Annotated in this window: 41 protein-coding genes (1 of these 41 running past the window's edge); 17 read left to right on the forward strand and 24 right to left on the reverse strand. The window is 70.6% G+C overall.

Going from position 1 to position 40,382, the window contains the following annotated elements; translation table 11 throughout:
* Positions 1–999: the 5' portion of an LLM class flavin-dependent oxidoreductase gene (locus ACFYZE_RS16020; RefSeq protein ID WP_388993330.1), read on the reverse strand. The gene continues 123 nt to the left of window position 1, outside the view; the window shows 999 of its 1,122 coding nt (coding positions 1–999); it begins with the start codon at positions 997–999; the stop codon falls past the left edge of the window.
* Between the two features lie 106 nt (positions 1,000–1,105).
* On the opposite strand from ACFYZE_RS16020, the gene ACFYZE_RS16025 reads away from it, so the two are divergent.
* Complete coding sequence (locus tag ACFYZE_RS16025; protein ID WP_388993333.1) at positions 1,106–1,909, forward strand: DUF6597 domain-containing transcriptional factor; 804 nt, start codon at positions 1,106–1,108, stop codon at positions 1,907–1,909.
* On the opposite strand, the gene ACFYZE_RS16030 is transcribed toward ACFYZE_RS16025, so the two are convergent.
* Positions 1,906–2,367, reverse strand: coding sequence for a hypothetical protein (locus tag ACFYZE_RS16030; protein WP_388993336.1), 462 nt, complete (start codon positions 2,365–2,367; stop codon positions 1,906–1,908). The two genes, ACFYZE_RS16025 and ACFYZE_RS16030, sit on opposite strands and share 4 nt — an antisense overlap.
* Positions 2,368–2,510: 143 nt before the next feature.
* Between ACFYZE_RS16030 and ACFYZE_RS16035 the strand changes: the two genes are divergently transcribed.
* The 3 genes from ACFYZE_RS16035 to ACFYZE_RS16045 all read left to right on the forward strand — a co-directional run bounded on the left by ACFYZE_RS16035 (position 2,511) and on the right by ACFYZE_RS16045 (position 3,903).
* Positions 2,511–2,846 (forward strand): YnfA family protein, encoded by a 336-nt coding sequence (locus ACFYZE_RS16035; protein WP_388993339.1) that lies wholly within the window; start codon positions 2,511–2,513, stop codon positions 2,844–2,846.
* A 110-nt stretch (positions 2,847–2,956) separates the two neighbouring features.
* Positions 2,957–3,733 (forward strand): SDR family NAD(P)-dependent oxidoreductase, encoded by a 777-nt coding sequence (locus tag ACFYZE_RS16040; protein ID WP_388993342.1) that lies wholly within the window; start codon positions 2,957–2,959, stop codon positions 3,731–3,733.
* Positions 3,733–3,903, forward strand: coding sequence for a hypothetical protein (locus tag ACFYZE_RS16045; RefSeq protein WP_388993345.1), 171 nt, complete (start codon positions 3,733–3,735; stop codon positions 3,901–3,903). Before ACFYZE_RS16040 ends, ACFYZE_RS16045 begins: the two co-directional genes overlap by 1 nt.
* A 21-nt stretch (positions 3,904–3,924) precedes the next feature.
* Here ACFYZE_RS16045 and ACFYZE_RS16050 read toward each other — a convergent pair whose 3' ends face one another.
* On the reverse strand, positions 3,925–5,118 hold the full coding sequence (locus tag ACFYZE_RS16050; protein WP_388993347.1) for an RtcB family protein: 1,194 nt from the start codon (positions 5,116–5,118) through the stop codon (positions 3,925–3,927).
* A 194-nt stretch (positions 5,119–5,312) separates the two neighbouring features.
* On the opposite strand from ACFYZE_RS16050, the gene ACFYZE_RS16055 reads away from it, so the two are divergent.
* The 3 genes from ACFYZE_RS16055 to ACFYZE_RS16065 all read left to right on the forward strand — a co-directional run bounded on the left by ACFYZE_RS16055 (position 5,313) and on the right by ACFYZE_RS16065 (position 8,734).
* Positions 5,313–6,167: a DUF3558 domain-containing protein gene (locus tag ACFYZE_RS16055; RefSeq protein WP_388993350.1), complete on the forward strand. Its 855-nt coding sequence runs from the start codon at positions 5,313–5,315 to the stop codon at positions 6,165–6,167.
* A gap of 117 nt (positions 6,168–6,284) precedes the next feature.
* Positions 6,285–7,256, forward strand: coding sequence for a DUF3558 domain-containing protein (locus ACFYZE_RS16060; RefSeq protein ID WP_388993353.1), 972 nt, complete (start codon positions 6,285–6,287; stop codon positions 7,254–7,256).
* A gap of 188 nt (positions 7,257–7,444) precedes the next feature.
* Complete coding sequence (locus ACFYZE_RS16065) at positions 7,445–8,734, forward strand: DUF2637 domain-containing protein (protein WP_388993489.1); 1,290 nt, start codon at positions 7,445–7,447, stop codon at positions 8,732–8,734.
* Between the two features lie 57 nt (positions 8,735–8,791).
* Here the strand turns inward: ACFYZE_RS16065 and lysS are convergent, their stop codons facing one another.
* Positions 8,792–10,534, reverse strand: a complete 1,743-nt coding sequence (gene lysS, locus ACFYZE_RS16070; protein ID WP_388993356.1) for a lysine--tRNA ligase — start codon at positions 10,532–10,534, stop codon at positions 8,792–8,794.
* A gap of 220 nt (positions 10,535–10,754) precedes the next feature.
* On the opposite strand from lysS, the gene argS reads away from it, so the two are divergent.
* The gene (argS, locus tag ACFYZE_RS16075; RefSeq protein ID WP_388993359.1) at positions 10,755–12,518 is read left to right on the forward strand and encodes an arginine--tRNA ligase; all 1,764 of its coding nucleotides are present in this window, start codon (positions 10,755–10,757) and stop codon (positions 12,516–12,518) included.
* Between the two features lie 103 nt (positions 12,519–12,621).
* On the opposite strand, the gene ACFYZE_RS16080 is transcribed toward argS, so the two are convergent.
* The gene (locus tag ACFYZE_RS16080; protein ID WP_388993362.1) at positions 12,622–13,077 is read right to left on the reverse strand and encodes a peptidoglycan-binding domain-containing protein; all 456 of its coding nucleotides are present in this window, start codon (positions 13,075–13,077) and stop codon (positions 12,622–12,624) included.
* Positions 13,078–13,411: 334 nt separating this feature from the next.
* Between ACFYZE_RS16080 and ACFYZE_RS16085 the strand changes: the two genes are divergently transcribed.
* Together ACFYZE_RS16085 and ACFYZE_RS16090 are read left to right on the forward strand one after the other, a co-directional pair.
* Positions 13,412–14,239, forward strand: a complete 828-nt coding sequence (locus tag ACFYZE_RS16085) for a peptidoglycan-binding protein (protein WP_388993365.1) — start codon at positions 13,412–13,414, stop codon at positions 14,237–14,239.
* Positions 14,236–15,222, forward strand: coding sequence for a DUF2690 domain-containing protein (locus ACFYZE_RS16090; RefSeq protein ID WP_388993368.1), 987 nt, complete (start codon positions 14,236–14,238; stop codon positions 15,220–15,222). The genes ACFYZE_RS16085 and ACFYZE_RS16090 overlap by 4 nt, the downstream gene beginning before the upstream one ends.
* 55 nt (positions 15,223–15,277) lie before the next feature.
* Here ACFYZE_RS16090 and ACFYZE_RS16095 read toward each other — a convergent pair whose 3' ends face one another.
* Positions 15,278–15,694 carry an ATP-binding protein gene (locus ACFYZE_RS16095; RefSeq protein WP_388993371.1) on the reverse strand — a complete coding sequence of 139 codons (417 nt, stop codon included), beginning with the start codon at positions 15,692–15,694 and terminating at the stop codon, positions 15,278–15,280.
* Between the two features lie 113 nt (positions 15,695–15,807).
* Here ACFYZE_RS16095 and ACFYZE_RS16100 point away from each other — a divergent pair, with 113 nt between their 5' ends.
* Both ACFYZE_RS16100 and ACFYZE_RS16105 read left to right on the forward strand, forming a co-directional pair.
* On the forward strand, positions 15,808–16,635 hold the full coding sequence (locus ACFYZE_RS16100) for a Scr1 family TA system antitoxin-like transcriptional regulator (RefSeq protein WP_388993373.1): 828 nt from the start codon (positions 15,808–15,810) through the stop codon (positions 16,633–16,635).
* On the forward strand, positions 16,632–16,832 hold the full coding sequence (locus tag ACFYZE_RS16105; protein WP_388993376.1) for a DUF397 domain-containing protein: 201 nt from the start codon (positions 16,632–16,634) through the stop codon (positions 16,830–16,832). Before ACFYZE_RS16100 ends, ACFYZE_RS16105 begins: the two co-directional genes overlap by 4 nt.
* A 19-nt stretch (positions 16,833–16,851) precedes the next feature.
* Here ACFYZE_RS16105 and ACFYZE_RS16110 read toward each other — a convergent pair whose 3' ends face one another.
* Positions 16,852–18,057, reverse strand: a complete 1,206-nt coding sequence (locus tag ACFYZE_RS16110; RefSeq protein ID WP_388993379.1) for a PLP-dependent aminotransferase family protein — start codon at positions 18,055–18,057, stop codon at positions 16,852–16,854.
* A gap of 162 nt (positions 18,058–18,219) precedes the next feature.
* On the opposite strand from ACFYZE_RS16110, the gene ACFYZE_RS16115 reads away from it, so the two are divergent.
* Complete coding sequence (locus ACFYZE_RS16115) at positions 18,220–19,152, forward strand: phosphotransferase family protein (RefSeq protein ID WP_388993382.1); 933 nt, start codon at positions 18,220–18,222, stop codon at positions 19,150–19,152.
* Between the two features lie 21 nt (positions 19,153–19,173).
* Here the strand turns inward: ACFYZE_RS16115 and ACFYZE_RS16120 are convergent, their stop codons facing one another.
* Positions 19,174–20,079: an SAM-dependent methyltransferase gene (locus ACFYZE_RS16120; protein WP_388993385.1), complete on the reverse strand. Its 906-nt coding sequence runs from the start codon at positions 20,077–20,079 to the stop codon at positions 19,174–19,176.
* 358 nt (positions 20,080–20,437) lie between these two features.
* Between ACFYZE_RS16120 and ACFYZE_RS16125 the strand changes: the two genes are divergently transcribed.
* Positions 20,438–21,025, forward strand: coding sequence for a DUF4232 domain-containing protein (locus ACFYZE_RS16125; RefSeq protein WP_388993388.1), 588 nt, complete (start codon positions 20,438–20,440; stop codon positions 21,023–21,025).
* On the opposite strand, the gene hemB is transcribed toward ACFYZE_RS16125, so the two are convergent.
* The 7 genes from hemB to ACFYZE_RS16160 form a co-directional block, all read right to left on the reverse strand.
* A complete protein-coding gene (gene hemB, locus ACFYZE_RS16130; RefSeq protein ID WP_388993391.1) occupies positions 21,022–22,035 on the reverse strand; it encodes a porphobilinogen synthase in 1,014 nt (337 codons plus the stop codon). The two genes, ACFYZE_RS16125 and hemB, sit on opposite strands and share 4 nt — an antisense overlap.
* Before the next feature lie 69 nt (positions 22,036–22,104).
* Positions 22,105–22,449: a hypothetical protein gene (locus ACFYZE_RS16135; RefSeq protein WP_388993394.1), complete on the reverse strand. Its 345-nt coding sequence runs from the start codon at positions 22,447–22,449 to the stop codon at positions 22,105–22,107.
* Between the two features lie 136 nt (positions 22,450–22,585).
* Complete coding sequence (locus ACFYZE_RS16140) at positions 22,586–24,292, reverse strand: uroporphyrinogen-III synthase (RefSeq protein WP_388993397.1); 1,707 nt, start codon at positions 24,290–24,292, stop codon at positions 22,586–22,588.
* Positions 24,289–25,251, reverse strand: coding sequence for a hydroxymethylbilane synthase (gene hemC / locus ACFYZE_RS16145; RefSeq protein ID WP_388993400.1), 963 nt, complete (start codon positions 25,249–25,251; stop codon positions 24,289–24,291). The genes ACFYZE_RS16140 and hemC overlap by 4 nt, the downstream gene beginning before the upstream one ends.
* Positions 25,248–26,990 (reverse strand): glutamyl-tRNA reductase, encoded by a 1,743-nt coding sequence (locus tag ACFYZE_RS16150; RefSeq protein ID WP_388993403.1) that lies wholly within the window; start codon positions 26,988–26,990, stop codon positions 25,248–25,250. Before ACFYZE_RS16150 ends, hemC begins: the two co-directional genes overlap by 4 nt.
* Positions 26,987–27,757 (reverse strand): redox-sensing transcriptional repressor Rex, encoded by a 771-nt coding sequence (locus ACFYZE_RS16155; RefSeq protein WP_388993405.1) that lies wholly within the window; start codon positions 27,755–27,757, stop codon positions 26,987–26,989. Before ACFYZE_RS16155 ends, ACFYZE_RS16150 begins: the two co-directional genes overlap by 4 nt.
* 237 nt (positions 27,758–27,994) lie before the next feature.
* Positions 27,995–28,285, reverse strand: coding sequence for a glutaredoxin family protein (locus ACFYZE_RS16160; protein WP_388993407.1), 291 nt, complete (start codon positions 28,283–28,285; stop codon positions 27,995–27,997).
* Between the two features lie 183 nt (positions 28,286–28,468).
* Between ACFYZE_RS16160 and ACFYZE_RS16165 the strand changes: the two genes are divergently transcribed.
* The 3 genes from ACFYZE_RS16165 (at position 28,469) to ACFYZE_RS16175 (ending at position 32,331) form a co-directional block, all read left to right on the forward strand.
* Positions 28,469–29,380, forward strand: a complete 912-nt coding sequence (locus ACFYZE_RS16165; RefSeq protein ID WP_388993409.1) for an HAD family hydrolase — start codon at positions 28,469–28,471, stop codon at positions 29,378–29,380.
* A 695-nt stretch (positions 29,381–30,075) separates the two neighbouring features.
* Entirely contained in the window at positions 30,076–30,849 is a 774-nt protein-coding gene (locus ACFYZE_RS16170; protein WP_388993412.1) for an ECF subfamily RNA polymerase sigma factor, BldN family, read from the forward strand.
* A 264-nt stretch (positions 30,850–31,113) separates the two neighbouring features.
* Positions 31,114–32,331 (forward strand): DUF5667 domain-containing protein, encoded by a 1,218-nt coding sequence (locus tag ACFYZE_RS16175; protein ID WP_388993415.1) that lies wholly within the window; start codon positions 31,114–31,116, stop codon positions 32,329–32,331.
* A 76-nt stretch (positions 32,332–32,407) separates the two neighbouring features.
* Here the strand turns inward: ACFYZE_RS16175 and ACFYZE_RS16180 are convergent, their stop codons facing one another.
* The 9 genes from ACFYZE_RS16180 to ACFYZE_RS16220 all read right to left on the reverse strand — a co-directional run bounded on the left by ACFYZE_RS16180 (position 32,408) and on the right by ACFYZE_RS16220 (position 40,274).
* Positions 32,408–33,457, reverse strand: a complete 1,050-nt coding sequence (locus ACFYZE_RS16180) for a lysophospholipid acyltransferase family protein (protein WP_388993418.1) — start codon at positions 33,455–33,457, stop codon at positions 32,408–32,410.
* Positions 33,458–33,471: 14 nt separating this feature from the next.
* Entirely contained in the window at positions 33,472–34,533 is a 1,062-nt protein-coding gene (locus tag ACFYZE_RS16185) for an NAD-dependent epimerase/dehydratase family protein (protein ID WP_388993421.1), read from the reverse strand.
* A gap of 320 nt (positions 34,534–34,853) precedes the next feature.
* Positions 34,854–34,952: a 30S ribosomal protein bS22 gene (locus ACFYZE_RS16190; RefSeq protein ID WP_003948845.1), complete on the reverse strand. Its 99-nt coding sequence runs from the start codon at positions 34,950–34,952 to the stop codon at positions 34,854–34,856.
* A 143-nt stretch (positions 34,953–35,095) separates the two neighbouring features.
* Positions 35,096–35,308: a helix-turn-helix domain-containing protein gene (locus tag ACFYZE_RS16195; protein ID WP_158712621.1), complete on the reverse strand. Its 213-nt coding sequence runs from the start codon at positions 35,306–35,308 to the stop codon at positions 35,096–35,098.
* Positions 35,309–35,437: 129 nt separating this feature from the next.
* Positions 35,438–36,253 carry a phosphatase gene (locus ACFYZE_RS16200; protein WP_388993424.1) on the reverse strand — a complete coding sequence of 272 codons (816 nt, stop codon included), beginning with the start codon at positions 36,251–36,253 and terminating at the stop codon, positions 35,438–35,440.
* 99 nt (positions 36,254–36,352) lie between these two features.
* A complete protein-coding gene (locus tag ACFYZE_RS16205; protein ID WP_388993427.1) occupies positions 36,353–37,525 on the reverse strand; it encodes an acetoin utilization protein AcuC in 1,173 nt (390 codons plus the stop codon).
* Complete coding sequence (locus tag ACFYZE_RS16210) at positions 37,476–38,750, reverse strand: MFS transporter (RefSeq protein ID WP_388993430.1); 1,275 nt, start codon at positions 38,748–38,750, stop codon at positions 37,476–37,478. The genes ACFYZE_RS16205 and ACFYZE_RS16210 overlap by 50 nt, the downstream gene beginning before the upstream one ends.
* A 78-nt stretch (positions 38,751–38,828) precedes the next feature.
* Complete coding sequence (locus tag ACFYZE_RS16215) at positions 38,829–39,536, reverse strand: VC0807 family protein (protein ID WP_388993434.1); 708 nt, start codon at positions 39,534–39,536, stop codon at positions 38,829–38,831.
* A 93-nt stretch (positions 39,537–39,629) separates the two neighbouring features.
* Positions 39,630–40,274, reverse strand: coding sequence for an HAD family hydrolase (locus tag ACFYZE_RS16220; protein WP_388993437.1), 645 nt, complete (start codon positions 40,272–40,274; stop codon positions 39,630–39,632).
* Positions 40,275–40,382: the final 108 nt, after the last annotated feature.

Below are 40,382 nucleotides of genomic sequence, written 5' to 3' on the forward strand. Positions count from 1 at the left end.
CTTGCGCAGCACGGGCACCACCTCTTCACCGAGGATGTCGAGCTGCTCCAGGACCGTCTTCAGGGGCAGTCCCGCGTGGTCCATCAGGAACAGCTGCCGCTGGTAGTCCCCGGCGTACTCGCGGAAGCCCAGCGTCCTGTCGATGACCTGCTGCGGCGATCCGACGGTCAGCGGGGTCTGCTCGGTGAAGTCCTCGAGGGACGGCCCGTGCCCGTACACCGGCGCGTTGTCGAAGTACGGCCGGAACTCGCGCACCGCGTCCTGGGAGTTCTTCCGCATGAACACCTGCCCGCCCAGGCCGACGATCGCCTGCTCGGGGGTGCCGTGCCCGTAGTGGGCGAAGCGCTCCCGATAGAACTCGACCATGCGCCTGGTGTGGTCGGCGGGCCAGAAGATGTTGTTGTGGAAGAAGCCGTCTCCGTAGAAGGCGGCCTGCTCGGCGATCTCCGGGGAGCGGATGGAGCCGTGCCAGACGAAGGGCGGTACGCCGTCCAGCGGGCGCGGCGTGGACGTGAAGCCCTGCAGCGGCGTGCGGAACTTGCCCTCCCAGTTCACCACGTCCTCGCGCCACAGCCGGCGCAGCAGGGCGTAGTTCTCGATGGCGAGGTTGATGCCCTCCCGGATGTCCTGCCCGAACCACGGGTACACCGGCCCGGTGTTGCCGCGCCCCATCATCAGGTCCACCCGGCCGTCCGCGAGGTGCTGGAGCATCGCGTAGTCCTCGGCGATCTTCACCGGGTCGTTGGTGGTGATGAGGGTGGTGGACGTGGAGAGGATCAGCCTCTCGGTGCGTGCCGCTATGTAGCCGAGCATCGTGGTCGGGGACGACGGCACGAACGGCGGGTTGTGGTGCTCGCCCGTCGCGAAGACGTCCAGGCCGACCTCCTCCGCCTTCAGCGCGATGGCGACCATGGCCTTGATCCGCTCACGCTCGGTCGGCGTCCGTCCGGTGGTCGGGTCCGGCGTGACATCACCGACGCTGAAGATCCCGAACTGCATGGTCGCTCACACCCTTCAAGTTGTTTACGATTCAACTATACCCGCAAACGGTTCCGCCCTTCCCGCTATTCCGCCCCTGTCAGTGCCCGCTCGTACGATCCCGGACATGGCCGCCCCACGTCGTGACACCCGAGGAATCGTCGACGCAGCGGAGCTCTTCACCCGCGTGGCCTTCCGCCGCCGCGAACCGGCCGCACCTCTGCGGCCGTACCTGGAGCACTACTGGCTGATCGACTGGGACCTGACCCGGCCGTACGCCTCACACGTGGTCCCGCACCCGTCCGTGAACATCGTCTTCCAGCAGTACGAGCACCGGGAGCCCTTCGCCGAGATCGCCGGCATCGGCCTGGAGCTCTTCACCCAGAAACTGGAGGGAAAGGGGCGGGTCTGCGGCATCCAGTTCCGCCCCGGCGGCTTCCGCCCCTTCTTCCCCGACCGGCCGGTGTCGCAGTGGACGGGCAAGCGGATCGTGCTCACGGAAGCCGACGCGCACACCGTCCTCGCCCCCGACGACGAGGACGCCCGTGTCGCCGCCCTGGACACCTTCCTCCTCGGCCTCGCCCCCCGCCCCGACCCGCAGGCCGACCTCGCCATGGCCCTGGTCGACCGCATCCGCACGGACCGCACGATCCGCCGCGTCGCCGACTTCGCCCGGTCCGAGGGCATGTCCGTACGGGTCATGCAGCGCCTGTTCGCCGCGTACGTGGGCGTGGGCCCCAAGTGGGTCGTCCTGCGCTACCGCATCCATGAGGCCCTGGAGCGCGCCGAGACCGAGAGGGCGGTGGACTGGGCGGCCCTGGCGGCCGACCTGGGCTACGCGGACCAGGCCCACCTGGTGAGGGACTTCACGGCGACGGTGGGCGTACCCCCCACGGCCTACGCTCGGCACAGCCCCCCTGAGGGCCCCTAGAACGCGTACTCGTCCCCCGTCTCCAGCGCGAGCACCTGCTGCCGGTCCCCGACGGGGTCCCGGTCGGCGGCGTCGCCCTCGTGCAGGGTCTCGACCTCCAGCCGCACCTCGGCAGGCGCCCCCTCAAGACCCACCCGCAGCCGGATCTCCCGGCCCGCCCCGCCCGCCGCGAGCGGTCCCGTCCCGCACACCACCGTGTTCGCGTCGGCCGCCGCACAGCCCTCCGACAGCTGCTGCGGACCGCCCAGGGCGCGCGAGAAGTGCAGCCGCACGGTCGCCCCGGCGACGGCGGCCCACCCGTCGTTGCGCGGGGTCAGCCGTACGTCGGCCCGGCCACCGGTCAGGGTCACATACCCGTGAGAGGCGATGGCGACCCTGGGCACCGCCACCGCCGCGGCGGGCGCGGCGGCACCCACCGCCATGACCAGGCCCAGCACACCTGCGATCCGCTTCCGCATACGTCACTTCCTCCATGTCGGCCCCCGGACAAATCACCGCATGTATGCCACACGGACGACGGGACAGGCGCCGCCGGGCAGGTGAGGTGAGGACCCAGCAGGGGCCGACGGGCCCACGGGAGACGGCGTGCGAAGGTGACCGCATGCTGATCCTCCGCTCCGCCGCCCTGTTCCTCCTCGCCGCGCTGTTCGAGATCGGCGGCGCCTGGCTGGTCTGGCAGGGGGTGCGTGAACACCGCGGATGGCTGTGGGCCGGGGCGGGCGTCATGGCGCTCGGCGTCTACGGCTTCGTCGCCACATTCCAGCCGGACGCCCACTTCGGGCGCGTCCTGGCGGCGTACGGCGGTGTCTTCGTGGCCGGTTCACTGGCCTGGGGCATGGTGGCGGACGGCTACCGCCCCGACCGCTGGGATGTGACCGGGGCGCTGATCTGCATCGCCGGAATGGCCGTGATCATGTGGGCGCCGCGAGGCCACTGACCACCCTTCGGGCACCCCGCCGGGGGCGTGCCCGGCCACCTATCCTGGGGAGAGGCCGCTCATGCGCCCGTATGAACGGCCACTGCCGAACGACCGTCGAGGAGTCGCCCATGACCGCCGCAGCACCCTCCGCCGCCTCCCGTATCGCCGTCGTCACGGGCGCGAGCAGCGGGATCGGCGCGGCGACGGCCCGGCAACTCGCCGAAGCGGGCTACCGCGTCGTCCTCACCGCCCGCCGCAAGGACCGTATCGAGGCGCTCGCGGAGGAACTCACGGGCGCCGGCCACTCGGCGACGGCGTACGCCCTCGACGTCACCGACCGCGCGGCGGTCGACGAGTTCGCGACCGCCTTCAAGACGATCGGCGTCCTCGTGAACAACGCGGGCGGCGCACTCGGCGCCGACCCGGTCGCGACCGGCGACCCCGAGGACTGGCGCCGGATGTACGAGACGAACGTCCTCGGCACCCTGAACGTCACCCAGGCCCTGCTCCCCGCCCTGACCGCCAGCGGCGACGGCACGGTGGTGGTCGTCTCCTCCACCGCCGGCCACGCCACGTACGAGGGCGGCGCGGGCTACGTCGCCGCCAAGCACGCCGAGCACGTCCTCGCCGAGACCCTGCGCCTTGAGATCGTCGGCACCCCGGTCCGCGTGATCGAGATCGCCCCCGGCATGGTGAAGACGGACGAGTTCGCGCTGACCCGCTTCGGCGGCGACCAGGACAAGGCGGCGAAGGTCTACGAGGGCGTCGCCGAGCCCCTGACGGCGGACGACGTCGCCGACACGATCACCTGGGCGGTCACCCGCCCCAGCCACGTCAACGTCGACCTCCTGGTGGTCCGCCCGCGCGCCCAGGCCTCGAACACCAAGGTCCACAGGGACCTGTGATGCCCGACCCGACCCCACCGGCCGACGACGCGGACCGCACGGCCGAACAGCGACGCCTCTCCCTGGAGAAGAAGCGCGAACGCTACGTCTGGTACTACCTGGCGTACTTCCTCTTCGGCATCCACCTCGTGGCGTTCGTGATGATCTACGCCGTGCGGCACGCGAAGTGAAACCTGCGGGAGCCTCGTGCGTCAGCCCTTCACACAGACGACCTGCTTCAGCTTCGCCACGACCTCCACCAGATCGGTCTGCTGCTCGATGACCTTCTCGATGGGCTTGTACGCGCCCGGGATCTCGTCCACGACGCCGGAGTCCTTGCGGCACTCCACGCCCTGCGTCTGGTCCTGAAGGTCCTTCGCCGTGAAGCGGCGCTTCGCGGCGTTGCGGCTCATGCGCCGACCGGCGCCGTGCGATGCGGAGTTGAAGGACTTCTCGTTCCCAAGGCCCTTCACGATGTACGAACCCGTACCCATCGAACCGGGGATGATCCCGTACTCGCCGGATCCCGCACGGATGGCCCCCTTACGGGTCACGAGCAGGTCCATGCCCTCGTACCGCTCCTCCGCCACGTAGTTGTGGTGGCAGGAGATCTCCGGCTCGAAAGTCGGCTTCGCCTTCTTGAACTCCTTGCGGATCACGTCCTTCAGGAGGGCCATCATCAGCGCGCGGTTGTACTTCGCATACTCCTGCGCCCAGTACAGGTCGTTGCGGTATGCCGCCATCTGCGGGGTGTCCGCGATGAAAACGGCGAGGTCACGGTCGATCAGGCCCTGGTTGTGCGGGAGCTTCTGGGCGACACCGATGTGGTGCTCGGCCAGTTCCTTGCCGATGTTGCGGGAACCCGAGTGCAGCATGAGCCACACCGACCCGGACGTATCCACGCAAATCTCGCAGAAGTGATTCCCCGAGCCAAGTGTGCCCATTTGCTTCGCAGCTCGCTCCTCACGGAACCTCACCGCCTCCGCCACCCCGCCGAACCGCCCCCAGAACTCCTCCCACCCCGAGGTGGCGAAGCCGTGCAGCCGCCCGGGGTCGACGGGATCGGCATGCATGCCCCGCCCCACCGGAATCGCCTGCTCGATCTTCGAGCGCAGGCGTGACAGATCCCCCGGCAGGTCGTTCGCCGTCAGTGACGTCTTCACGGCCGACATCCCGCACCCGATGTCGACGCCGACCGCCGCCGGGCACACCGCGTCCCGCATCGCGATCACCGAGCCGACCGTCGCGCCCTTGCCGAAGTGGACGTCCGGCATGACCGCCAGGCCCTTGATCCACGGCAGGGTCGACACGTTCCGCAGCTGCTGCATCGCGGCGTCCTCGACCGTCGACGGGTCCGTCCACATGCGGATCGGGACCTTCGCCCCCGGCACCTCCACGTACGACATATCTTCCTCAATCCCCCGGAATCACAACAGAAGTCTGTAAACGCAAAACCGGCGCCAAGGTCGACGTATGGGACAACGGACCGGCGTCCACGGCAGTGCGTGCGATACACATTGTCTCCAGGGGCCCGCCCCGTGCGGCAACCGAATAACCAGCGGGCCCCACCCCGCGGAACACCGTCGAGAGGAGCCTCACCGTGCAGCGGAAGGCGTACGTACCGGGCGTCGCCGTGCTCCTCGCGGCCCTGTTGGCCGCCTGCACCGGCGGTTCCGGCAGCGGTGGCCGGGCCGCGGACCCCAAGGCCGGTTCCACCACGAGCGCCGCCGCCCCGCAGCCGGGCAAGTACCGCACCCTCGCCGACGCCTGCAGTGCCGTGAGCCATGACACCCTCGACGCGCTTCTGCCGGGCCTGACGCGCATAACGGACCAGGAGCAGCGCGACAGGGCGTACCAGGGCGAGGCCGCCCTCACCTACAACAACGACCGTCGCTCCGGCTGCCGTTGGAAGGCGGAGTCGACCGACGCCACGGACCATCTGTTCGTGGATTTCGAGCGGGTGGTGTCGTACGACAACGCGGTCTCCGACGACAACGCCGCCCACCAGGTGTACTCCACCAAGGAGCAGGCCGCGAACCTTCCGGAGCCCAGCGCCGGTTCCAGTTCGGGTTCCGGTTCCCCTGCGAGCCCCGCTCCCGGTTCCGGCTCCGTTTCCCCGTCCTCCTCCGCCTCCGTTTCCGCCGCCGGGGCCGGTGGCGGTCCCACCCCCTCGGCATCGGCGTCCGGCTCTCCCTCCGGCAGTCCCTCCGCCACCGGAACCCCGGCCGATCTACAGCCCCGCACCCTCGACGACCTCGGCGACGAGGCGTTCATCGACGACCAGCTGAGCACCGCCCAGCAGCGGACCGTGACTGTGGTGTTCCGCACGTCCAACGTGATCGTGACCATCGAGTACGACGAGCAGCCGGCCGCCCCCGGGACCACCCCGAGCAGCAAGGACATGCAGGACAAGGCCAGGAAACTGGCCGGTCAGCTGGCCGGCTCGCTCGGCTGAGGGACCCCTCGCCGCGGCCTCGCGAGGGAACCGAACCTCACTCCGCATGCGTCCCCACCGCGTACCGTGGCCCCTCGGACCCGTTCCGACCGAAGGACCACGAGCGTCACAAGCGTCATGAGTGAAGGAACCATGCACCGACCTGCACAGCGAGACACAGAGCAGCGAGAGCCGCACTATCACAGTGATCAGGGCGAGCGGAGCGAGTGCCGGCCGGGCCGGCGGGGTTCACGCGTGAGCCGTTTCCTCGTCTGCGCGGCCGCCGTCCCGGCGGTGCTCATCGCCGCCGGCTGTTCCTCGGGCTCCTCCGGTTCGGGCTCGGGCGGCGACGCCAAGCCGCAGGCGCAGGAGTCGAGCGCACGGCCCTCGCAGAGCGCGTCGGCGAACGCGGTGCGCCCCGCCGCGTACGCGACGCTGCCCCAGCCCTGCTCCGTGCTGTCCCAGAAGACCCTGGGCGATCTGGTCCCGAAGGGTGCAAAGTCCGGCAAGGCGGGCTCGACGGACGACGCGAAGACGCGGTCGAGCTGCTCGTGGAGCAGTCTGCAGAACAACGGCGTCAAGGGCTCCCAGTTCCGCTGGCTCAACGTCTCCCTGCTGCGCTTCGAGTCGGACGCCACGCGCGGCGACGGGAACAAGCTGGCGCAGCAGTACTACGACCAGCAGGTGCAGGACGCCAAGGCGGTCGACGGCGCGAAGAGCACCAAGGCGGTGCCGGTCTCCGGGGCGGGCGACGCGGCGACGGCGGTGACGTACGACCTGAAGAAGAAGGAAGGCGACTTCAAGCAGCAGACGGTGGTGGCGCGCGTGGAGAACGTCGTGGTCACCGTCGACTACAACGGCGCGGGCCTGGCCGGCGACAAGACGCCGGACGCTGACGACCTGACCAAGGCGGCGGAGAAGGCCGTCAAGGAGGTGGTGTCCGCGGTGGCTTCGGCGAACAACGACGGTGGCAAGGCGGCGGGCGGGTCTCCGTCGCAGGGGGCGTCGAAGAGCGCTTCGCCTTCGAAGTCTGCGTCGGCGTCGTCCTCCGCGTCGGCGAGCCCCGCGAAGGGCGGGTCTCCGTCGGCGTCGGCCTCGCCGAAGAGCTGACCGACTGCCGCGCGGAACGCGCCGAACGCGCGGCGCGCGCAGGGCGGTTGCGGGGGTTCGGTCCGGGCGGATGGGGAGCTCTCCCCATACCGGCCACCCGTTCACCGCACGCGTGTGCCACCCTGTTGCGCGCAACAACAGGCAATGGGAGGGGAGTACAGGTGGCCGGGCCACTGCAGTTGACACGGATGCACCGGGTTCTCATCGGCGTGGTCGTCACCGGTGCTGTGATCATCGCCGGGATCGGCTTCGCCGGCTCGTACGCGGCCGTCCGTGCGCTGGCCATCAAGAAGGGCTTCGGCAACTTCAGTTATGTCTTCCCGGTCGGCATCGACGCGGGCATCTGTGTGCTGCTGGCCCTGGACCTGCTGCTGACCTGGATCCGCATCCCCTTCCCGCTGCTGCGTCAGACGGCGTGGCTGCTGACGGCGGCGACGATCGCGTTCAACGGCGCGGCGGCGTGGCCGGACCCGCTGGGTGTGGGCATGCACGCGGTGATCCCGGTGCTGTTCGTGGTCGCGGTGGAGGCGGCCCGGCATGCGATCGGCCGGATCGCGGACATCACGGCGGACAAGCACATGGAGGGCGTCCGTCTGACCCGCTGGCTGCTCTCGCCGGTTCCGACGTTTCTGCTGTGGCGGCGGATGAAGCTGTGGGAGCTGCGGTCGTACGACCAGGTCATCAAGCTGGAGCAGGAACGTCTCGTCTACCAGGCGCGCCTGCGTTCCCGCTTCGGCCGGGCGTGGCGCCGCAAGGCCCCGGTGGAGTCGCTGATGCCGCTGAGGCTGGCGCGGTACGGCGTCCCGCTGGCGCAGACGGCTCCGGCCGGCCTGGCGGCGGCGGGCATAGAACCGGCGCTGATACCCCCGGCGCCGCAGCTCGACGCGGCCGCGGGCGGTCGTGGTGCCGGGGCGGCGGCCGGTCCGCAGTCAGCCGCACCGCTGGGCGGGCAGCGCCCACAGCTCGAGGGCGACCCCGGGTATCCGGGATACGAGGAGCCGGACGACCAGAGCCCCTGGTTCCAGGCTCCGCGCCAGGTCGACTACCACGGCGGCTACGACCCGTCGTACGAGCCGGAACCCCCGTACGACGACTGGTACGAGGAACAGCACCTGGAGCAGTTCGAGCAGACCGTCCCGCAGAAGTTCCAGGCGCCCGTCCCGCAGGGCCACCAGCAGCCCGGACCCCAGGGGCCCCCGCAGCCCTCGCCCGAGGACACCGGCAGCTTCCCGATCCCCGTCGGCCCGAACCGCACCCGCGAGCTCGGCGAGGGCGGCGGCACGCCCCAGCCGGACGAGGAGGCGTACTACCAGGTCTTCAAGCAGTCGATCAACGGCAGCTACCCGACGCCCCGTGAGTTCAGCGAGAACGTCGAGGCGGAGTTCAGCATCGGCCTCCCCCCGGAGGAGGCCAAGCGCATGGTCAACCGCTTCACGAACCGCTACAACGCGGAACTGGAAGAAGACCACATCGCCTAGGTCCTCCATGCAGAAGGCGCCCGGTGCCGAAGGGCACCGGGCGCCTTCTGCTCGGTCCTACTCCCCGAGCAGCTTCCGCACCCGGTCCTGCCCCACAGCCAGCAGCAGCGTGGGCAGGCGCGGGCCGGTGTCGCGGCCGACGAGCAGGTGGTACAGGAGCGCGAAGAACGACCGCTGGGCCGTCTTGATCTCCGGCGGCAGCTCCTTGGGCGTGGCGTCTGCGGAGAATCCGGCCTGGACCTTGGGCACGCCGTACACGAGGTGGGTGAGCCCGTCCAGCGACCAGTGCTCCTCCAGGCCGTCGAGCAGCAGCCGGATCGACTGCTGGGAGGGCTCGTCCAGGGACTTCAGCAGTTCGGCGTCGGGCTCGTCACGGACGATGGTGCGCTGGTCGGCGGGGACGTGGGTGTTGATCCACGCCTCGGCCTTGTCGTACCGCGGGCGGGCCTCGTCGAGCGAGCTCAGCGGGTTGGCCGGGTCGAGGTCGGACAGGATGCGCAGCGCCTGGTCCTGGTGGCCGGCGGTGATGTCGGCGACGGACGCGAGAGTGCGGTAGGGCAGCGGACGGGGTGTCCTGGGCAGCTCACCGGTGGCGGTGCCGACCGCGCGGGTGTACGCGGCGACGTCGCCGGGGAGCGCGGAGCCGTCGGCCACCTTGCCCGCGAGCTTGTCCCACTCGTCGTAGAGGCGCTGGATCTCCTGGTCGAAGGCGATCTTGAAGGACTGGTTGGGCCTGCGGCGGGCGTAGAGCCAGCGCAGCAGCTGGGGCTCCATGATCTGGAGGGCGTCGGCCGGGGTGGGGACGCCGCCGCGCGAGGACGACATCTTCGCCATGCCGGAGATGCCGACGAAGGCGTACATGGGCCCGATGGGCTGCTTGCCGCCGAAGATCCCGACGATCTGCCCGCCGACCTGGTACGACGATCCCGGAGACGAGTGGTCGACACCGCTCGGCTCGAAGATCACGCCCTCGTAGGCCCAGCGCATCGGCCAGTCGACCTTCCAGACCAGCTTGCCGCGGTTGAACTCGCTCAGCCGGACCGTCTCGGAGAAGCCGCACGCGGTGCAGGTGTACGTCATCTCGGTCGAGTCGTCGTCGTACGCGGTGACCGTGGTGAAGTCCTTGCCGCAACCGCCGCAGTACGGCTTGTACGGGAAGTAGCCGGCGACGCCGGAGCTGCCGTCGTCCTCGGACGCGGCGCCCGAGCCCTCCTCGGCCTCCAGCTCGGCCTCGTCGACGGCCTTCTGCTGCTGCTTCTTGGCGGGCTTCGGCTTGGTGCGGTACTGGGCGAGGATCGCGTCGATGTCGCCGCGGTGCCTCATCGCGTGCAGGATCTGGTCCCGGTACACGCCGGAGGTGTACTGCGCGGTCTGGCTGATGCCGTCGAACTCCACGCCCAGCTCGGCGAGCGAGGCAATCATGGCGGCCTTGAAGTGCTCGGCCCAGTTCGGGTACGCCGAGCCCTTCGGGGCCGGGACGGAGGTGAGCGGCTTGCCGATGTGCTCGGCCCACGACTCGTCCACGCCCGCGACACCGGCCGGCACCTTCCGGTACCGGTCGTAGTCGTCCCAGGAGATCAGGTGCCGCACCTCGTACCCGCGCCGGCGGATCTCGTCGGCGACCAGGTGCGGGGTCATGACCTCGCGCAGGTTCCCCAGGTGGATCGGGCCGGACGGAGACAGTCCGGACGCGACGACGACCGGTTTGCCCGGGGCCCGACGCTCCGACTCCTCGATGACCTCATCCGCGAAACGGGAGACCCAGTCGGTGGTCTCGGTGCTCTGAGCCACGATCGGCACGTCCTCTTTTTCTGAAAGTTCTCCACGAGCAGCCGGTACGGTCGCACGGCTGACCGCTCCATTGTCCCAGGCTGCGCCACATCCACGAAAACGCCTTTTCAAAGCGTTGGACGGGTGGACGGGCGCGGCCGTTCACCGCGCGAGAGGAAAATTCGCTTTACCCCGCATGGGATACTGGGCGTGTCTATCCATCCCCACGAGGAGAACGGCACCCATTCCTATGGCCTCGGTCACCTCCCTCACGTCCGCCGTCCACCAGCGCCTCGCGTCCGCCCTCTCGGCTGCCCTGCCCGAGGCCGCCGACGCGGACCCGCTGCTGCGACGCAGCGACCGGGCGGACTTCCAGGCCAACGGGATCCTGGCGCTGGCGAAGAAGGCGAAGGCGAACCCGAGGGAGTTGGCGACGCAGGTCGTCGGCCGGGTGGTCACCGGTGACGTGATCGGGAACGTCGAGGTCTCGGGCCCCGGCTTCCTCAACATCACGGTCACGGACCAGGCGATCACCGAGAACCTCGCCGCCCGCGCCGCCGACGCCGAGGGCCGCCTCGGCGTGCCGTACACCGAGCGGCCGGGTACCACGGTGATCGACTACGCCCAGCCGAACGTGGCGAAGGAGATGCACGTCGGTCACCTGCGCTCCGCGGTGATCGGCGACTCGGTCGTCAAGCTTCTCGAGTTCACCGGCGAGACGGTGATCCGCCGGCACCACATCGGCGACTGGGGCACCCAGTTCGGCATGCTCATCCAGTACCTGGACGAGCACCCGCACGAGCTGGACCACAAGGCCGCCGAGGTGACGGGCGAGGAGGCGATGTCCAACCTCGACCGCCTCTACAAGGCCGCGCGCAAGCTCTTCGACTCCGACGAGGAGTTCAAGACGCGGGCGCGGCGCCGGGTGGTCGACCTCCAGGCCGGCGATCCGCACACGCTCGCCATGTGGCAGAAGTTCGTCGACGAGTCGAAGATCTACTTCTTCTCGGTCTTCGAGAAGCTGGACATGGAGATCCGGGACCCCGACATCGTCGGCGAGTCCGGCTACAACGACATGCTGGCCGAGACCTGCCGTCTCCTGGAGGAGTCGGGCGTCGCCGTCCGCTCCGAAGGGGCGCTCTGCGTCTTCTTCGACGACATCAAGGGCCCCGACGGCAAGCCGGTCCCGCTGATCGTGCAGAAGTCGGACGGCGGCTACGGCTACGCGGCGACGGACCTGTCCGCGATCAGGGACCGTGTCTTCAACCTGAAGGCGAACTCGATCATCTACGTCGTGGACGCCCGCCAGTCGCTGCACTTCAAGATGGTCTTCGAGACGGCGCGGAGGGCCGGCTGGCTGAACGACGACGTCAAGGCGTACCAGCTCGCCTTCGGCACGGTCCTCGGCAAGGACGGCAAGCCGTTCAAGACCCGTGAGGGCGAGACGGTGCGGCTGGTGGACCTGCTGGACGAGGCGATCGACCGCGCCTCCGCCGTCGTACGGGAGAAGGCGCAGGACCTGTCCGAGGAGGAGATCGCCGAGCGGGGTGCCCAGGTGGGCATCGGCGCGGTGAAGTACGCGGACCTGTCGACGTCGGCGAACCGGGACTACAAGTTCGACCTGGACCAGATGGTCTCGCTGAACGGCGACACGTCCGTCTACCTCCAGTACGCGTACGCCCGTATCCAGTCGATCCTGCGCAAGGCCGGCGACGTACGGCCGTCCCCGCATCCGGAGCTGGCGCTGACGGACGCGGAGCGCGCGCTCGGCCTGCACGTGGACGCCTTCGCGGAGACGGTGGCGGAGGCGGCGGCGGAGTACGCCCCGCACAAGATGGCGGCGTACCTCTACCAGCTCGCGTCGTTGTACACGTCGTTCTACGACAAGTGCCCGGTGCTGAAGGCTCAGACGCCGGAGCAGGTGCAGAACCGCCTGTTCCTGTGCGACGTCACGGCCCGGACGCTTCACCAGGGGATGGCGCTGCTGGGCATCCGGACGCCCGAGCGGCTCTGAGCCCCACCCTGCCGGGGCCGCGGCCCGTCCTCTCCCCCGTGGGGAGGACGGGCCGCGGTGTCTTTGGGCGGTCTGTGCGCAGGACGCCGCTCGCGGGCAGCCGTCAGACGTAGTCGTCGGCGAACCGCTTGAACGCGGCCTTGGTGTCCTTCCCGGCGATTCCGTCGATGTTGCCCTTGTAGCCGTAGTACTTCTTCAGCATGCGCTGCAGCGCCTTCACCGTGTCGCTTCCGACGACACCGTCGATCCTCTTGTTGTAGCCCCAGTACTTGTGGAGGTAGCGCTGCATGGCCTTCCAGCTGTCGGTGCCGAGCCGGCCGTCGATCCGGCCCTGGTAGCCCCAGTGGCTCTTCAGCACCCGCTGGATGCCCTTGGCCTCCTTGGTGTTCAGGCCCAGGTTGTTCACCGACTGCACCGAGACGGCCTGGGTGCTCATCACCGGCTTGGCGGCAGGCGCGGAGGCCGCGAAGCCGGCGGTCGCACCCGCGAGGCTCCCGGCGGCGATGCCGGCGACGGCGGTGGCGGCAACGAGGGTCCTCGCCATGAGGTTCGGTCGCATGTGTGTCCCTTTCGGGTGATCGTGCGGCGCCCGACGTGGTGGGCGCCGCTGGCAACTCGAGACTGCGGGCCGGGCGCCGAGCTGCGCCACGAGCGCCGCCGCAGTGACGACTTCGTGGGACGTCCCAGGCGCTGACCTGCGGGGACACGTCCTGGCGGGACGCCCGGGCGGGACGCTTCGACGCGACGTCGGCGGGGAGCGGGTGGGGCGGGCGGGTGGCCTATTCGGTGCCGGGGCGGGAACCGATATGTGGGGTGCGCCGTGAAAGTTCATGCAGAATGCGGCGGAAAAGGGGGACCGACGACCAAGGTCCCGGGACGCGAGTAGGGGGAACATGTCGCGTTGGAAGGCGCTACCCGCAGACCTGGATCCGCGTGTGCGGCAGTTGGTGGTGCGATTACGGCGGCTGAAGGACCACGGCGATCTGAGCATGCAGCGGCTGGCGGCGAAGACCGGCTACAGCCAGAAGTCGTGGGAGCGGTACCTCAACGGCAGGTCGCTGCCGCCCCGGGAGGCCGTGGAGGCACTGGCCCAGGTCGGCGGCGAGGATCCGACACGGCTGCTGGTGCTGCACGAACTGGCCGCGGAGGGCTGGGAGAAGCGGCGCCGGGGCACGCCGGTGGCGGAGGCCGACGGGGAGGAGTCCTCGGCGGCCGAGGCCGGGCCGTCCTCGGCTGACGACGAGACCTCGTCCGCGCCGGACGGCAGGGCGGCGCGGCCGCACGGACGCTCGTTGCGCCTCGCGGTGGCGGCGGGAGCCGTGGCCCTGGTGCTGGCGGTCGTCTCGGCGGTTCTCCTGGTCGTCCGCCTCACGGACCACGGCACCGACGACAAGGCGGCGACGACCCGCCCCGCCTCGACCGCCGGATCCTTCCCGACGTCGGGGTCGGCGCCGTCGTACACCTGCCGCATCCAGCGGACCGACGGCCACTGGTACGCGGGCAACAGCCGTACGCAGGACGCGATCCTGGCGCAGGGCCTGGCGGGTCCGGACGTGGCCGAGGCGCAGTGCCTGCTGCGCCGGGCGGGCTTCTCCCCGGGCGGCATCGACGGTGTCTACGGGCCGCTGACCGAGCGCGCGGTCAAGGACCTGCAGAAGCGGGCCGGGCTGCCCCCGGACGGCATCGTCGGACCGCACACCTGGGGGGCGCTGCGCAAATGACACGGCCGACGGGGACGCAGGGGACGACGTCCGCGGAGCGGGCGCGGTTGGCGGCCGAACTGCGCGAGCTGAAGGCACGCACCGGTCTGAGCCTGGCCCGCCTGGAGGAACGCACCCCGTACAGCAAGTCGTCCTGGGAACGCTACCTCAACGGCAAGACACTGCCGCCGCGTCAGGCCGTGCTGGACCTGTGCCGCCTCGCCCACGAACCCGCCGCCCGCTGTCTGGCCCTGTGGGAGCTGGCGGAGTCGGAGGCGAGTGGACGCGCACGGGCGGAGGAGCCGCCCACGGCCCCGGCGCAGCAGTCACCCCCGTCTCCGGCTTCGTCCCCCTTCCCGGCCACGGACGGGGCCACGGCGGGGACCACGGATGCGGACGCGGCAAAGGATGCGGCGAACGCCACGGACACGGCGAAGGCCACCGGCACCGCCCCTGCCCCCGCCGACGAAACCGGACACGCCGTCCGGAAGGGCGCGGTCGCCGCGCTGGTCGCCGCCGTATGCGCCCTCGCGACCGGGGCCGTCGCCCTGGCCCTCTTCCTGCTGCCGCACCCGGGCGGCGCCCCGCGACCGTTCCCGTCCCCGCCCCAACCCGTCCTCGCCCCGCTCTGCGGGGGCGCCACCTGCGAGGGCGGGGACCCGATGGCCCTGCACTGCGGCCCCCACCCGGCCACCCTGGCGTCGCACCACACCGCCGCCGGCGTCGGTATGGAACTGCGCTACAGCAAGGACTGCGGCGCGAGTTGGGCCCGGGTGTGGGGCGCCCATGTCGGGGACCGGATCGAGGTGACCGCGGACGGCCGCAGTCAGTCCGCCCGGGTCAAGGACGCCGACGCCGCGAAGGACTACGTCTACACCCCCATGGCCGCCACCCGCCCCGGCACCGCGGTCCGGGCGTGCTTCCGTCCGACGACGGGCGGGCAACCGGAGTGCGTCGAGGGCCGCGTGACGGCCCCGCCTCCAACCGCGGCGACCGTCCACTGAGGTGGTGTGCCTGCGGAACTGCGACACATCTGGGAAATGTGTCGCACCGGCGGGTTCAACCGCCTGGCCGCACCGGTGACAGAAATTCGCACCACACCACCTTGCCGGGGTCCCGCTCCCCCACCCCCCACTTGTCCGAGAGCGCCGCCACCAGGAGCAGCCCCCGGCCGCCCTCGTCCGCCTCCAGCGGGATGCGCGGCTCGCCGGGACCGCTGTCATGCACCTCCACCCGCAGCAACACGCCGTCGTACCGCAGGAACACCCGGAAGCAACGGCCCGGCGGCACCCCGTGCACCAGCGCGTTCGTCGCCAACTCGCTCACGCACAACAGCACGTCGTCACATCGCTCGCCCTTCGCGAGCCCCCAGCCGGCCAGGACCTCGTACGCGAACTGCCGTGCGGCCGGGACGGATCGGCGCTCCCGCCGGAAGAACCTCTCGCGCAGGGGCGGGAGTTGGATCATTTCGTTCACGAGACGAGTGTTGCGGAGAGTCACTACCGTGGATCACTCGGTGAACCCGTACGGTTTTTTTGTACGGGTTCCTTCGGGGCCGCGAACGGGCACGCGCGGGGAGTTGGACCAGCATGACCTCCAGGAAGCCTCCACGGAAGAAGAACGTCTCGGCCATGAAGATGCTGGGCGTCCAGCTCGGCACGGCCCGCCGTGCGGCGGGCCACACCCAGGGGTCCCTGGCCAGGGAGCTCATGGTCGACGAGGAGACCATCGCGTCGATCGAGCAGGGGCGACGGCCGTTGAAGCCGGATCTGGCCGAGGCGCTGGACCAACTACTCGACACAAAGGGGTTGTTGTCGGCCGGGGTGGCCAACCTCCCCGAGATCGACCAGTTCCCGATGTGGGCGGAGTTGTACATCCACCATGAGCGCGAGGCCATTGCCCTGTCCTGGTACGACACCCTGGTCGTGCCTGGCATCCTCCAGACCGAGGCATACGCCCGCGCCGTGCTGCGCAATCGTGTACCGGCGTACGACGAGGACGAGGTCGAGACCCGTACGGCAGCCCGTGTCGAGCGTCAGGAGATTCTGCACCGGAAGGTCCCGCCGACGTTGAGCTTCGTCGTATGGGAACCCGTGCTTCACCTGGGAATCGGCGACTCAAAGGTACGCAGGGAGCAGCTACGGCACCTGCGCGCGATCGCCGAACTGCCGGGCCTCGCCCTGCAGTTCCTGCCCTTGGACAGCCCCTATCACGCTGGTCTCAACGGCCCGTTCACCCTCCTGGAGACGCCCGACCACCAGCACCTCGCCTACACCGAGTCCCAGCGCGGCAGCCAGTGGGTCTCCGACCCGGACGAGGTGTCCATCCTGGCGCGCAAATATGCGATGCTGCGAACACAGGCCCTGACCACTCATGACTCCATGGGTCTGCTCGACCGCTTGCTGGGAGAAACATGAGCACCGAAGCACTTCAGTGGTTCAAGTCGACCTACAGCGGCGACGAGGGCGGCCAGTGCCTCGAAGTCGCCTTCACCACCCCCCAGTCCACCGACAACGCGGCGGTCCACATCCGCGACTCCAAGAACCCCATCGGCCCCACCCTCCAGGTGGCCCCCGCCACCTGGACCGCCTTCACCGCCTACGCGACCCGCTAGGCGACCCGCTAGGCGTCCCTCAGCTCAGCCCCTTCCCCAGCCTCCGCAACCCCTCCTCGATCTCCGCCGGTGTGTGCGTGACGAAGCACAGCCGCAGGGTCGACCGGTCCGGCGCGTCGGCGTGGAACGGCGCGCCCGGGACGTACGCCACGTCCTGCTCCACCACCCGCGGCAGCAGTGCCGTGGTGTCGTACCCCTCCGGCAGCCGCGCCCAGAGGAACATGCCGCCCTCGGGACGGTTCCAGACGGAGCCCTCGGGCAGGGCGTCCGCGAGGCCGGCGAGCATCGCGTCGCGGCGTTCGCGGTATGCGGCGGCGACCCGGGCGACGTGCGCGTCGAGGTCGCGGTCCGCCAGGTACCGCGCGGCGGCGAGCTGGTTCACGGTCGGGGTGTGGAGGTCCGCGGCCTGCTTCGCGATCGCGCAGGCCCGCCGCAGCGCCGCCGGTGCCCGCAGCCAGCCGAGGCGCAGGCCGGGCGCCACCACCTTGGAGAAGGAGCCCAGGAGGACGGCGCGGTCGTACGCGTCCTCGTACGAGGCGATCCACGGCACGCGCTCGCCCTCGAAGCGGAGCTCCCCGTAGGGGTCGTCCTCCACGATCCACAGGCCGTGCCGGGCGGCGACGCCGGCGATCGCCGCGCGGCGGTCGGCGGGCAGGGTGCGGCCGGTGGGGTTCTGGAAGGTGGGAACGGTGTAGAGCAGCTTGGGGCGCTCCCGCACCACCAGCTCCTCCAGCGTGTCGGGGTCGATACCGTCCTCGTCGCAGGGGACGGCGACGACCCGGGCGCCGGCGAAGCCGAAGGCCTGGAGGGCCGCGAGGTAGCAGGGGTTCTCGACGAGAACCGTGTCGCCGGGCTCCAGCAGGGCGGTGACGAGCAGGGAGAGGGCCTGCTGGGAGCCGGTGGTGACGAGCAGGTCGTCCGGGCCGGTGGCGAGACCGCGCTCGGTGGTGCGGTCGGCGAGCGCGGACCGCAGGGCGGGTTCGCCCTCGGTGGTGGAGTACTGGAGTGCCCGCTGCGGGGCCTCCGTCAGCACGGCGTGGAACGCGGCGGCGACGCCCTCGCTGTCGAAGAGCCCTGGGGCGGGCAGGCCACCCGCGAAGTTGACGACTTCGGGACGCGCGGTGACGGCGAGGATGTCCCGAACGGGGGAACCGCCGACCTCGGCGACCCGGGCGGCGAACGCGGGCTGGGGCGGACCGCTGGGCGTGCTTTCGCTGGAGGTCACGAGGGCGGCTCCTGATGGGCAGGGGCGTTCACAGGACGTGACACGTCAAAGGGAACGCCATTCGAAAACGGCTCGTTCGTGCACCTTAGGGAGATCGCTGCCCCCTACAACAGTCTCGTTTCGCCATGCGGACGACGGTCCGTGAGCCCTAGCATGCGGCGCATGCTGCCGAGCGTGGACACGAACGACGAGTTGCAAGCCATCGTCTCGGACGAGGAGGTGTTACGCCCGGCCGTGCTGCATCTGCTCGACCAGATGGGCCTCGTCGGACTCGCGGTGCGCCGCTTCCCGGACGGGACGCTGCCCGTGTACGCCGTCGGGGGCGACTTGGTGCTGAAGCTGTATCCGCGGTCCGAGGCGCGGGAAGCCGTGCGCGAGGCACGGGTGTTGCACCACCTGTGGGGACAGCTCAAGCTTCCCACCCCGCGCCTGATCGGCACCGAGGAGTACGTGAACGGCTGGCGGTGGGTGCTGATGTCCCGGCTGCCCGGCTGGACCCTCAACGACGTCTGGCACCGGCTGACCGCGGCGGAGCAGGACCGTATCGTCACGGAGTCGGCCGAGGCGCTGGCCTCGCTGCACGCGATGTTCTGGAACCCGCTGACGGACATCGTCGGACCGCCGGACTGGACGGCGTTCCTGCGCAGCCAGCGCGCCGGGGCGGTCGAGTGGCACCGTCACTCCGGGGTGACCGAGCCATGGCTGAGCCGGATCCCCGACTTCCTGGACTCCGTGCCGCTGCCCGTGTCCACCGAACGCGTACTGCTGCACACCGAGTTCATGAGCGAGCACCTGACCATCGACATGCGTGGCGGGCGGGTGCTGACGGGCATGTTCGACTTCGAGCCGGCGATGATCGGTGACCCGGCGTACGACTTCGTCGGCGTCGGCCTGTTCATCACCCGTGCCGACCCGCGCCAGCTCCGCCGCTTCTACGAGGCCTACGGACGCGCCCCGCACGACCCGGACCAGCTGATGGCGTACACGCTGCTGCACGTCTTCAGCGATCTGCCCTTCTACCTCCACGAGTTGCCGCACCCGGCCGAACCACGCTTCGACGCACTCGCCGAGCTGTGGTTCGGCACGGACGGCTGACACCGGGGAACGCTCCCGGCGTCAGGCCTTCGCGCCGGTGGCCCCGTACACGTTGATGTCGGCGTCCGTGACGTCGTTGATGTCGCGGTGGCGGACCTTCTCGATGTCGTCGAGGGTGGCGAGGTAGGCGGGGTCCACGGCCTCGGGCACGGGTGCCGCGCCGTCCTGGTGCCAGTGGTGGACCGGGACGACGCCGGGCTCGTCCAGCGTGACGCGCGGGGTGTCGGTGAAGAAGCGGGCGACCTCGTCCTTGGAGCGCAGCACGAAGGTGAAACCGCGCTCGGTGTAGGTGCGCTGGACGGCGCGGATGCTCTCCGGGTTGAGGTCCTCGGTGAGGTGGCTGAGCACCAGCCGGCTTCCGGAGGGCAGCGCCTCCATCAGCTCGCGCACGATCGGGTACGCCTGCTCGTCCTCGACGAAGTGCAGGACCGCCACGAGCACGAGGGCGACCGGCTGGTCGAAGTCGAGGGTTTTGGCGGCCTGTTCGAGAATCCGGCCGGGGCTCTGGAGGTCGGCGTCTATGTAGTCCGTGCGGCCCTCGGCTCCGCTGGTGAGCAGGGCGCGGGCGTGCGCCAGGACGACCGGGTCGTTGTCGACGTAGACGACCCGGGAGTCGGGGTTGACGCGCTGGGCGATCTGGTGGACGTTCTCGGCGGTCGGCAGGCCGGTGCCGATGTCGAGGAACTGCCGGATGCCGTCCTCCTTCGCCAGCCGGTTCACCGCGCGGCGCAGGAAGTCGCGGTTGTGCCGCACGTCGAGGTAGCCGCGCGGGTTGGCGGCGAGTGCCGCGGCGGCGGCCGCGCGGTCCACCGGGTAGTTGTCCTTGCCGCCGAGGAAGACGTCGTAGACGCGGGCCGGATGGGCCTTGGTGGTGTCGATCCGCCTGCGCAGCTCGGCCGGGTCGCGGCTGAGGGCGTCGTCGGACATGGCGTCTCCCTGGTGGTCGGCGTAAGGAGTCGGTCGTTCCATCGGTCGATCGGTCGATGGGCCGTTCTCTCGATCGTTCGTCAAGCGACCGATGTGATCGTCAACAACGTAACTCCTGAGGCCGGTTGGAAGTGCCCGGTCCGCTTCCGGCCGCGCCCCGCCGTCCCGGGCTCCCCTCCCAGGGGACGGCGTCTGCGCAGGTCGGGAAGCGTTCCATCGGCTCGGCGTCCCGAATTCGGCGGCGACTGTGGCGGGCCGGCGAACCACCGGTCAAGCTGGGCCGTCGAGGCATCCGCTCCCGCCGACCGGTCGAGCGGAGGCGTCACCCCCCAACTCGCACGTCCGAAGGGCCCCGACCATGTCCTTTGCTCGTACCGTCCGTCCCACCCGTGCCGTTCGCCCCCGGCTGCTCGCCGCCGTCACACTCGCGCTCGCCGCGCTCGCGCTGTCGGCCTGCGAGAACGGCGAGGGCGTACGGGACGAGGGCCCCTCCTCGCTGCCCGGCCCGTCCGTCCGGGACACCGCGCACCCGGGCAGGGCGGTCCCCTGCTCGGGCAAACACATGCGGACGACGGCGACGCCGGTGAGCGAGCCGGTGAACCACCTGCTGCTGACGGTGACCAACACGGGCGCCGTGAACTGCTCCCTCAACGGCTACCCGAAGGCCCGCTTCGGCGAGTCCGGCTCCCTCGCGCCGCCGGCCCGGGAGCCGAAGCCCCGTGGCTCCCGGATCACCCTCTCCCCCGGAGGGTCCGCCTACGCGGGCGTGCTGCTGTCGGCGGCGGACGGCACGGGCGGGCACGGCCGCACCGTCACGTCCCTCACGATCACGCTCCCCACCGGCCCGGCCGCCCGCCCGGCGCTCCCGCCCAAGGGCGTGTACGTCGACGACGCACTGCGGGTCACGTGCTGGCTGCCGAACCTGAAGGCGGCGCTGACGTACTAGCCGACGTACTGGGTGTCTGCGCGGAGCTTGCGGGCCGCCTCGGTGGCCCAGTAGGTGAGGATGCTGCGCGCACCGGCGCGCTTGATGCCGGTCAGGGTCTCCAGGATGGCCCGGTCGCGGTCGACCCAGCCTTTCTCCGCGGCGGCCTCGATCATGGAGTACTCGCCGGAGATCTGGTACGCCGCCACGGGCACGTCGACCGCGTCCGCGACCCTCGCCAGGATGTCCAGGTAGGGCCCGGCCGGCTTGACCATCACCATGTCGGCGCCCTCCTCGAGATCGAGGGCGAGTTCGCGCAGTGACTCGCGCCAGTTGGCGGGGTCCTGCTGGTAGGTCTTGCGGTCGCCCTTCAGCGAGGAGGCGACGGCCTCGCGGAACGGCCCGTAGAAGGCGGAGGAGTACTTGGCCGTGTAGGCGAGGATCGCGACGTCCTCGCGCCCGACCTGGTCGAGCGCGTCGCGGATGACGCCGATCTGCCCGTCCATCATCCCGCTGGGCCCCACGACATGGGCGCCCGCGTCGGCCTGGACCTGCGCCATCTCGGCGTACCGCTCGAGGGTGGCGTCGTTGTCGACCCGGCCCCTGGCGTCGAGCACGCCGCAGTGCCCGTGATCGGTGGTCTCGTCCAGGCACACGTCCGACATGACGAGGAGGTCGTCGCCGACCTCGGCGCGCACGTCCCGGATGGCGACCTGAAGGATCCCGTCCGGGTCGGTGCCCGGGGTCCCGACGGCGTCCTTCTTCGACTCCTCCGGCACACCGAAGAGCATGATCCCGGAGATCCCGGCCTCCACGGCCTCCAGCGCCGCCTTCTTCAGGCTGTCCCGGGTGTGCTGCACAACGCCGGGCATGGACCCGATCGGCACGGGCTCGCTGACTCCCTCCCGCACGAAGGCCGGGAGGATGAAGTCGGCGGGGTGCAGCCGGGTCTCGGCGACCATGCGGCGCATGGCGGGCGTGGTGCGCAGCCGCCGGGGACGGGTACCGGGGAAGGATCCGTACTTCGTCATGCCTTCTACGCTACGCCCGGCCCGGAAGTCCTTTTGCCGACGCCGCGTCGGCCCTGGAGGCAGGGCTGTTCAGGCCCCACCACCCGGTCGGTCCCCGTCGCTCGCCCACTGCACGCCGGTGCCGTACGCGATGATGTTCACGGAGCTGTGGCCCGCCAGGCTGCTCCTGCTCGGGAGGTGCGCGGGTGACGTGAACCCGACCCCCAGCACCGCGTCGTAACCGAGCTCGACCGCCCTGACCAGAAGCTCCTCGTAGGCGTCTTCCATGGTCTTCCTGGCCGAGCCCCAGATCACCTGACCCGCCGTGAAAGGCCGTGACGCATGACTGAGTGTGCTCGCTTCGATCTCGAGCGCCCTGCTGCGCCGCTCCTCGTCCTCTTCCCGCCGCTTACGTGCGTCGTCTCTCCACCCCATCCGAGCATTGTGCGGCAGGGAGCCGCCCCTGTCCCGTGATCGCGCAACAGCGGGCAACCATCGGGCACGGCGAGTCCGCAGCAGCCGGAAGAGTCAGCGTGGTGGAAGGCTCCTACGGGGAGCCTCCCACCCCACCTCAGGTCGTCGACCGGCGCCTCCGCGCCCCCGGCCTCCGCTCGCTCGGACGCGTCACCGGATCCCCGGCCGCCAGCGCGGCGGCCCGGCGCTTGAGGCCGAAGTCCGCCAGCGCCTCCGCCAGCTTGTGGACCGACGGCTCCGGGGCCATGACGTCCACGCGCAGCCCGTGCTCCTCCGCCGTCTTCGCGGTCGCCGGGCCGATGCACGCGATCACCGTCACGTTGTGCGGCTTGCCCGCGATGCCGACCAGGTTCCGGACCGTGGAGGAGGACGTGAACAGGACCGCGTCGAAGCCGCCGCCCTTGATCGCCTCACGGGTCTCGGCCGGCGGAGGCGAGGCGCGGACCGTCCGGTAGGCCGTCACGTCGTCGACCTCCCAGCCGAGTTCGATCAGGCCGGCGACCAGGGTCTCGGTCGCGATGTCGGCGCGCGGCAGGAACACGCGGTCGATCGGGTCGAAGACCGGGTCGTAGGGGGGCCAGTCCTCCAGCAGGCCGGCCGCCGACTGCTCGCCGGAGGGGACCAGGTCGGGCTTCACGCCGAAGTCCACCAGTGCCTTCGCCGTCTGCTCGCCGACCGCCGCGACCTTGATGCCCGCGAAGGCGCGCGCGTCCAGGCCGTACTCCTCGAACTTCTCCCGGACCGCCCGCACCGCGTTGACGGACGTGAACGCGATCCACTCGTAGCGGCCCGTCACCAGGCCCTTGACCGCTCGTTCCATCTGCTGCGGGGTGCGCGGGGGCTCCACCGCGATCGTCGGGACCTCGTGCGGCACGGCCCCGTAGGACCTCAGCTGGTCGGAGAGCGACGCCGCCTGCTCCTTCGTACGCGGCACGAGGACCTTCCAGCCGAACAGCGGCTTGTTCTCGAACCACGACAGCTGGTCGCGCTGGGCGGCGGCGGAACGCTCACCGACCACGGCTATCACCGGACGCCCGCCCTCGGGGGACGGCAGGACCTTCGCCTGCTTCAGCGTCTGCGCGATGGAGCCGAGGGTGGCGGTCCAGGTGCGCTGCCGCGTCGTCGTACCGGCGACCGTCACCGTCATCGGGGTGTCCGGCTTGCGGCCCGCGGCCACCAGCTCCCCGGCGGCCGCCGCCACCGAGTCCAGCGTCGTGGACACCACGACCGTGCCGTCGGACGCGCCGACCTCCGTCCAGCAACGCTCGGAGGCGGTCCGGGCGTCCACGAACCGGACGTCCGCGCCCTGCGCGTCCCGCAGCGGCACACCCGCGTACGCGGGCACGCCCACGGCGGTCGCGATGCCGGGGACGACCTCGAACGGCACGCCCTCGGCGGCGCACGCCAGCATCTCGCCGGCCGCGTACGCGTCCAGGCCGGGGTCGCCGGACACCGCACGGACGACCCGCTTGCCGCCCCGCGCAGCCTCCATGACAAGATGTGCGGCATCCCGCAACGCAGGGACACCAGCGGCTGTTGACTCGCCGTCAACAACCGTCAGCTGAGGCGTGCCCGCGCCCGGATACGCACCCGTGGAGGGGTCCGTGTCCGTGTTGAGCTCGGCGACGCCCGCTCTGGCATGCGTGCGCACGACGTCGAGCACCTCGTGCTCGCCGACGAGGACGTCCGCGTTGGCCAGCGCCTCGACGGCGCGCAGTGTGAGTAGTCCCGGATCTCCGGGTCCGGCACCGAGGAAGGTGACGTGCCCGTGTTCAAGGCCGGCGGGAAGGGTGGTGGGGCTCAATGTGCTCGCTCCCCCATCAGACCGGCCGCGCCCTTGGTGAGCATCTCGGCGGCGAGTTCGCGACCGAGCGCCATTGCCTGGTCGTGCGTCTCGGGCACGGGACCGGTGGTGGACAACTGCACCAGCGTGCGGCCGTCGGGTGTTCCGACGACCCCGCGCAGGCGCATTTCCTTGACAACCTGCCCGTCGGCCAACAGGTCGGCCAGCGCGCCCACGGGGGCGCTGCAACCGGCCTCCAGGGCGGCGAGCAGGGACCGCTCGGCGGTCACGGCGGCCCGTGTGAACGGGTCGTCGAGCTCGGCGAGCGCCGCGATCAGGTCCGCGTTGTCCGCGGCACACTCGATCGCCAGTGCCCCCTGGCCGGGGGCGGGCAGAACTGTGTCGACCGACAGGAAGTCGGTCACCTCGTCGATCCGCCCGATGCGGTTGAGCCCGGCCGCGGCGAGGACCACGGCGTCCAGCTCACCGCTGCGGACGTATCCGACCCGGGTGTCGATGTTGCCGCGGATCGGGACGGTCTCGATGTCGAGGCCGTGGCCGCGCGCGTACGCGTTCAGCTGCGCCATGCGGCGCGGCGAACCGGTGCCGACGCGCGCCCCGCGGGGCAGGTCGGTGAACTTCAGGGCGTCGCGCGCGACGATCACGTCCCGCGGGTCCTCGCGTACCGGCACGGCGGCCAGCACCAGCTCCTCGGGCTGCGCGGTCGGCAGGTCCTTCAGCGAGTGCACAGCGAAGTCGACCTCGCCGCGCAGCAGCGCGTCGCGCAGGGCCGTCACGAACACACCGGTGCCGCCGATCTGCGCGAGGTGCTCGCGGGAGGTGTCCCCGTACGTCGTGATCTCCACGAGCTCCACGGGCCGTCCGGTCACCTGGCGCACGGCGTCGGCGACCTGCCCGGACTGGGCCATGGCCAGCTTGCTGCGCCTGGTGCCGAGCCTCAGTGGTGACTGCTCACTCATGCTCGCCCTCGGTTCTTGGCGTTCTCGGTGTTCTCGGTGGGCTTGGTGTCGTCGGCCCGGGAGACGGAGGCGATCGTCTCGGGGTCCAGGTCGAACAGGGTGCGCAGCGCGTCCGCGTAGCCGGCGCCGCCGGGTTCGGCCGCGAGTTGCTTGACCCGTACGGTCGGCGCGTGCAGCAGCTTGTCGACGACGCGCCGCACGGTCTGCGTGATCTCGGCGCGGTGCTTGTCGTCGAGGCCGGGCAGCCGCCCCTCCAGGCGGGCGATCTCGTTCGCCACCACGTCGGCGGCCATCGAGCGCAGCGCGACCACGGTGGGCGTGATGTGCGCGGCGCGCTGGGCGGCGCCGAACGCGGCGACCTCGTCGGAGACGATACGCCGGACCTGGTCGACGTCGGCGGCCATCGGCGCGTCCGCGGAGGCCTCGGCGAGCGACTCGATGTCGACGAGCCGCACACCGAGCAGCCGGTGCACGGCCGCGTCGATGTCGCGGGGCATCGCGAGGTCCAGCAGCGACAGCACGGGCGCGGGGCGGGGCGTCTCGACGACGGGCTCCGGACGGCGGCGCTCCGGGATCCGGCCGATCGTGGCGACGGTCGCGGCGAGCGCGCTGATCAGCTCGGCCTCGGTCTCCGGGTCCGCCGCGACGGCCGTACGACCGCCGCGCGGCTCCTCGGCGCCCTTGTCCACCCAGGCGGCGTGCTGCTCCAGCTCGGCGGCCGGCATACCGGCGACGGCGGCCTCGCCGAGCACCGAGAAGTGGGCGGTGCCCTGCACGGCCGAGAGGTCGAGCGGGCAGCCCTCCTCGGTGCCGAGACTGGTGGGCGGCAGGTCGCCGCGTATCGGCGCCGGGTCGGTGACGCGCGCGGCTGCGGCGTCCGGGGCGACCGGTCCTTCCACCCGGCCCTCCAGGGCCGCCGCGACCGACTGGGCGGTGAGGACGAGACCGGTCGCGCCCGTACAGGACACCACGACGTCGGCACGTGTCAGCTCGTCCGGAACCGTCGCCATCGGCACCGCACGCGCCCGTACGTCCGTGTCGTCCCCTTCGGTGAGGATCTGCGCCAGGCGCTCGGCGCGCTCCAGGGTGCGGTTGGCGATCACGACCTCGGCGACACCGGCGCGGGCGAGCGTCGCGGCGGCCAGCGACGACATGGAGCCGGCGCCGATCACCAGGGCACGCTTGCCCTTGGCCCACGTCTCCACCGGCGCACCGGCCGACAGCTGCTCCAGGCCGAAGGTGACCAGGGACTGCCCGGCACGGTCGATGCCCGTCTCGGAGTGGGCGCGCTTGCCGACCCTGAGGGACTGCTGGAACAGGTCGTTCAGCAGGCGTCCCGCGGTGTGCTGCTCCTGCGCGGTGGCCAGGGAGTCCTTGATCTGCCCGAGGATCTGCCCCTCGCCGACGACCATGGAGTCCAGTCCGCAGGCCACCGAGAACAGGTGGTGGACGGCCCGGTCCTCGTAGTGGACGTAGAGGTAGGGCGTCAGCTCGTCGAGGCCGACCCCGCAGTGCTGGGCGAGCAGGGTGGACAGCTCGGCGACACCCGCGTGGAACTTGTCGACGTCCGCGTACAGCTCGATGCGGTTGCAGGTGGCGAGCACCGCGGCCTCGGTGGCCGGCTCGGCGGCCACCGTGTCATGGACCAGCTTGACCTGGGCGTCCGCGGTCAGCGTGGCCCGCTCCAGGACGCTGACCGGTGCGCTGCGGTGGCTCAGCCCGACGACGAGGAGACTCATGCCGGCATCACGGCGGGGACGTCCCCGTCGGGTCCCTTGTCGGCGGACTCCGTGGTCGTCGTGGCGGCCGGCAGGCCGTCGGGCAGCGCATCGGCGATGGCCTCCTCGCCGGCCTTGCGCTGCTCGTGGAAGGCGAGGATCTGCAGCTCGATGGAGAGGTCGACCTTGCGGACGTCGACACCGTCCGGAACGGTCAGCACGGTCGGCGCGAAGTTCAGGATGGAGGTCACGCCCGCGCCCACGAGCCGGTCGCAGACCTGCTGGGCGGCGCCCGCGGGGGTCGCGATCACGCCGATCGAGACGCCGTTGTCCTTGATGATCTTTTCCAGATCGTCCGTGTGCTGGACCGGGATGCCGGCGACGGCCTTGCCCGTGAGGGCCGGGTCGGCGTCGATGAGGGCAGCGACCCGGAAGCCGCGGGAGGCGAACCCGCCGTAATTGGCCAGCGCCGCGCCGAGGTTGCCGATACCGACGATCACAACCGGCCAGTCCTGGGTCAGGCCCAGTTCGCGGGAGATCTGGTAGACGAGATACTCGACGTCGTAGCCCACGCCCCGGGTGCCGTAGGAGCCGAGGTAGGAGAAGTCCTTGCGCAGCTTCGCGGAGTTCACACCCGCGGCGGCGGCCAGCTCCTCGGAGGAGACCGTGGGTACCGAGCGCTCCGACAGCGCGGTCAGGGCTCGGAGGTACAGCGGAAGCCTGGCGACGGTGGCCTCGGGAATCCCTCGGCTACGGGTCGCCGGTCGGTGAGTTCGGCCAGTTGCCACGGTGCTCCTGCGGGTAGAGCGGGGCTGCGGGCGGTCACACGTCCCCAGACCGCCCCGTCGAATGCAGGCTATGTCTTTGTGAACGCGTGCACAAAGATGGTGTCCGATTTGCCCGGCCAACGTGACCGGGGTCACGCGTGGTACTGCTGGGGGCTTCACCGCACACTCTCCTCAACGATCCCCGCCCCCAAAGACCAGTCGCCCCCGATCCTAGGCGACTTTGCGGACCTCTTTGGACTACTCGGTCAGCGCCCTGCGCAAGCGCTGCTCGTCGACACGCCAGAAGGTGTGCTGGGCGCCGTCGACGAGGACGACCGGGATCTGCTCCCAGTACTCGTCGTGGAGCCGCTGGTCCTGGGTGATGTCCTTCTGCTCCCAGGGCACGCCGAGCTCTCCGCACACCTTCTCGACGACGGCCTGCGCGTCGTCGCAGAGATGACACCCGGGCTTGCGGATCAGGGTGACGAGCCGCTCGTGGGGCCTCTGGCCGCTGCTGTTACGCCGAAAGATGGGACTCATGTCGGCCATTCTCACTCCGGGGGAAGGCGGCGGCAGCCCGCGCCCACCGCCCGGCCCGGGCCCACCCCACCACGCGTGCCACGCCGGGGGGATGACTCCTTGGGAGTCCTTTAACGACTCGGTCGTGGAGAGTTCACAGCCTCCAAACCTCTCGAGTCCGGAACCACCGAACAAAGTGGCTATGCTCGCGTCATGGCCGCTCTCGGATGGCTCACTCCCCGTAGGCGCTCCGCCACGGCGCGGAGCGTGTTGGCAGGCGAGGCCTCGGCGGAGGCAGCGCGCAAGACCTCGCAGGACGTCTCCGACCAGGAACAGCAGTTCCCGGTCCACGGCGACGACAAGGCGGCGGCGTTCTTCGACCTGGACAACACGGTGATGCAGGGCGCCGCGCTGTTCCACTTCGGCCGGGGCCTGTACAAGCGGAAGTTCTTCGAGACCCGCGATCTGGCGAAGTTCGCCTGGCAGCAGGCGTGGTTCCGGCTGGCCGGGGTGGAGGATCCCGAGCACATGCAGGACGCGCGGGACTCGGCGCTGTCGATCGTGAAGGGCCACCGGGTCTCCGAGCTGATGTCGATCGGCGAGGAGATCTACGACGAGTACATGGCCGAGCGGATCTGGCCGGGTACGCGGGCGCTGGCGCAGGCGCACCTGGACGCGGGCCAGAAGGTGTGGCTGGTGACGGCCGCACCGGTGGAGATCGCCACGGTGATCGCACGCAGGCTCGGCCTCACCGGAGCCCTGGGCACGGTGGCGGAGTCGGTCGACGGCGTCTACACCGGCCGTCTGGTGGGCGAACCCCTCCACGGCCCGGCGAAGGCGGAGGCGGTCCGCGCGCTGGCGGTGGCGGAGGGGCTGGACCTCTCGCGCTGCGCGGCGTACAGCGACTCGCACAACGACATCCCGATGCTGTCGCTGGTGGGCCACCCCTACGCGATCAACCCGGACGCCAAGCTGCGCAAACACGCCCGCGCCTGCGAGTGGCGCCTGCGCGACTACCGCACGGCCCGCAAGGCCGCGAAGGTCGGCCTGCCGGCAGCGGCCGGGGTGGGCGCGGTGGCCGGGGGCACGGCGGCGGCGATCGCACTGCACCGCCGGCGCCGCTGACTCAGAGCCCCGAACGAAATGGGAGCCCGGCCGGGGGTGACCTCCGGCGGGTCCGCACAGCAGCCCCCCGCCGTGCCGTACCGGTGACCCCTCCCCCGGACCTGCACGAAGCTGTCGGCTCGACCGGCCCCCGGCAACTGCGCGCCGCAACGCCGCCCAGGGCTGCTGCCGCGAGCCTCCGTCTCCTGCCCGGCGCCCACCACCTCCCCAGCCCCCGATCCCTGTACGCAGCGTGCACGGAGCGTGTACGGAACGTTCCAGCGTCCGTGTTCCGCGCCCGCCCGGGCACCGCCTCGGTGGAGGTCCGGGGGCGGCAGCCCCGGGGAGGGGACGCGCACGGGCGGCGGGGGCGGGCAAAGTGCCATGGTCGGCGGCGACTTGTCGCGGGCGGGTGCATTCGGGCGTTTCTACCCCGCACCCCGGCCCAGCACTCCTCCCACCCCGCGCCCGGCCACAACACGCCCCGCACTCAGACGGAAGCCGAACTCAACCGATCAACAAACGGTCACTATGCGGCACTTGAGCAGGCGTCAATCGGTTACAGAAGCGACGTAATCGATGATTTGAGCAACTGGGTGTAGCGCTGCCTGTACTAAGCGTTATTCTCCTCAGACGCAAACCGGTACCCCTCCGTCGCTACGACGGGTGAACGGACCGGTACTGCACGTGATGGAAGCTCTGCCTCTGGGAGTCCCGTGTACCCACACGTCGGGGTTGACGCCTCGGGCCTGGCTACGCTCCGCGCGACGGTCCACGAGCTGTTGCGCGGCTTCGTCCCCACCGCGTACGCCGCCCCCGCCTTCGCCACCGCCGCCCCCGTCGGCCCGTGCTACGCACTGGCGGACGGAAGCGCCGCGGTCGGCAGGCGCGGCCGCTCGGGCGCGTCCGCCGCCCCCGCACGCCGCCCGGCCGCGGACAGCGACAGCGCCCGCATGATGGACCTCGTGGAGCGCGCCCAGGCCGGCGAGGCCGATGCCTTCGGGCGCCTGTACGACCAGTACAGCGACACCGTCTACCGCTACATCTACTACCGAGTCGGAGGCAGGGCCACCGCCGAGGACCTCACCAGCGAGACCTTTCTGCGCGCACTGCGCCGGATCGGCACCTTCACCTGGCAGGGCCGCGACTTCGGCGCCTGGCTCGTCACCATCGCGCGCAACCTCGTCGCCGACCACTTCAAGTCCAGCCGCTTCCGGCTGGAGGTGACGACCGGCGAGATGCTCGACGCCAACGAGGTCGAGCGCTCCCCGGAGGACTCCGTGCTGGAGTCGCTCTCCAACGCCGCCCTCCTCGAAGCCGTGCGGCGACTCAACCCCCAGCAGCAGGAGTGCGTCACGCTCCGCTTCCTCCAGGGTCTGTCCGTCGCCGAGACCGCCCGTGTGATGGGCAAGAACGAGGGCGCGATCAAGACCCTCCAGTACCGCGCCGTGCGCACCCTGGCCCGGCTCCTCCCCGAAGACGCCCGCTGAGACCCCCGGACCGTGCTCGCCCACCCATCGGGCGAACACTCAGCGCGACCATCAACTCACGTTCCGTTCAAGCCCGTTGTGTTCACGATCCGATCATCCGTCGTCCGTAACCCAAGTGCCGAGCCGCTCGTTGTGCGGGATACAGGCTCCCTGTGGTCACACCCTGACCCTCTTTGATCACTCGATCGTGTGGATGCGGTCAGCGCGTGCAACCCTCAGGACCCCCTGGGGAGTCGACCGTCATGACGAGAGGAGGTGCCGCCAGTGATCGCGAACGTATCGGCGCACCGGCGGGCCAACGCCTTCGCCCAGGCCCTGGAGGAGCAGTCCGACGACCGGGGCGCGGCGGCCGAGCAGCCCGAAGGACCGGCCCCGGCTGCGGCGGAACGGACCGACGAGACCCGCCTGTTGGGTCTCGCGACCCGTCTCGGCGAACTGCCCAGGCCCACGCTCGACCCGGAGGTCAAGGTCGTCCAGCGCGCGCGGCTGGTGGCCGCGATGGAGGCCATGTTCCGGGAGGGCGCGGCCCCGGCAGGCGAGGCGGCGGGCCCTTCGGTGCCGGAGCAACGACACGGGCGGGGCGCCCATCGTGCAACCACGCTGGGGAAGTTGCGCCCGCGCTCACGGCTCACCAAGGGTCTCGCCGCGGGCGGACTCGGCGTCGGCGTGGCCGCGGCCTCCTTCGGCGGAGTGGCCGCCGCGAGTTCCGACGCCCTGCCCGGTGACTCCCTCTACGGCCTCAAACGCGGCATCGAAGACGTCAAACTCGACATGGCCGACGGGGACAACGACCGCGGGCAGCTCTACCTCGACCAGGCGTCGACCCGGCTGAACGAGGCCCGCCGGCTGATGGAGCGCGACCGCGGCGGCGACCTCGACCACGAGTCCCTCACCGAGGTCCGCCGCACCCTGTCCGGCATGCGGCACGACGCGGCCGAAGGCCACCGCCTGCTGCACGAGGCGTACGAGCGGGACGGCTCACTCGCGCCCATCCAGACCCTCTCCGCCTTCTCCCAGTCGCACCGCGAGGCCTGGGGCGCGCTGCGCGAGCGGCTGCCCGCCCAGCTCGGGGACGTCAGTCAGGAGGTCTCCTCGGTCTTCGACGCCATAGACCGGGACGTCGCACCGCTGCAGTCGCTGCTGCCGCATCCCCCGTCACAGGGCGGCCCCGGCCGGCACCGCAGCTCCACCCCGGGCTCCACCGGCTCCGCCGGCTCCGACGCCCCGGCCCCCAGCACCACCGGCGGCTCCGCCCCGGGCACCCACAGCAGCAGCGGCAACCCCCAGCCGTCCAGCTCCAGCAGCACCGGCGACGGCCTGCTCGGCGGCAACACGGGCGGTCTCCTCGACCCCCCGAAGGACAGCTCGAGCAGTTCCCCGTCGACGAGCAAGACCCCGTCCTCGGGACCGAACGTCACGCTCCCGCCGCTGCTTCCGGGCCTGCTACCGGGCTTGGGCATCGAAGGCGAGGAGAACAGGTAGGCAACCGGCAAACCGCATGGGGGCGCCCCTTCCACCAAGGGGCGCCCCCATCGTCGTACCGCACATCGCGAACCGCTCAGAAGAACACCGACCGCCGCTGCACCAGCAGCTTGTACAACGTGTGCTGGATCTGCTCCCGCACCTGATCCGTCAGGTTGAACATCAGCATCGGATCCTCCGCGGCCTCGGGCGGATACCCGTCCGTCGCGATCGGCTCCCCGAACTGAATCGTCCACTTGGTCGGCAGCGGAATCACCCCCAACGGCCCCAGCCACGGAAACGTCGGGGTGATCGGGAAGTACGGGAACCCGAGCAGCCGGGCCAGCGTCTTCGCGTTGCCGATCATCGGGTAGATCTCCTCCGCGCCCACGATCGAGCACGGAATGATCGGCGCCCCGGCCCGCAGCGCCGTGGACACGAACCCGCCACGCCCGAACCGCTGCAGCTTGTACCGCTCGCTGAACGGCTTCCCGATCCCCTTGAACCCCTCCGGCATCACCCCGACCACCTCACCGCGATCGAGGAGCCGCTCGGCGTCCTCCGCGCACGCCAGGGTGTGGCCGGCCTTGCGGGCCAGTTCGTTCACCACCGGCAGCACGAACACCAAGTCGGCCGCGAGCAGTCGCAGATGGCGCCCGGCCGGGTGGTTGTCGTGCACGGCGACCTGCATCATCAGGCCGTCCAGCGGCAGCGTCCCGGAGTGGTTGGCGACGATCAGCGCCCCGCCCTTGTCCGGGATGTTCTCGATGCCCTTCACCTCGACCCGGAAGTACTTCTCGTACACCGGCCGCAGCAGCGACATCAGGACCTGGTCGGTCAGCTCCTCGTCGTAGCCGAAGTCGTCGACCTCGTAGTCGCCCGTCAGGCGTCGGCGCAGAAAGGACAGCCCCCCGGCGATACGCCGCTCCAGGCTCCCTTCCCGGGAGCGGGCCGGCGGCCTTTCCTCAGCTGTCACGGGAACATCATCCTGCGGGAGGGCCTCGCCGTGCAGGGGCTGGACCTCGCGGACCACCGCGGGTTCCCCCTTCAGCCGGCTGTTCCCGGCGCTCCGGCGCCGCGACGGCCGCTGCACGGCAGCCCCCCGGGACCGGTCGTCGTCGAACGGAATGACCTTGGCGTCCGCCATCGTTGATGCGCTCCTCAGTGGGCGGTTGGCGTCGGGGGGTGGCCACCGCCCAGGACGGGCAGTGCGGCGATCCGGTCGACGGCCCCCGCGAGGGCCTCCGGCGGCAGCAGTCCCGGCCCGCGGCTGCGCGCGAAGTCCGCGAAGGTCTCCGCGGTCGTGTACTTCGGCTCGTAGCCGAGCGTCTCGCGCATCTGGTCCGTGGCCACGACCCGGCCGTGGGTGAGCAGCCGGATCTGCTCGGGCGAGAAGTCCGTCATGCTCAGCGTGCGCATCGCGGACCCGACCCAGGTGACGGCGGGCAGCAGCAGCGGCACCGTGGGCCGGCCCAGACGCCGCGCACACTGCGACAGCAGCAGCACGCCGTCGCCGGCGATGTTGAACGTGCCGCTGTTGAGGGTGCCGCGCCGCGGCTCGTGCGCGCCGATGCGCAGCACCTCGATCACGTCGTCCTCGTGCACGAACTGCAGCCGCGGGTCGTAGCCGAACACGGTGGGCAGCACCGGCAGCGAGAAGTACGACGCGAGGGGCGTGTCGGCGTGCGGTCCGAGGATGTTGGCGAACCGCAGCACGCACACGGCGACATCGGGCCGGCGCCGCGCGAAGCCCCGTACGTACCCCTCGACCTCCACGGCGTCCTTGGCGAAGCCGCCGCTCGGCAGCGACTTGGGTGGGGTCGTCTCGGTGAACACGGCCGGGTCGCGGGGCGCGGACCCGTACACGTTCGTGCTGGACTTCACGACCAGCCGTTTGACGCTCGGGGACTTCTGGCAGGCGCCCAGCAGCTGCATGGTGCCGATGACGTTGGTCTCCTTGACCGTGGCCCGACTGCCGCTGCCCGGCGCGGTGCCGGTCACGTCCATGTGGACCACCGTGTCCACGGAGTACTCGGCGAGCACCCGGGCGATGGTGGGCTGGCGGATGTCGGCCTGGATGAACTCCGCGCCGCCCAGATGGTGGTCGGGTGGTACCGCGTCCACCGCGATGACGCGGTCCACCTCCGGGTCACGCTGGATCCGTCGTACGAACCGGCCGCCGAGCCGGCGGGCCACTCCGGTCACGAGCACGACCTTGCCCAAGATCAGCGCCTCTCTTCCCGTCGCGTCCAGTAGTGGACGTAGCTCTGTCCGCCAGCCTGCCGCGTTCCCCGTATACGGCCAACTTAGCGGGTCGATGTTGCGCTGTGATGACCGCCCGATGCACGAAGTGACGACACACCCGTACGTACGACCAGACCAAGCCATTCGCGTCACAGGCGTACGCACGTCCCGAACGCACCGGAACACGCGAACCCGCGAACGCACCCACCCGGAAAACGACAAACACCCCCCACCGGTGGTGGGGGGTGTTGCGCGCGCTCACGCACAGAAGCAGGGGCGCCCCCGGACGGGGCCGCACCTTACTTCTTGTTGCGACGCTGAACGCGAGTGCGCTTGAGCAGCTTGCGGTGCTTCTTCTTGGCCATCCGCTTGCGCCGCTTCTTGATAACAGAGCCCACGACTACCCTCGCTCACTTCTCATCACTCGGTGCTGGGCGCCATGGGCCCATACGACCTACGAGGGGCTAGCCTACCCAACCCGAGCGCCGAGGTTGTAATCGAGGTCCCGCCGGAGGCCGCAACGACCTCCGGCGGGCCACCGTCAGACCGTCTCCACCCCCACATAGCTGTCGCGGAGGTACTCGTGAACCGCTTGCTCCGGGACCCGGAAGGACCTCCCCACCCGGATCGCCGGCAGATGACCGCTGTGCACCAGCCGGTACACGGTCATCTTCGACACTCGCATCACCGAGGCGACTTCCGCCACCGTCAGGAACTGAACCTCGTTCAGAGGCCTCTCGCCAGCTGCAGCCATGACACACCTGCACCTTCCGCACTCGACGGCCACCGGCTTCCCCTTCCGGTGACTCTTCGTCGCTGCGTGCTCACTCCCCAATGTAGGTGCGGATGATGCAAGTGGGGAAGAGGGGATGCCATCCGCGGCCTACTGTGACAGACACGCTCGATTGAGTACATAGCGAGTAAGCGGTCGGTAGTAATCAGACCGCACAGCGTCATCAAGTGGAACGACGACGGACACGCGCCCCTCTGCCTCGCCGACGAACAGCGCGGGATCGTCCGTATCGGCCAGGCCGATCGCGTCGAACCCCAGCTGACCTGCTCCGCAGACCCAGCCATGGTCCCCGATGACCAGTTCCGGCAACGGGCCGCCGGCTTCCGCAGCGGCGGCCAGCGCGGCGCGAAGCGGGAGCGGCGAGTGCGTGTGCGCGCCGGGCTCACAACCGGCTCTCCCCCCTCCCGGCTCTCGTACGAAGGCGACTCCTCGTACGTAATCAAGGTTGTACGTGCGTAGGCCGAACCGGGTCGTTATGTCGACACAGCGACCCTGCGCCGGGGTGAGGACGGTACATCCCGCCGCCGACAGGGCGTCCGCGAGCGCGGCGTAGAACCCGAGCAGCCGGTGCGGGTGCCCGGTGCCGAGCAGCACCGCCTCGCGGTGCCGCGCGGCCCTGGCGACGCGCTCGGCGAAGGCCTCGAGCCCCTCCAGCGTGCGCTCCGGATCGATCACATCATGGCCGGACACATACCGCGGATCGGCCGAAACTCCACACTTGTCCGCCATCAACTCGATCAAATCCTCAGAACTCCATGTCCATTCGGGATCGAGTCCGATCAGCACGCGGGGGTCGCGGGCAGCGAAGAGCCGATAGCTGCGCAGGCTCTCCTCCCGGGAGGTGGCCACGGGCCCGGCCAGCCGGGCGGCCAGCAGATGCGCACGCAGTGCGCCGGTGCTCAACACGCCAGCGATGCTGTCCCAATCGCCTCCGCCGCATGTCCAGAACGCGGGGAACACCCCACAGTCGGCGTAATCACACCCGCCTGTGGGCGCGCCCGGGGGCTACGGCAACAGACCGCGCAGCGGATACGCCGCCTTCCGCGCCGCCAGCACCGCCTGGTCCAGCCGATCGGCCGGGTCGTACCCGGACTCCCACCCCGAGAACGCCACCGGCCACCGCCCATCCGTCATCCGAGCCGGCGCCAACTGCCGCGTCCGCGCGAAGACTTCCTGCCGCCACCCCTCCGGAATCACCGTCTCCGGCTCAACCGGCCGCCCCGCCGCGATCGCGACGAGATGCGTCCAGGACCGCGGCACGACCTCCACCACCGCATAGCCGCCCCCGCCCAGCGCGACCCACCGCCCGCCCGCATACTCGTGCGCCAGGTCGTGACACGCGACCTGCACCGCCCGCTGCGCGTCCAGCGACACCGCGAGATGCGCGAGCGGATCCTCGAAGTGGGTGTCGGCCCCGTGCTGCGTCACCAGCACCTGCGGCCGGAAGTCCGCGATCAGCTCCGGCACCACGGCATGGAAGGCCCGCACCCACCCCGCATCGCCCGTCCCCGCCGGCAGCGCCACGTTCACCGCGCTGCCCTCCGCGTTCGGCCCGCCCGTCTCCTCCGGCCATCCGGTCTGCGGGAACAGCGTCCGCGGATGCTCGTGCAGCGACACCGTCAGCACCCGCGGATCGTCCCAGAAGGCCGCCTGCACCCCGTCCCCGTGGTGCACGTCCACATCGATGTACGCCACCCGCTCCGCCCCCAGCTCCAGCAGCCGGGCGATGGCGAGCGCGGCGTCGTTGTAGATGCAGAACCCCGACGCGCTGCCCGGCATCGCATGGTGCAGCCCGCCCGCGAAGTTCACCGCGTGCAGCGCGTCCCCGCGCCACACCGCCTCCGCCGCCCCGACCGACTGCCCCGCGATCAGCGCGGACACCTCGTGCATCCCGGCGAACGCGGGGTCGTCGAGAGTCCCGATCCCGTACGACCCGTCGGCCGCCCCCGGATCCGCGGACGCGGCCTTCACCGCCTCCACGTAGTCCTCCCGGTGCACCAGCCGCAGCGTCGACTCGCCCGCGGGCTTCGCCGCGACCACCTCGACGTCCCGGTCGAGCCCGAAGGCGTCGACCAGTCTCCGGGTCAGCGCGAGCCGGACCGGATCCATCGGATGGTCCGGGCCGAAGTCATAGCCCGTTACTGCCTCGTCCCACATCAGCTGTGCGCGGCCGCTCATGTCCGCCACCGTATCGGTCTTGTCCGGGCTTGAACGAACGGGCGTACACCAGTGTCACCAGGACCAACGCCATGGGTACGAGCATGGCGCCCCGGTAGTTCCAGGCGTCCCCGAGCGCACCCACCAAGGGCGAGCCGATCAGAAAGCCCACGTAGTTGAAGATGTTCAACCGCGCGATCGCCGTGTCCGAAGCCCCCGGGAACAGCCGTCCGGCGGCCGCGAACGTCTGCGGCACCAGCACGCACAGCCCCAGCCCCAGCAGGGTGAACCCCAGCATCCCGACCCACGCTCCCGGCGCACCCGCCACCACGGCGAACCCGAGCGCCGCCACCAGCGCCCCGAGCCGTACGACGGCCACGGCGCCGAACCGCCGCACCCCGAAGTCGCCGATGGACCGCCCGAGCAGCGTGGTGATCATGTAGACGTTGTACGGAACCGTCGCCAGCTGCTCCGAGCCGCCGAGCGTGTCCTGAAGGTACTTGGCGCTCCAGTTGGAGACGGTGGAGTCCCCGATGTAGGCGAAGGTCATCACCAGGCACAGCGGCAGCAGCAACCGGAAGACGACGGTGCCGGCCTCGGCCTGGACGACGGTCCCGGCCTCGGCCCCCCGGGCCTGTGCGGCCCCCTCACCATCCCCGGCCTCCGGGGCGTCCGGCCCCGCGGCCGAGCCCCCGTCGACGTACCACCGACTTCCCACGAGCGCGGCCGGCAGCAGCACCGCGACGACCGGCAGATACGACACCCACAGCGCCAGATGCCAGTGCGCGCCCACCCAGGCGAGCGAGGCACCGACGATCCCGCCGAGGCTGTACGCGGCGTGGAAGCCGAGCATGATGCTGCGCCCGTACGTCCGCTGGAGGCTCACCCCGAGCATGTTCATCGAGGCGTCCAGCGCGCCGACGGTCAGCCCGAACGCGGCCAGCGCCACCGCCAGCGCGGCCATGTGACCGCCGGCGCCCACACCGAGGAGCGCGAGCAGGACGACGGGCTGCGACCAGCGCAGCAGCCGACTGGGCCGTACGCGCTTCACCAGCTGCTCCGTCGTCACACTGCCGACACCGGCGAGGACGGGCACCGCGGCGAGGAAGACGGGAAGCAGCGCGTCGGAGACGCCATACCGGTCCTGGATGGCCGGAATTCGCGTCACCAGCAGGGCGAAGGTGGCGCCTTGAGCGAAGAAGCCGAACGCCAGCGAGGCCCTACCGCGCCGCAGCACATCTGTCATGGCGGCGAGCGTAGGGCCCCGGTCTACCCGTGGGTAGATCCAGCCGAAGATGATTTTTGTTCAGCTTTACGCGGCGGGTTACCGGGCGAAGGCCGGCGCGGGGGCGGCGGCAGGGGCGGCACCGGCGTTCGCCTCGGCGGCCAGCATCTGCGTCATGGGGCCGGCGGCAAGGGCACCGCTGACGAGGAACGCGAGCACCATCGCGACGGTCAGGACGACCGAGCCCAGCCAGACCATCGTGTCCACGGGCAGGGTGTAGGCGCCCACGACCCGAACGACGCATTCACCGAGGAGTACCACACCCCACACCACCGAGAAGACCCGCTCGGCCCGCCGGAAGGCCGCGGACCCACTCTGCAGCCGCGCCCAGGCCGCTTCCCTGGCCGCGTCGCCCTTCACCAGCCAGGGCTTCATCGCGGCGGTCATCATCGGCTTGCCCAGCGCCACGGAGACGAGGATCCCGATCCCGATCGTGCTGCTCACGGCGCTGTCCTTGGCGAGCATCAGCCGCGGATCACCCGAGACGAAGCTGAGCAGCAGCCCGACGACGTTCACCACGAGGATGAGGACCGCGAGCGCGTTGACCTTCCGCTCCTTCACCACGCCGAGGACGGTGCGCACGGCGGGCGGGACGCTGCTCCAGGCGAGCGCCGCGAAGGTGCTCATACCGAGGGCGTCCTTGAAGAGGTAGTACGACCCGACGGGCACCGCCACGTCCATGATGAGCGGCGCGAAGTTCTGCTTCTGGCTCTGGCTCTGGCTCTGGGACACCGTGTTCGTCGTCATGCCCATAGCTTCGCTGCCGGGAGGCGTCCGCCAGTAGAAACGATCGTCCGGAGCTCGACATGACAAATGTCAGTGCCTGGCCCCTGCTGCGGGTCAAACGAGCAGGTCAGCCAACTCACCCATCGACGTGAAGAGTTGGGTGGCACCGGTGAGCCGGTCGGCGGGTGTCATGGCGGTGAATCCGTACACGTCCATGCCTGCGGCCACGGCGGCCTGCACACCGAGTGGACTGTCCTCGACGACAACGCATCTCTGCGGCGCGACTCCCATCCGTTCGGCCGCGTACAGGAACAGGTCGGGCGCCGGCTTGCCCCGCCCCACGTCCTGCGAGCTGAAGACGCGGCCGTCGCCGAACCACCGGTCGAGCCCGGTCGTCCGGTGCCCGACCCTGATCCGGTCATGACTACCGGAGGACGCCACACAGAACGGCACTCCATCGGCCGTCAGCTTCTCCAGCACGGTCTCGACGCCGGAGACCGGCTTCAGCTCCCGCTCGAACGCGGCGAAGACGCGTGCGTGGAAGACATCGTCGAAGTCGTCCGGCAACCGCTGTCCGGTCCGCTCCAGGAGGAGGTCGTGGATACGGTGCATGGCCGAGCCCATGTAGTCCCGGATGGAGTCCTCGTAGGTGGTCGGGTGCCCCAACTCGGTGAGGTAAGCGGCCAGGAGCCGGTTGGAGATGGGCTCACTGTCGACGAGAACGCCGTCGTTGTCGAAGATGACGAGGTCATAGCGCATGACCCGACCCTAGACGCAGAAAACCCCCGCGCTGAATAGCACGGGGGTTTTCTCACAAATTGTTCGGCGGTGTCCTACTCTCCCACAGGGTCCCCCCTGCAGTACCAT

The organism is Streptomyces sp. NPDC001796, from assembly GCF_042892355.1.
Lineage (GTDB): Bacteria > Actinomycetota > Actinomycetes > Streptomycetales > Streptomycetaceae > Streptomyces.

Coding starts and splice junctions, on each gene's coding strand:
- ACFYZE_RS16025 (WP_388993333.1), top strand. CDS start 1,106: ATGGCCGCCCCACGTCGTGACACCCGAGGAATCGTCGACGCAGCGGAG.
- ACFYZE_RS16030 (WP_388993336.1), bottom strand. CDS start 2,367: ATGCGGAAGCGGATCGCAGGTGTGCTGGGCCTGGTCATGGCGGTGGGT.
- ACFYZE_RS16035 (WP_388993339.1), top strand. CDS start 2,511: ATGCTGATCCTCCGCTCCGCCGCCCTGTTCCTCCTCGCCGCGCTGTTC.
- ACFYZE_RS16040 (WP_388993342.1), top strand. CDS start 2,957: ATGACCGCCGCAGCACCCTCCGCCGCCTCCCGTATCGCCGTCGTCACG.
- ACFYZE_RS16045 (WP_388993345.1), top strand. CDS start 3,733: ATGCCCGACCCGACCCCACCGGCCGACGACGCGGACCGCACGGCCGAA.
- ACFYZE_RS16050 (WP_388993347.1), bottom strand. CDS start 5,118: ATGTCGTACGTGGAGGTGCCGGGGGCGAAGGTCCCGATCCGCATGTGG.
- ACFYZE_RS16060 (WP_388993353.1), top strand. CDS start 6,285: ATGAGTGAAGGAACCATGCACCGACCTGCACAGCGAGACACAGAGCAG.
- ACFYZE_RS16065 (WP_388993489.1), top strand. CDS start 7,445: ATGCACCGGGTTCTCATCGGCGTGGTCGTCACCGGTGCTGTGATCATC.
- argS (WP_388993359.1), top strand. CDS start 10,755: ATGGCCTCGGTCACCTCCCTCACGTCCGCCGTCCACCAGCGCCTCGCG.
- ACFYZE_RS16080 (WP_388993362.1), bottom strand. CDS start 13,077: ATGCGACCGAACCTCATGGCGAGGACCCTCGTTGCCGCCACCGCCGTC.
- ACFYZE_RS16085 (WP_388993365.1), top strand. CDS start 13,412: ATGTCGCGTTGGAAGGCGCTACCCGCAGACCTGGATCCGCGTGTGCGG.
- ACFYZE_RS16090 (WP_388993368.1), top strand. CDS start 14,236: ATGACACGGCCGACGGGGACGCAGGGGACGACGTCCGCGGAGCGGGCG.
- ACFYZE_RS16100 (WP_388993373.1), top strand. CDS start 15,808: ATGACCTCCAGGAAGCCTCCACGGAAGAAGAACGTCTCGGCCATGAAG.
- ACFYZE_RS16105 (WP_388993376.1), top strand. CDS start 16,632: ATGAGCACCGAAGCACTTCAGTGGTTCAAGTCGACCTACAGCGGCGAC.
- ACFYZE_RS16115 (WP_388993382.1), top strand. CDS start 18,220: ATGCTGCCGAGCGTGGACACGAACGACGAGTTGCAAGCCATCGTCTCG.
- ACFYZE_RS16120 (WP_388993385.1), bottom strand. CDS start 20,079: ATGTCCGACGACGCCCTCAGCCGCGACCCGGCCGAGCTGCGCAGGCGG.
- ACFYZE_RS16125 (WP_388993388.1), top strand. CDS start 20,438: ATGTCCTTTGCTCGTACCGTCCGTCCCACCCGTGCCGTTCGCCCCCGG.
- hemB (WP_388993391.1), bottom strand. CDS start 22,035: ATGACGAAGTACGGATCCTTCCCCGGTACCCGTCCCCGGCGGCTGCGC.
- ACFYZE_RS16135 (WP_388993394.1), bottom strand. CDS start 22,449: ATGGGGTGGAGAGACGACGCACGTAAGCGGCGGGAAGAGGACGAGGAG.
- hemC (WP_388993400.1), bottom strand. CDS start 25,251: ATGAGTGAGCAGTCACCACTGAGGCTCGGCACCAGGCGCAGCAAGCTG.
- ACFYZE_RS16150 (WP_388993403.1), bottom strand. CDS start 26,990: ATGAGTCTCCTCGTCGTCGGGCTGAGCCACCGCAGCGCACCGGTCAGC.
- ACFYZE_RS16160 (WP_388993407.1), bottom strand. CDS start 28,285: ATGGCCGACATGAGTCCCATCTTTCGGCGTAACAGCAGCGGCCAGAGG.
- ACFYZE_RS16165 (WP_388993409.1), top strand. CDS start 28,469: ATGGCCGCTCTCGGATGGCTCACTCCCCGTAGGCGCTCCGCCACGGCG.
- ACFYZE_RS16180 (WP_388993418.1), bottom strand. CDS start 33,457: ATGGCGGACGCCAAGGTCATTCCGTTCGACGACGACCGGTCCCGGGGG.
- ACFYZE_RS16195 (WP_158712621.1), bottom strand. CDS start 35,308: ATGGCTGCAGCTGGCGAGAGGCCTCTGAACGAGGTTCAGTTCCTGACG.
- ACFYZE_RS16205 (WP_388993427.1), bottom strand. CDS start 37,525: ATGAGCGGCCGCGCACAGCTGATGTGGGACGAGGCAGTAACGGGCTAT.
- ACFYZE_RS16210 (WP_388993430.1), bottom strand. CDS start 38,750: ATGACAGATGTGCTGCGGCGCGGTAGGGCCTCGCTGGCGTTCGGCTTC.
- ACFYZE_RS16215 (WP_388993434.1), bottom strand. CDS start 39,536: ATGACGACGAACACGGTGTCCCAGAGCCAGAGCCAGAGCCAGAAGCAG.
- ACFYZE_RS16220 (WP_388993437.1), bottom strand. CDS start 40,274: ATGCGCTATGACCTCGTCATCTTCGACAACGACGGCGTTCTCGTCGAC.